The sequence below is a fragment of the Psychrobacter sp. TB55-MNA-CIBAN-0194 genome, from assembly GCF_040309505.1.
Taxonomy (GTDB): domain Bacteria; phylum Pseudomonadota; class Gammaproteobacteria; order Pseudomonadales; family Moraxellaceae; genus Psychrobacter; species Psychrobacter fozii.
The window spans coordinates 173,015-230,685 of record NZ_JBEOOW010000006.1 but is presented as its reverse complement, the minus strand read 5'-3'; the positions used below and the strand labels follow the sequence as shown (position 1 = coordinate 230,685).

The following is a 57,671-nucleotide window of genomic DNA, read 5'->3' as shown; positions in this document are numbered from 1 at the left end:
TAGTCATCATACTGAGCTTGCTATTGCTTGACATCGTTATCTATTGGCAGCATCGACTGTTTCATCGCGTCCCTATTCTATGGCGCTTACATAGAGTACATCATGCCGATGCGCACATTGATACCAGTACGGGGCTGAGATTTCATCCTATAGAAATCTTATTGAGCATTGTAGTGAAGCTTATTGCTGTCACCTTGTTGGGGGTGCCTGCAATCGCCGTGCTGATTTTTGAGATTGCCCTAAATGGACTGGCGATGTTCAATCACGCCAATATTCGCCTAGCACCTGCGATCGAAAAGCCCTTGCGCTTAATATTGATGACCCAGATTTTGCATCGTATCCACCACAGTAAACGTGTGAGCGAGACCAATTCAAACTACGGTTTTAGCGTTATTTGGTGGGACAAGCTGTTTGGCAGCTATAAGAGTGAAGCAAAGAAATCTGACAGCCAGTTAGATATTGGTCTAAAAGAGTATCCATTACCCGAGCAAAATGCATCGTTATGGAATTTGCTCATCATGCCATTCAAAGATAAACCTCCCAAAGGTAAGCCTTCTAAAAGCAAGTAAACTTATCGGTCAATCGTAAAATGACCAAACTCACCTGTGACCTTATCTAAAATTCACTTTTAGGTAGGGTAAATTTTTTAATATCTATTGTGTTTGTAAACCCTTATCTATCAAAGCCTTCACAATCATTACTTTATTAACCCGTTCTAAATGTAAACGAAATTTACAAATAACTTGAGCAATCGTTCAAATAATATTTGAACGATTGCTCAAAATGGATTATAGTGGTTGCAGTTGTTAAGCGACTCACGAAAATATCATTTATTAATATGAGTGTTCGCTCAAATAAATGTTTGTTTCTTTAGTCACTTGCACACTTACTTTACAACAATTTATTAATAATGAATAAAAGGTTTTAATATGACTGATTTTACTCTACACGACAAAGACACAGCCCCAGCAGAAAGCAAAGACTTACTTGATTCTTCTATCAAAGCATTTGGTATGGTGCCTAACCTACACGCTGTAATGGCTGAAGCACCTGGCTTGCTCGAAGGCTATCAACGTCTACATCAACTGTTTTTAGACAGCAGCTTTGATGATGAAGAAACCACTGTGGTATGGCAAACTATCAACGTTGAACATGCTTGCCATTACTGTGTACCTGCACATACTGGTATTGCTAAGAGCATGAAAGTAGATGACGCTATCACTGATGCATTACGTGATGAAACGCCACTACCAACTGAAAAATTGGAAGCATTGCGTACCTTCACACTATCTGTAGTCCGTAATCGTGGTAACGTTGATGACAGCGCTGTTCAAGCGTTTTTAGATGCAGGTTACACTAAGCGCCAAATTCTTGAAGTTATCCTTGGTGCTGCTCAAAAAGTAATGAGCAACTACACGAACCACCTAGCTAATACACCAATCGACAAACCATTCCAGAAGTTTGAATGGCACAAAGCTGACTAATACGTTTTTCAGCTAACGCTGACACAGTCCATTTGATGTTTTCATACTGTTGTTCGAAACATCTTCGGGCAGCAGTTTTTCATTTTAATTTATCGCTAATGAGAGATCCTATGGAACAGGCAAAAAAACCTTTACGAATAGACATTGTGTCAGACGTTGTGTGTCCTTGGTGCGCTATCGGCTATAGTCAACTAGCCGAGGCATTAAAACAAACCAACACGCCGCACGAGATTCACTGGCATCCATTTGAGTTAAACCCTAATACGCCGCACGAAGGACGAAACTATCGTGAGCATATTATGGAGAAGTACGGTACGACTGCTGAGGACATTAAAGAGAGCCGAGCTAGAATGACAGCAGCAGGTGCAGAAGCTGGATTTGATTTTCAGTTTACCGATGAGTTTCGTACTTACAATACTTTCAATACGCATCAGTTGCTGTATTGGGCCGATCAGCAAGGACGTATGCACGACCTAAAACAAGCATTGTTCGTCGCACACTTCGTCGATAATAAAAATGTAGCTGACAGTACCGTACTTGCAGATGTTGCAGCAGATATCGGACTAGATCGTAGCGAAGCACTAGCAGTCTTAGAAGACCAACGATTTGCGGCAGCAGTAGAAAAAGAAAAACAGCATTGGCAACAGCAAGGTATTCAAAGTGTGCCTTCTATGGTTTTCAATGAGCGCCATTTAATTAGCGGCGCACAAGGTATTGAAAATTATAAAAGCATTTTGCAGCAGTTGGCTGACATGCCAGACTAAACCATTAAGTCATGGTTTGGTCTTCAAAGCTGAGAGTTTTAGAAAAGCTAAGGGTTTTAGAGGAACGGTATAGCCCGAGACTATACCGTTCCTCTAAAACCCTTTTTTCATGATATCAATTTTTCATAATATCAATTTTTAGTGGCATTGATTTTTAGTGGCATTGATTTTTAAGGACATTGATTTTTAGTGGCAGAAAGATTAAACGGTATCAGACTCATCGATACGCAGTGCTTCTATAGAAAGTGCCATGTCTTCAGCCAATGCATGTACTGCCGCACTATCTACATCACGCTGTGCAAAAGCTCGCAGCCCCATCACTTCGGCCTGTAAACGGCGTGCTAGTCTTAGCGGATCCAGCTCGCTATCCATCTCACCCACCCGCTGCGCTTCGATAAAGTAACCGGCAAAACGTGTCTCCATACCTGCCAGCAGCATCTCTACTTTTTGTAGTGCCGCTTGCTCACGAGCACCCAGTTCTAACAAGCTTTTGACTAGCATACAGGCTCGACTCGGTAGCTCTTTGTCACGAATACCGCCCATCTGACGCAAATAAGCTGCCAACCCCAACAAGGGAGATGGCTGCTGACTCAATATACGTTCTAGCTCCGTCAGTCCAGAGCGGGCGTAATAATCTAGGGCTTCTTGGAACAAGCCATCTTTGCTACCAAACGCGGCATAAATACTGCCCGGACGCATATCGAGCGCTAATTCTATGTCTTTTAAGGAAGTCGCATGAAAACCCTTTTGCCAAAAAAGCTTTAAAGCTCGTTCTAAGGAGTCATGACGATTATAAAGTGCAGTACGTGACATATTTTTTCCATTGCAATAGCCATGGCTTCATATAAGTATGAGCACAGCAATAAATTTGAATGATTGCTCAATTTTATATCGAATGGTGACTATAGTCTAGTAAAGTTACTTTACGCAATAAAAATTAGGCTAACGATTAATCGTTAGCCTGAAAAATTCCACTTGTTTAATCAAGCAATGCTAATAAGGCAATAACACATGCTTGCTTTTCTGATAAGCAGACAAACCATCTACGCCTAGCTCACGTCCGATACCACTTTGTTTAAACCCACCCCACCCAGTTTCAGGCAGCACGATTTGTTGCTCATTAATCCAGATATGACCTGCTTGAATTTGTAATGCCATCTCCAATGCTTGAGTTTCATCAGCACTGACAATAGAAGCTGCCAAGGCAAATTTACTATCATTGGCTAAGGCGACCGCTTCTGCCTTCTCTGTAAAGGTTTTACACACCAATACTGGTCCAAATATTTCTTCTATCCATAACTGACTGGTTACTGGTACGTCTGTATAAATCGTTGGGGTTGCAAAATATCCTGACCCCTCTACTATCTCCCCACCCGTCAAACATTCAAGGTTTTCACTCACTGCAATATCAAAGTATTTTTTGACCTGATTTAACTGTTGCTCGCTAACCATTGGCCCCATTTGTGTATCCACAGCAAAGCCATCACCAATTTTTAGGCTTTCTGTCTTGACCTTCAACGTTTCAAATAATGATTGAGCAATGTCTTTATGAACGAGCAACCTTGAAGTCGCTGAACATATTTGACCGGCATTGGTAAATATACCACCGATGATTAAATCACAAGCGTAGTCGATATCTACATCAGCACATATGACAATGGCCGACTTACCACCAAGCTCTAGGCTGATATCTTTGATACCTTTTGCCGCTTGGCTCATGACCTTTTCTCCAATTACGTTGCTGCCTGTAAAAGATACTTTATCAATGAGCGGATGACTGGTCATGGCAGCGCCAACTTCAGCCGCACCTGGCAAGATGTTAACCACCCCTTTTGGCAGCTTAATAGCAGACAATATATTGCCCAGCATCAGCTCTGGCAATAGTGTCACTTCAGATGGTTTTAATAAGACGGTACAACCTGCCGCTATGGCTGGCGCTACTTTCCAAGCAGTCGTGACCATTGGAAAATTCCAAGGTACGATGAGTGCGCAAACACCAACAGGCGCATAGGTTTTTAGCAAGCGTATGCTCGACTCACTGGTAATCACCTCAGACAAAGTCGCTTGTTTTAGGATGAGATTGGCATAATAACGATAGCAGGCAATAGCATCGCTCACATCTATTTTTGCTTCTTCCGTCGGCTTACCATTATTTAATACAGACAATCCAACTAACGTATCGAACTGCTGCTCCATCGTATCTGCAATGGCATTGAGATAACCCGCGCGTTCGTCTACCGTGGTTTGTGACCAAGACGGATATGCTTGGCTAGCAGCGTTGACTGCCATATCTACATGAGCTTGGGTACACAAACGAGTGGTGGTGATGATTTCGCCAGAGTTTGAATTATACAAGGCATGGTTGTTTGTTACATCAAGGCTAATTTTATCAGAGCTGGTTTCATCAGATCTGGCTTTATTAGGGCTGGCTTGGTCAGAATCAGCCGCAGGCGCTTCAATCGTAATCCAGTCACCATTGATATAAGCGGCGTTCAATACCACCTCATCTTGAACCGTTTGTATGGCGCTTTGTCTGGTTATACCCTTAGAGTTTATGGTTTCCATCATGGTTAATTGCCTTTTATTTTTTATAAAATTGTCTGCATCTGCTGTTATATAGATATTTTTTTATTAATATAAGATTTTTATGTCTGGCGCTCGTAATATGCTTAGCAAAATAACCGGCTTATCTGACTACAGAAAAACCGATTATTTGCTTAGGCTAGATACTTTATCAATATTAGATGTGTTACTAATACAGCAGATGTGCCACAGAAGTAATCACCACCAAGCTAATAATGGTGCGAAGCATAAAGATCAAGAATAGCTCTAAGACATTCAGCTTAATGTTAGATTTTAAAATCAGCGCGCCCACTTCAGACATATAAATAATCTGCGTAATAGAACAGGCGCCAACGATAAATCGTGTCATCTCACTCTCGATACTTTTACCCACCAAGGCTGGCAAGTACATATCCGCAAAGCCCATAATCATGGCAGGTGCCGCCTTTGCTGCTTCTGGAATCTGTAACCATTCAAGCAAAGGTACTAGTGGTGTCGCTAACCAGTTAAAGACAGGCGTGTACTCTGCTAGACCAAGCCCAATCGTACCGATAGCAAAAACCACAGGAATTAGACCAAAATAGATGTCGAACAAATTGTTTACACTGCGTTTGAACACCTGACCTAATCTAGGCATAGAGTGTGCACGAGTCACCGCACGGTTCACTGCCCATTGATAAGTTGAATACTCAGCAGGGATCCCTTCATCTAGCATACTTTTGCCCGAATGATAGGTATCAGGCTTGCGTGATAGTGGCGGTATGCGCGGCATGATGATCGCAGCGATAAAGCCAGTCAAAGCAATGGTCAGATAAAAGTAGACGAAATTATTATCTACGCCGATGGTTTTTGCGACTACATAGGTAAAAGCAATAGACGTGACCGAAAAGGTCGTGGCAATGACGGCTGCTTCGCGCTGGCTATAGAAACTCTTGTCATACTCTTGCATGGTGACCAGCAAGCCAATAGAGGCTGCGCCAAACCAAGAAGACATCGCATCGACAGCAGAACGACCTGGCAGTTTGAAAAGCTTGATAAATACTTTACTGGCAAGCGTTCCCAAAAACTCCATCAAACCAAAATCTGTCAAAAACGGCAGCGATAAAATAGCAAAGAAAAATAAAGGAATCAGAATAGGAATTAAGTCTTCAAAAATGACACCACCGGTATTACGATTGATAATAAACTCGGGGCCGACTTGTAAAAAAATCATCCAAACAAACAACATGCCCAAGAAGCGAGTGGCTAACCAAAACCAATCTACATCAAAGAGCTTTTTTACCGGTGACTCTTCATGCAAAGTGGGTTTTAATATTTTGACCGCCAAAGCCCCTATGAAGGAAATCGATACGATCGCCATTGCGATATAGACCACGAATCCGCCTAACGCGGCTTGTAGCGTATCGGTCAACACACCCAATAAAATCGTGACCTTACCATCCCACTGAAACGGTATGATAAATAGCGCAATACCTAGTGCTGAAAACAATAAAAACTTCCACATAGCCGCACGCCACTGCCCTGCTTTTGGCGTTTCTGGATCGACAGTATTATTCCCTAAAATCGGCTGCTGCGACTTATCCATATAGTTTGTCATTTCACTTCTCCTTAATGGGCGATGATTGCCAGTTTTTCCATTTTGCTGTCTGACCAATACCTGGGTTAAGCGAATTGGTTGGATCTAGTTTTTTATAAAAAGAATGTAATGCAGGTTTGGCAATATATACATGGCCCACATTGTGCTCAGCAGGATACTCGATATGACGCTGATCATAAAACGCCAGTATGTCGTCCTTGAATTTTTTTGAATCTACTTCAGGATGTAGCAGGTAGTCTTGATGCATGACATGGCAGAAAAAATGCCCTAAATAAAAGGTCTTGCTTACCTGTTCTTGCAAGTGGTTAGGCAAAGACTCATCCCAATCTACGGCATTTCGTGGCAAGGCAATATCGGTAGACAACAGCTCACCAAACTCTGTGTGATTGAGATTGTGATAACGGAACATAGCGGCCGTGGCTGCACTACGAAACACCAATAATGCTTGCCCTTCTTGTTCAGTACAAAGATGCAATGCGCCCTCATGCTGCTGCATATGCAACTGTAAAAATGCTTGCGCTGCGGCAATATGTTGATGACTGGCGCTATCGTTGCCGTCATCATTACCTTTCCCATTGTCACAACCATTTGCCACTTTGATAATCAAATGATAGCGGTATGATTGCGACTGTTCAGCCAAAGGCGCTGGCAACGATGGTGGCATAAAAACGCTAGCCAGCTGTAGCACACGATCTGGCAAAGTCTGTGGCAATCGCCATTTATCCAAATAATAACCAATCTTCGTTTGTAACCGATATAACCCGCCTATCTTACTAGCAGGGAGCTTCCGCATACTTAAGCATGTATCGCGACCATAACGCATGGTGATGTCGTTATAGTCTTTGTGCATATACTCTGCCAATACAGGCAATTTCAAATCGCTTTTTAACCATTGTTGCCTGAGCGTGGTCAAGGTATCTGCGTCATTGGTCGAGATGTAGAATGTTTGCTCTTGTGTCGGTTTGGCAAAGGTCGCCACCCGCACAGCAAATATGATGACCTTGCCTGCTGAACCAGACGCTTCATACAGCCCATTGGGGTCATTGTTAAATCTAGCAGGTGTGTCCGCTTCGCAATCACGTACTTTGTGTTGATACTGATGGTTGGTACAGGCTTTTCTATTGCTTAGGCTATCTGAGTCTCTTTCGAACCTGCCAGCCTCTAGATTTTCAAGCATCTCCTCTGGATGTGTACCTAAATCAACCCCTAAATGGTTGATTAACTCAAACTGTCCTGAGGCATTGCGTCGGGCAAACAGCGACATCTCGGTATACGCAGGACCACGTTGCACCAGCATTCCACCAGAGCTGTTACAGATACCACCTATCACCGAAGCGCCAACACAGCTAGAGCCCAACACTGAATGCGGCTCACGCCCTAAAGGCGCAAGGGTAGACTCTAATTGCTGCAAGGTCGCCGCTGGCAAGGCAATGAGTTCTGTCGCCTCATTGAGCAAGTGGACACCGCTCAATGACTGCATCGAAATAACCACTAGCGGTCTATCGTACTCACCGTAAGGTGTTGAGCCACCCGTCAGGCCAGTATTGGCCGCTTGGGCGATAATAATCGTATCTGCTGCTGCACAAAGGTTAATGACACGCCATAGAGTCACTAAACTGTCTGGGGTTACGACAGCCAATACCTTATCCGTATTCGCTTCTATGGCACCTTGTATATAAGACTGCTGTTGGCTTGGCTTTGTCATTACATTGAGCGCGCCAGCAACGGTCACTAAGTCTGCTAACAAGCTCGCCTGCGATGCATTCAAACTATTAGACGAGTGGTGAGCATTTAACATTACAGACGTTGTTCCTTGAGTAACTAGCCTTTCGTACATTTAAATCATTATCGTCAACTTAAGTCATTATCGTCCGCTTAAGCCATTACCATCAACTAAAGCAGGTAAAGCTCTTCCCCATCTCAGTGACAAACGCATCGGTTTCATCAATCTCATAGATAATAGGCTGCTTACCGTTGATGTCTTGTTGCAAAGCTTCTAGCAATTGCTGTTTGTCAGTAATTCTGCGATATCCGGCACCAAATCCTGCTGCTAAAGGTTCAAAGTTCGGTGTCTTAATATTGACGCCAATCAATGGTAAACCACCCTCTTCCATATAGCGGCGAATTTCACCATAACCTTGGTTGTTCCATAGTAGGACAATCAACGGTAGCTCAAGCTCGGCGGCGCAGATCAGTTCTGCAATAGTAAACTGAATTCCACCATCACCCATTAGGCTGACCACTGGCGAGTTTGAGCCAATCATCGCGCCAATAGCAGCGGGCAAGCCATAACCTAACGTGCCAAACCCTGTCGATGAGTTAAACCACCTGCGGGTCGCCAACGCTTCAAAGCCAAGATTGCCGCTATAGACAGTTTGTGTCGAGTCACCAACAAAGATTACGTCTTTCACTTCATCGCGAATAAGTTGAAGCAGTGCATTTTGACCTGCGAATTCTGGCGTCATATCTGCTAACAATGCCTGTTTTGCCTCAGCGACTCGCACTGCTGCTTGATTATTCAATTCCTGACTTTCTAAACGTGTGCAGAGTCCGCTAACAGCCATTTGCGCATCGGACAATACCGCGATATCGGCTCTAAAAGGACGATGCAGTTGCTGAGCATCGCAATCGATACGAATCAACGTGCCATTGATTTTAAACTCCCCATTAAAGAAGACATCATAGTCCGTCTCGCCAAGCTCAGTGCCAATGGCCAATACTAAGTCAGCCTCGGTGATAACGGCTCGACCTGCCGCTAATGACTGGTTGCTGCCTAAACTCAACGGATGAGCAGGTGGTAATAGACCTTTAGCATTAATCGTCAAAAACGTTGGTGCATCGATCAGCTCTGCCAGTTTTTGTGCGGCACTATCGACATCAACGCAGCCGCCACCATAAAGTAACACTGGATTCTTTGCTGCTTTTAATGTCTCAACGATTAAATCAAGCTGCGCAGGATTGGGAAGCGGTCTCATGACTTGCGGTAACGTTAAAGCAACATGATTAGCTTGGCTAGCTTTAGAGTCGTTTATGCTAGGCGGCTTGGATACGTGACTAGCATCGGCAGTGATAACATCAATTGGCAACTGAATGTGAACTGGTCCCGGACGCGCACCATTAAATAGAGCGAAGGCTTCTGCGATGACTTTCGGTAGTGCTTCTGGTTGCCAGATGGTCTTGCTCGTGAGTGCAACTTTACTGACCATGCCCTGCTGGTCATGCAGCTCATGTAAGTGCCCTTCCTCACTACCGGTATCTTTTACTTTATTCACACTAGATATCACTAGCATCGGTATAGAGTCAGCGAGTGCCTGTGCCATTGCCGTCATGATATTGGTCATACCAGGGCCAGTAATAATGAAACAAACCCCAATCTTTCCAGAAGCACGGTAGTAGCCATCCGCCATAAACCCAGCGCCTTGCTCATGACGCGGTGTCACGTGACGAATATCAGTATTAGGCAGGCCGCGATACAGCTCTACTGTGTGCACGCCTGGGATGCCAAATACAGTCTCTACTCCATAATATTCTAGCCATTGTACTAGCAGCTCGCCGCAGGTTAGAGATGGGACTGTAGATACGTCAGAAGGCATTTGTGTCAATTGGGTCATGAGTTTTTCATCCTGAAAAATATAATAAGTATTAAAGTTAAGATTTTTATATTGGTTAGCTGTTTTTTTAAATATGTCTTAAATGCTATCAATCACAAACCATGGTGACGTAACCAATCATCAATCATGATATTTAAACGTTTGCCTGAGAAGCTAGGGAAATGACCACCGTGGACAACTCGTACAGGCAATGCATTTAAGCGGCGCATACTCTTGGCATAATCAGACATATTACTGTGCCATGTATCTTCGATTAATGGACCGTCATAGATAAGATCACCAGAAATCAAAGTTTCGCTAGCAGCTTCCCACAAGGCGATACCACCTGGGGAGTGGCCAGGCGTATGAATTACTTCAAATTGACGATTGCCCAAGTCAATCACATCCCCATCCTCAAGTTGCATAATTTTCGCTGGGGCAGCGATTTTATAGCCACAATGAGCATAAGGCTCAGGAGGTAGCGCATCAAACATCTCATCATTGACAAACATATCAGCCAAGGTGCGAGCGTTGTCTGGCTCAGCGAGAATGTGGGCTTCAGCAGAATGTACATGACAGCATTCAAACTCATTTGCCGCGCCAATATGGTCAAAATGCGTATGACTGGCAACACCAACAATATCGCGATCAGCGAGCAAAGCAACGTGGCGGCGCAATGGTACAGCACCTAAGCCAAAATCTACTAATAAATCTCGCTGACTGCCTCGCACGTGCCACAGATTACAGCGAAAAAACGGCTTGATCCACGGCTCATCGATGAGCGTAATACCATCACTGAGGGTGGTTGTTCGATACCAGTTTTCTGGTTTGATACGTGGTAATGATTGCTCACTCATGAGTCCGCTCCATTAACGACATGAGTATCTTTAAGAACACGCAGGTCCTTAAGATAGTTTTGGTGCGTGCGACTCTCATCGATGCAGGCGAGATCGACATCTACTATCATGGTGCCAGCTGCTAAACCAAGTCTACCGAGCACCTCACCATCAGGACCAGCGACGATGCTATTGCCACAGTAATGAAGCGTTTCTTCTACACCTGAGCGGTTGATACAAGCAACAAAGCACTGATTGTCCATTGCCCGAGCTCGGATTTGTAGCACCTGACGCTCTGCATTTGGCAACATATTTGCCGTAGGTGACAATATGATTTGCGCCCCTGCTTGCGCCAGCTCTCTTGCTACTTCTGGAAACTCATTGTCATAGCAAATCATCAATCCTAATTTACCAAATCGAGTATCCACCACACAAGATTGCTTGCCTGCAACAAAAAACTCGTTTTCGCGATCCCATAAATGCCGCTTATGATAAGTCGCAAGGTGCTGACCGTTGTCATCTAACAATACGGCAGCATTACTAAACTCACCATTAGCACCCTGCTCAGCCAAACCAAACAGCAAATGCACGTTGTATTTATCAGCAAGCTTGGCAGCTTCGGTGACGATTGGGCCGCCGATCGCTTCAGCGAGATCATCAAGGCGCTCAAAGATGTTGTAGCCTGTGAATGCCAGCTCTGGCAGAGCCAATAAATCCACTTTAGCTTCTGCTGCTAGGCGACAGAATGACTCCAATGCTTCTAAATTAACAGTAGGCTCAGCCCATAAAGGGTCCATTTGAGCAATCATCAATCTCATAACGACGGCTCCTTTTGAGCAGAGGTGATAGCACTATTAGGACGAGTGAATAAAGTAGCACCTAACCAGTAGAGTCCACCAGTGATGATAAAGACGGGTAACGAGGCCCCAAAAGATGGCGGTGCTATCAAGGTCCAGTAAGCGGCAAGCGCTGCACCCATTATGTAAGCCACGATAGCAATTTTTGCAGTAGGACGGCCCAATTGCTTAGTAGAATTAAGCAGCTTTTCCGTATAGCCTTCTTGACCAACTAGATAGTAATCAACAATCATGACTGAGAATGCTGGGATGAACAATGCACCGACGATTAACAAGAAGTTTTGGAATTGATCTAAAATACCGGGAATTAGTGCACCAAAAATAGTGACTAAACCGATGATAAGTGCAGGTTTCCAAAAGCTCATATTAGGCGCTATGTTCATGCATGATAGTGTTGCGCTATACACGGCCATCACATTGGTTGTCATGACTGAGAAGAAAATAACCAATGCTGCTGGTAGACCAAAACCAAACTCAGCGAGCAAGCGTGTCGGATCGTAAGTCTGCTCCATGCCGTTTAGGATAGAGAGCCCTGAGATTGTCGCACCCAAGCCCATAGCAACGATGGCCGCTATGATATAACCAAAGTAAGTACCCCAGACTGCAATTTTAGATGTCTTACAATTGCGATTGTAGTCAGCTGCCGAAGACATCCAAGAAAATGCAGTGGCGATGACAATATCAAAAGCGATACCTAACGTAATACCATTACGCGACTCAACGGGCATCTCAAATAGTGTAGAAACGTCATAGTGCTGATTTAACTGATATAGCACCACAACGGTAAGACCTGCCATTGCTAGTGCTGCCCAGCGTTCAACAAGCTCGATACCAAGATGACCACGTAATACAATCAACACCACGACTGTCTCGCACAGAATGACAAATAGCGGCAGATTACTATAGCCTGTTGTGGCTTCAACGGCATAGTTCAGGCTCATACCGGCGAGCAAAGCCTGAATACAGCTCCACGCGATGAGCACGCCCATGTTGACCAGTGAAATCAACTGACTACCCAGTGGCCCATAAGCTCTACGCGTTAGCGCCATCGATGGCAGACCGGTACGCTGACCCATCAGACCAACTAGGAGTAAAGGAATGGCACCGATTAATGATCCAATGAGTACTGTCGTTATAGCAGTGGTAAACCGTAAATCAGGTACTAACAACATTCCAGTTAAAATAGTCGTGACCACTATATTTGCACCGAACCACAGCGCAAACGTACCAATCGAACCTAAACTGTGTCCAGCCTCATTTGGAGAGAGTGTATCTTGACCAAAAAATGAAGAAGGTTTACTCATGAGCGTCTTCCTTAACCGAGTTGTATTAATACCAGCAAGCCAATTGCACTGGTGACGATGCAGCTATCCGGTCATATACCATATTTGGATAGCTACCCTATGCTCCCAATTTAACCAATAAGAGAGAGCTACTACCCCATCCCTTTGTGGTTATCATTGCGAGATACTCCTATTAGCAAACAACTTAGACCTTATCGTCGTAACGCACACCCGGTAGAATACATAGCATCTCAAACAATAAGTTTGCAGCCAGTACAGAGGTGTTACCAAATGGATCATAAGGTGGTGATACTTCGACCAAATCACCGCCAACTACGTCTAGACCGCGCATACCACGAATGATTTCGATACCTTGAGTTGATGTCAAACCACCGATTTCCGCAGTACCAGTACCAGGTGCAAATGCAGGGTCAATACCATCAATATCAAAGCTTAGATAAACAGGACCATCGCCTAGCTTTTCGCGTACTTCTGCCATCAATGGAGCCAATGACTTGTACCAGCACTCCTCAGCAGGCACAACGCGAAAGCCCTGCTCGGTCGACCAGTCAAACTCTTCAGCACTATAACCTGTACCGCGCAGACCAATCTGAACCACACGGTTGCCATCGATTAGGTTTTCTTCGACAGCACGTCGAAACGGTGTGCCGTGGGCGATTTTTTCGCCAAACATATCATCATTGATATCCGCATGAGCATCGATATGCACCATACCAACAGGGCCATGTTTTTTGGCAAGTGCGCGTAGGATAGGAAGTGCGATGGTATGATCGCCACCCAACGTCAGTGGAATCGCGCCGTGTTTAACGATTTTATCGGTATAGAATTTTTCGATGATATCGACGCTTTTTAGGAGGTTAAAAGTATTGATGGGTACATCACCAATATCAGCGACTTGTAATGACTCAAAAGGAGCAGCGCGAGTGGCTACGTTGTAAGGACGAATCATGCGTGACTCATCACGAATCTGTCTTGGGCCTAGTCTCGCACCGCTACGGTTCGATGCACCGATATCCAAAGGCACGCCAACGAACGCCACATCTAGCCCTTCGGCATCGGCTTGAGTTGGCAGGCGCATCATAGTGGCGAAACCGCCAAATCTTGGCATCTCGTTACCGCTTAGTGGCTGATTGAAGCTCATAAATTACGTCCTTATTATCTGTTAATTAAAATACACAATTTGCTACATACCCTTGACAATACCTAAATATAAGATGGCAAACCATGGTAAAATTCAGAAGTAAACTTCTAAATTTTCGTAGTAAAACAGACTTATACGTTATTAGCAGAAGTTTGTTGAAGAGAGTATTTATCGGAGGATGGTTCTTGATATTAGATGAGTTGATAAAAATAGACGTAAAAACCCTACGTAGCTTTATGGCCATCGTAGACTGTCAGGGGGTAACGGCAGCTCAGACGCGCCTAAATGTCACCCCTTCGGTGATTAGCGGTCATTTAACACATCTAGAAGACCGTCTAGGTATGACATTATGCCATCGTGGTCGTGCAGGGTTTAAGCTGACAGAGGATGGCGCGGCGGTTTATGAGGCTTGTGTCGCCTTTACGGAATCAGTCGCCAACTTTCAACATCAGCTGCATTATATTCAGCAGCTAGACTCCGTTCATGGCGGGCACATTAGACTGTGCCTAACTGATCAAATGCCCAAGTTTTTTTATGACGTACTCAGACAACGGCTGGCTAACAGCTACCGTAATAACCCATTGATACACTTTTCTATCGACGTGCAAAGCCCTGAAAGCATGTTGGAGAAACTGCTCAGTAACGAAAGCGATATTGGGGTTGGTTATTTTGGTAGCTTTCCACCATTACTGACATTCAAGCCGGCATTTGTAGAGAGACAGGTCGTATGCTGCGGACGCGAGCACCGGTTATTTTATAATTCAGAAGGTTTGACATTAGAGGACTTAGAACAAAACCATCCGTGGATAAAAAGAGGCTATATTACTGATGTCAGCATCCATCATGTACGCCCCAAAACATTAAGCGCCACGACATATCATATGGAGGCTACTGCCCAGCTGATTCTGGCCGGTCACCATGTTGGCTACTTGCCGCGTGACCTAGCCATGCGCTACGAAAGAGAAGGTTTGATGAAAATATTACTGCGAGAAGAAGCCAGTTATGCCGTCGAGCACCATTGGGCATATCGGCAGAACCAGCACAAACATATTGCTGACTTTTTGAATAAAATGATGAATTTATTATAAAAAATCACTGCACACAACTAAACTGCTGTTGGTAGCTCTCGATGTTTTAAGCCAATGGTTCTCAGCCTGCCTTTGTCATCGACTTCTTTGATGACCAGTGACCACTCGTCGCTTATGACGACAGTGTCACCAGAGACTGGTGCAGTATCCAAACGTTGCTTAACATACTCAGCGACTGTCTGGTCCCACATGCTTTTTGAGCCATCTTTAGGTTTTGGTTTTAGGTTGTCCACTAGAGATTCGGACGTCATCGCGCCAGTAAAAAATGGCAAATCGCCGAGCTTGACACTGGGTGATAGCAGCCAATCTCCATAAAAGTCATCAATCGCTTTATGATTCAAAGTCGTGTCATTAAAGATTTTGGCAATCTTGCTGGCGTGATTGCCTCGCATTGCATACCAAACGCTATCACCAAATTTGAGCTTCGTCTCTTCATCCGTAACGACAATCTGCTGTCCACGTACCAGTGCAAAAATACGAATCTCATCAGGGTTGACACGCTTAGAGATCTCCAAGGGATGTCGACCGATAGCAAAAGCACCGGATTGAACTTCGAACTCATACAGAGTAATACTGGCTTTATCAGACACCCAAACTTCGTGTTCTTCTTTTGGGTCTTTGTTCGTTGGAATACGCACTTTAAACAAATTCGCCATGATAGGAATGGTTGTTCCTTGCAAAATCAAAGACACAACGACCACGCCAAAAGCAATATCGAACAGCATAAAGGCATTGTCTATGCCTGCCATCACCGGTAAGAGAGCCAATGTAATAGGTACCGCACCACGCAGTCCAACCCAAGAAATAAAGCCAATTTCTCTGTCTTTAAATTTAAATGGTTTTACGCTGGTATATACGGCAATAGGACGAGCAACGAAGATCATAAAGGCCGCTATCGCTACTGAATAGTGCCAGACATTGAGAACATTCGATGGCGTGACCAATAGTCCTAATACAACAAAAAGCACCGCTTGTGATAACCATGCAAAGCTATCCATGACTCGCATCACATGCTCAGTCGAGCGCACTTTGTGATTGCCAATCATGACACCCGTGAGATACACCGCCAAAAACCCACTACCGCCCAACATATTGGTAGCCGCAAAAACGGCCAAGCCAGCAGACAGAATCAAAATAGCATACATACCCTCTGCCAAATGCACCTTGGGCAATAGCCGCGATAACAAATAACCAAAGAGCAAACCCATGCCTAAACCAACGCCCAACTGCTGCAACAGCAAACCTAAAAATCCAAGTACGCTCTGACCATCCGGATCCACATTTAGGGCAATCAAACCAGTGACCAATAAAATAGCCAATGGATCGTTGCCACCGGACTCCAGCTCAAGCGTGGCTTGGACACGATCGTTAAGCTTGACACCGCCATTACGTAATAGAGAAAATACTGCTGCCGCATCGGTCGAACCAACGATTGCCGCCATCAATAGACCAAAGCGCCAATCGACATCGAGCAACCAAGTGACGAATACCCCGAGCACCATGACCGTGGCTAGCACGCCCCATGTGGCTAGCGTAATCGCGGGCTTGAGTCCGACTCGGAATGACTTAAAAGAAGTACGTAGACCACCATCTAGCAAGATACAAGCTAAAGCTGCCTGCCCGACGAAATTGGCCAACGCGTATTGAGAAAACTCAATCCCTAAGATACCTTGTTCGCCAGCCAACATGCCTACTATCAAAAACAATAGTAACAAGGGAACACCCAAGCGTGCTGACAATGTACTGGCCATAATACTGGCGAAAATTAACAATGCTCCTACGAGGTATAGGATATTTAAGGTATCCATCTTTTTTTAAGCCCTATTTTTATCAATGGTGATGAATTAAGTTGGTGCGAAAATATTACAATTTAAAAGAGAGTCAAGGTAACCGAGTGTAGCTGTAACTGTGATACTTCAAGCGAGGTTGACGCTATAACTCTTTTATATAGGATTAACTGTACTAAAAATATCATTAAGAATAACATCTACTATCATGTCTATAAAAACTATCTATAAATATTTTTACTAGCATTTTCTTTCACTTTGATCATGATTATATAAGTGAGTGTGATGACACGTCTTAAGCCCTATAAATACAGTTGGAACTATTTCTCATACTATTTTAGAGACTCTCTTCAATACTGACTACGCTTGTATATATTGCCACGTAAGCACTAAGATAGCGGCAGCAATCATCCAAGCGACAACTCCCAGCATCAATGCTTTATATAAGCTGACATAGCCAATGCTAAAAAACACCACAAAAGTATAGATAAGATGAGGTATGACGCCGAGCATGCTAAATATCAAGGCGACTTTTAAATCAGCAGGGCTACGCTCGGTACCAACAATGAAATGGCTGATCAAAGTAAACGTGGGGAAAAGTGGCGCAAGTGCTGCCAAATAGAAAAATCGAGTTTGTGCAAATAATTGAATCGCCAATACCATCAATGCACCAATAAGCATTTTTAGCCAAATCATGATGCGTTCTCTCCTGTCGCATATCAATCGCTTAATTTATCACGATAATGAACGCACAGAACAAAATAGCTGATAATAAATAATGAGAATCCTAAAATACAAAAAAAGCCCTACTTAGCATTGTGCCAAATAGAGCTTTCACTGTCTAAAAACTAAAAAAATTGATATAAAAACTAATTTCCTTTATGCACTGCTATTCATTTAAGAAGGCTTTAGTGCCGCGCTGATGTCTGCTAATAATGGCGGGATATCATGTTTGTCTGCGATGACTTCTAGCATCACCAACTTATCCGTGGTTACTGCTGCTTTTTCGAGTGCTGCTTTCAACTCGCCAGCGGTCTCTACTTTGATCATCAAGCTGTTTTCTTCAGTCGCACCAAAGGCTTGTGGCATCAACTGCCAATTACATTTAGGAATATCATTGTAAGCTTGATTTTCACCATGAATTGCACGCTCTACCGTGTAGCCATCATTATTAATCAACACAATGACTGGATTGGTACGCTCTTGGATCATCACCGCGATTTCTTGAATAGTGAGTAAGGCAGAACCATCACCAATCAGCAATACACTACGCTTGTCTGGCGACGCAATGGCAGCACCCAAACTTGCGGGCAGCGTGTAACCAATCGAACCCCACATTGGTTGCCCATAAGACGTAACACCCTGTGGCAAACGCACATCACTAATACCAAAGTAAGCCGTACCTTGTTCAGAAAAAACCAAGTTATTATGATCTAAATGGTCTGCAATAATATGCCACAGATCATCTTGGCGGATGGCTTCATCGTCTTTGCCGTTTTGCTCATGAGGATTGACAGGCTCACAGAAAGGTTTTGGCACGATTTTGATACCAGAGGTCATGACTTCATGCAAGACTTGCAATGCATCTTTTAGCGCAATCGGTGCAAAATTCTGACCACTAATTGACGCACGCTCATAATGCAAGTCTACTACTACATCTTCGTTGATATCTTGGCTGAACCCTGCCGTAGTTGTATCCGTATATTGCACCCCTATTTTGATCAGGCACTCGCAGTTTTCTACTACGTCCTTGACCACAGGACGTGACGCGACGCCTGCATAAGTTCCTGCCCAGCGGTTACTGTTTTCATCAAGTAGCGTTTTACCCCAAGACAGCGTGGTATAAGGAATATCCGTATCAGCAATCAGTGCTTTGAGCTGATTTTGCAACCCCAAACGATGCACCATTAAATCTGCCATGAGCGTCGTGGTTTTGTTCGGTAAGAACTCTATAAGCGCTTGCTTGAAATCTGCCAATGCCGCTTGGCTAGTGATATCTTCTTGGCTGTCAATCAGCTTCGTGGTTGGTGGGTAAATGGGCATTTTTGCCACATCAGGTGATAACAGCAGATAACCAGGACGATGTTTCTTAAGAATCAAGCGAATGACACGATCAATCTCTGAGGCCGCGTTTTCTGGTGTGATTTGCGCCCTTGCCACGGTTACTGGCTCTACCATTTTAATAAAGTGATTGAATACGCCGTCACCAAGCGAGTGATGAATACGGCGCTTTGAGTCTTGTAGAGCGGTACTTGGCGCTCCCACAACATGCAATACAGGCGCGTACTCAGCAAAAGAGCCTGCAGTCGCATTAATCGCTGACAACTCACCCACACCAAAAGTCGTGACCATCGCTGCAAACCCACGCTCACGGGCGTATCCATCTGCAGCATAACCAGCATTTAGCTCATTAGTATTACCCACCCAACGCAATTTATCAGAGGCAAGAATGTTATCCAAAAAAGTTAAATTAAAATCACCAGGGACACCAAATATCTCCGATGCACCCGCTTCTGCGATGCGATCAAACAAATAATCAGCGATGGTATATTGTTGACTCATTTTATATCCTTATGATTTATCATTATAGTCAGTCGACTATATAAGTATTGACGATTGTTTATATGATTGAGGTAAATTATAAATCGTATTCCAACCTATTTATTCAATGCAAAGCTTTTGGAATAGTTATTATAAGAAACTGTTATAACATATCTATGCCGTTGGATGACATGCCTGTTTTACTAACTTTACTTTTTTTTAACGTAAGTGTTGACAGGTAAAAAAAACTGCGTATAATACGCCTTCATCAACTGACGATAGTTAATTGATAATTAGCGGGAATAGCTCAGTGGTAGAGCATAACCTTGCCAAGGTTGGGGTCGAGAGTTCGAATCTCTTTTCCCGCTCCAAATATGGCTTGAAAGAGCACTAAAATCCTCATTCTTTATATAAAGAATGAGGATTTTTTTTGTTTGTTTTTTGAGAGTTGTAGTGATTTTCAGTATCAGATTAGTTATCTGCTAAATTTATATACACTATCAAAAGCACAGAAATCAGCACCGTGACCGTCTCATGTTTACCTTCCAAAACTAAAATCTCGTGGCAACTGTCAAAGTTATAGTACTATTAAAGGCGATATCACTACAGCCCACGCTAGTTAATGACACATTGAGCCATTCATGAACTTTGTAGACGTTGATCCCACACTAGAAAACTACTGGCGAGCTATTATTTTGTTTGGTAGAAATACTGCTTCTTATAAATTCGCGCTTGCCAAAACTTTAATCGACGTCAGCTTAGAAAGAGATTCTGATTTAATTTCGCTAGAAGATTTAGCTCTTCCCTATGCCATGCATTTATGTGAACATTTAAAGCATAGCCCTAAACAGAGCACTTTTAGCAGTAGTAAATTTATCAACGCTTGCATTCAATTCAACCAGCAACAGATTAGTGAAGATGAACTCATTCATATCACGAATAAAGAAGGATTTAAATACGTTTTGGACGCATTTCATGTGGTCAATACTAAAGCAATAAAAGAGCGTTTTTATGATGTTATTGATCAAGAGTTTTTTGTTGACGAGCGTAAACACAATAAAGGAATCCGTCTAACAGAAAATTTATTCAAGCTATTTCATATATTTGATAATTCGGCTGAAAATCTGAATTTTGAGACAGAGTCACGTTGGAATTTGGTAGAAAAATCTTGGGAGCTCAATATTGGGAAAGGTTTAATTGCGGTCGAATTTGATCAAAATACTAAATAACTATTTACTAAAGACACCCAACACCGCCGTATTGATATCACCAGTTCAAGAGGCGCACTGAACGGGTATCAAAAGAGCAGGTGCTTTTACTGCTTTACAGAAATCAGGGTTGCTCCTAGTCACATATTGCTAGCAGATGTTGACCACTTCTTTCCGCACACTTTAAAATCTCAAGTAGCAACTGCTAGTTGCTGTCGGCCCATTAACATCGATGGAGTTTGGAACTTAGTACTTGCTTGCTCTGATTGCAACCGCGGTGTTGACGGTAAAGCGGCTCAGGTAACTAATGTTGATTTATTAAAGAGATTGCATACACGCAATGAATATTTGATTGGTAGTCACCATCCATTGCGTGAAACTTTAATCAATCAAACGGGTAAAAGTGAGAAGATACGTCAGCAATTTTTGCAAAAGTCTTTTAACTTTTCAAAAGAGCATTTGATTCATATATGGCAGCCTAAACAACAAGGAAGCAGTCTCTTCTAATAATCATCAGCGATATGTAGCCCATGATAAATCAAACAAATACCCTAGCCTTTTATAATAGTAACGCAAGCTCATTCATTGACCAAACCATGAGTGTGGATATGCATCAGCTATATCAACCCTTTATAGAGAATCTGCCTGTTAGACCATCAGACCAGCAGCATATACTAGACTTAGGCTGCGGCTCAGGTCGTGACAGCATTTACTTTGCCAACTTAGGCTTCAATGTTACTGCTATGGATGGCAGTCGAGAGCTGATTAAGCGGGCAAAAATTCATCACAATGATATCATTGATTGGCGATGCACAACTTTTGAACAAATTCCATTTCAGGTTTGGTATAAACGATTCACAAGTATTTGGGCATGCGCTTCGCTGCTTCATATACCTTATAAAGAGCTTCCTGAATTATTAGATAATTTGCTCACTATGCTGACAGATGAAGGTGTTTTTTACGCATCCTTCAAGTACGGCGATAATGAGCGAGTTGATAATGGACGTTTTTTTTGCGATATGAATGAAGAACGTTGGGAAGCCCTAAAGCAAAAAATTACTTGTGAATTCAAAGAAGAAACTTGGCTCACGATTGACCAAAGAGAAGATAGAAATAAAGAGTGGTTTAATATTATATTTAAGAGGTGTTAAATGAGTGAACCTCTACTACAACGAGTTTGCCAAGTTTTCTTGTATACCTTTTTTAATATATAACGACATAGGTTGCGCAATATTTATATCGTTAGTATCATTTCAGTTTTGAAATGACTCAATTACAATTAGGAAAAATATTATGGCAAAATTAGAATCAAACATTGAATTAGAAGCCGCTGCATTTCGTCGCTTACTAGCTCATTTAGACGAACGTAAAGATGTACAAAATATCGAACTGATGAACCTTGCCGACTTTTGTCGTAACTGTTTATCCAAATGGTATAAAGCTGCTGGTGAAGAGCGTGGTATTGAAATCGAATACGAGGATGCGCGCGAGCTTGTGTATGGCATGCCTTATGCTGAGTGGAAAGAGAAGCATCAACAGAAAGCCACACCAGAGCAGTTAGCACGTTTTAACGAAATTGAAGCAGCTAAGAACAAAACAAATTAAAACTGACCGTGATGGCTCAAATAAAATAAGCCATCACTAGATAATTATATCAAAAAAGCCAATACTGCCGCTAGATTAGCGGCTTTCTATAGATTTGAGTATACTGCTAAACCCTATGGTTCCTTGCTTCTGCATTTGACGGTCAAATAGGCGACCGACTAATGGCAATGGTACAGTCAATCGACCCTCAGATACCCAAGTCACGTGTGTGGTGCCATCGCCCAAGTCTTTTAAATCAATGACGCCTTTATCATGTTGCATTTTTATAGGTCTAGATTTTTCGATTTGGTATTGCATGTGAGTAGGACGCTCGAACGCCGTGATGCGCTCCCAAAACTTAACAGGTCCCGATTGAATGGTACGTAAAGCCCCAACGCCATTGCGCTCCTCGTCACCTTCATTCACCAACTTAGCTACCCCTACGGCTTTAAATGAGCCATAACTGGCATGGTCGCTCAGTGCTTCAAATACCTCATCAATCGGTTTTTTGACAATGCGTTCTACTTTTATTTTAAACATAATATTATCCTGTTAAGGTCAAAGTTAAAATTATTTAGCTTACTGACATTTAAAAATGAATAAAGCAGTCGCACGTTAAAAACTTATGATCGAGAAACTACTACCGCTTAGACCCTCTACCTTTCGAAGGACGCCTACCATTGGTAGCAGGTTTGCCATTGCCTCCAGACTTACCATTACCCCCTGACGGCTTACCACGACCAGCAGGACGTCCATCTCTACCTTTAGAACCTGCTGGTTTTCTAGCATCATCCTTGGCGTATTTATTACGCCCTTTTGCTGCACCTGCCGATTTTGAAGATGGTTTTGACTTTGATGAGGTATCAGTACGAGGTTTTTTTCGTGGCGCATTACTAGATTTCTTAGGTGATTTACTGTCTTGCGAAGAAGAGTCTTCTACAGATTTAAGTAAAACAGACAACTCTTTTGGTGTCAAATCTCGCCAGTCTCCAACAGGCGTACCCTTGAGACTTACATTCATAATCCGTGTACGCTCAAGTTTTACGACTTCATAGCCAAAATGCTCACACATACGGCGAATTTGACGGTTTAGACCTTGAACTAGCGTAATGTTAAACACATTGGGCGCTACTTTAGTCACTGGGCATTTTTTCGTCATCTTGCCAAGCATTGGCACACCGCCCGCCAAACCTTCAATAACACTATCGGTTAACGGCTTATTGACCGTGACCAGATACTCTTTTTCATGGTTATTACCAGCACGTAGCACCTTGTTGACCAAATCGCCATTATTGGTCAAAAAGATTAACCCTTGGGAATCTTTATCCAAACGTCCAATCGGGAAAATACGTAAACTATGTCTCACAAAATCGACAATGTTATTTTTCTCAGAGCTTTCTGTGGTGCTCACAATGCCCACTGGCTTATTCAAGACAATAAACACAAAATCATCGGGCTCTCGTGGCTCAATAAGCTGCCCATTAACCTTTACCGCATCTCCAGCAGCCACTTGGTCACCCACCGAAGCGCGCTTGCCATTAATGTACACATTACCTTGTTCAATAAAGCGATCAGCATCTCGCCTGGAGCAGATACCGCTTTCGCTGATGTATTTATTCAAACGAGTCGAGGAAGCGTTAAACATAGAGCACCGTTTTACCTGAGGAAAAGCTTTTTTGCTCAAAAAGCCTAAATTGAATGGATTATCAATAACGAAATAGCTCTCATTATATAGGAAATTCAGCGTCCCTTTGAGGAGAGATGAGCGAAGAGTTAGAAATATATCCAGAGTTGTGTCAATCAGAATAGCGTCAAAATCACTTGTTCATCATATCAAAGGTTTAAAAAACAGATGAGCATTGAAAAACATGGAACGGATTGAGCTTGTCTCTTCATTTTCTGAACTTAATGCACTTTGACCTATGCGATTCATTCCGTGCTGCGTTTTTCTAACTAAGCTAACAGTTTATCCGCACTTGAGACTCAAGCAATGAGAATAGAATAAAAAACGCAGAGCACCACTTGATGCCCTGCGTTTGTTAGATTGAACGGTATCTACAGAATACTGCGTCTAAATTGTAGATATGCCTCTGTGATTGCCGCCGCATCCTCTATCTGCGGATAATGACCTAACATAGGCATATTGGTTATATCAGCATCGGGTATCAACTGACGATAACGATCAATCATATGCTGTCCTGAGATGGGATCTTTGGCACCAGCAATCAGTTTAACTGGTACAGTACTATTGATAATGGCGCCTACCCATCGCTCGCGGTACTGTTGGCGTTGAGGTATGTAATTAATCAACTTATGCATCACACCCAACCCATCATTGTGACTTAACAGCTGCCATAGCGTGTCTATCACCTCTGACGTAGGCGGCGTGTTGGGGCCAAATATCCCCTGTAAACTGCCCGCAAATTTCTGCTTATTAATTAACTTTGATACCAAAGAACCTAATGGCGATAACAGTAGCTTCTGCACCAAAATAGGTTTGTGCGTCTCAGGAAATAGACCACCGTTTAAGAAGCATACGCTAGCAATGTGTCGCTCAGCACTCCTTTCGACTTGTCTTGCTAGCAACTCCTGAGCCACCGTATCACCATAGTCATGCGCTAAGATATGATAATCACTGACACCCAGCTTTTGTAAAACTGCTTGATAAATATCGGCCTGCTCGCTGATTAGATAGCGCGCGTTTTTGGGTTTGTCTGACAACCCAAACCCCAGCATATCAAGGGTGATGACATAATAATGCTCGGTTAGCGTATCCCACATACCCTCCCAGTCCCAACTGGCACTAGGATAACCGTGAATCAATAGCAATGCAGGCGCACTTTTATCTCCCGCATACCGAGTAAAGATTTGGTGCCCATGAATGGACTCATATTGCCCCTGCCGTTGCCACTCATCAAGAGTTATCATTAGAGACTTACTCCTCAAATGATGGGTCAGTGCGGCGCAGTTTTCTTAGTAACGCAGGCCATGCGATATCGCCATTCGCACCTCGGGTCACTTGCTCTGATGCAGCTTGGATACCTGCCAGGATTTGTGCTGGTATCGGAGTCAATATACCACCCCCGCTCTGAGCTTTGATCTGAATTTCACAAGCTCTTTGCATGATATACATGTACAAAAATGCGTTGGCAACCGTATCAGCACAAGTGAGCAGACCATGGTTACGCAAAATCATAAAGTGAGCATCACCTAAATCAGCAACCAAACGGACTTTTTCTTCAGGGTTTAATGCAACACCTTCATAATCGTGGTATGCCAAGTTAGATAGCGGAAATAATGACTGTTGCGAGATTGGCAGTAAGCCTTTTTCTTGCGCTGAGACAGCAACCCCATCATTTGTGTGCAGATGAATGACGCAGTGCGCATCGTCGCGAGCTTCGTGCACAGCACTATGAATGATAAATCCAGCTGGATTTACGTCAAACTCTGATGGTGATACTTTTTCACCTGCTTTGTTGACCTTAACCAGACTGGATGCTGTAATCTCTTCAAATAACATGCCGTATGGATTGATTAAAAACTCATCCTCAGTACCCGGTACGCGTGCAGAGATATGAGTGAATACCAAATCGTCCCAGCCATAAGAGGCAATCATTCGATAACAAGCGGCAAGATTTACTCGCATCTGCCACTCTTGTTCGCTCATATTATGGTGTACACTCGATGATGAATCCATTGATGTAGTGGTTTGCATAGCTGTTTGCATAGCTGTTTGCATGGTGTATTCCTTTACTGTTTTAGATATCCCGAATGATTACCTTACACCATTTTATAAAACCAAATCTGTCAAAAACATTACACTTATGAATATTAATCATTATTTAAATAACGACCCATGGTTTAGTCAACTACCAGCCATTGTGCAGCCGCTACTGGCAGGCGATGCTGTGCTAAAGATATACCAAAAAGATCACATGATTCATGCCATCGGTGATGGCGACGATGCCGCTCTACACTTTGTTGTGTCGGGTACGATTAGAGTGTGTAATGTGAGCGCTAGTGGCCATGCCATGACATTGGCGCACCTATCTAGTGGCGAGTGGTTTGGTGAGATATCTATCATAGATGACAATCCACGCACCCATGATGCGTGGACGATTAACAAAGTGACTCTAATCTCTATCCCTAGAAACTCAGTGATTCAGACAGCGCAATTGCATCCGATTTTATACAAGCATCTCGCCCTTATTACTTGCCAGCGAATTCGCCGAGCATTTGATTGGATTGATGATGCTACCTCACTCAACACCTCAGCGCGACTGGCTAGTATGCTGATTGGACTGATCGATACTTATGGCAAGCAGACGGGAGATGATATCAAAATAGATCTGCGCTTATCGCAAGAAGAGCTTGGTTTTATGCTTGGCACTACCAGACAAACCATCAATAAAATCATCCAATCGTGGCAAAAGCAGAATCTTATCGAGATGCACTATGGCTTTATTACTATAAAAAACAAAACTCAATTAATGGTAATGATGAATCCTGCATAGTTTGAATATGTATTACATCTCAGCGAGCTAAACAATACCTAGCTTATTATAATTAACTATGTAGCCGATATTAAATAAAATGAATACACGACATCACAATGCGTGACAGGTACAAATTGTTCTTTCTTGCTGTGCCTACGCAGACAGATGATACAAAAAATTTATATTAGTCATTCTGTGTCTTTTTTATATTGACCTAACTATACTCCCCACATTTTATAAACTTACCCCATATACATAAAAAAAGCATATAAACCTCCAGCAGTTTGAAGTATACCTAAGTGCTCATAAGTACCATCTATATAAGTGATGTACTGCTTCGCAGCAGAAAAATCTATCTCAATGGATTTTAAGTTTTTTATAAAGTAATCAGAGCGCTGCATAGAGACGTTAGAAACTCTTTTCGAAAAGTCGATATCATCTTCCTGTACAATATTTATCGACGATAAATACTCATTTACGTCTTCTTCAAAAGTGTCTTCATGATAAAAATTATTTACAATCCAGTCCTTTAAACATGATAGGAAAAAATCATCGATATAAATACAATTAATAAGGGATTCACCATAATTCTCTTCAAGCCGAATAACTGGCAATGCTGCATTAATTTTTTTAAAATTCTCATAATTAAGATTATGCTTATTCATCGAAGTTACTCCCTATTTAGGTTGTTTATCAAAATCACTATGTAAAAAGACAAAGGCGTGTTAAACATTCAATAATAGCCCTGACATCAGCTATCTGTGAATGCTCAACACGCCTTAGACACAGCTCATATGGAGTGTGCCGCGACAGCCTAGTTTATAGGCTTACCTTTTATGCTACTCGGCATCATCTAATAACTTGTTCAGCGCCTCTACCATGGCATCATCTATGATGTTGTCTTCTACATAGTTAACTATCCCATCTATAGTCGACAGATCCATTTCACGAATACCTAAGCTGGCTAACTGCTCATTGATAGATTCTAAGCTTTCATTATCTTCAGCGTCATCCAACAGATGCTCTTCGAATCTACCTCTGACGAACCAATACATTTTTTCTAACAAGCTTTCCTTTTTGGTTAACGTAGAATAGCCATCACCATAAATAAACAAATTGAAATGATAAGGTATCTCTACATCATTGATGAAAAAAGCACGTTTACATTCTAATGTGTAAGCTTGAATGTCTTCGTTTTCAATACCTTCGTCATTTTTATTGTCTTCATCATACTCAATCGCTTCTTCTATCAACCCACCTAGTATTTGATAGTCACCTACTTTGATTTTGTGATTGTAAATGATACTAGATTCCGCGATGGCCTCAAAAATAATAGCACTGACGTCTAACGTATTATTATCAATGTCATAAAATCTTTTTAGTGCTGGCAAAAACTCAGTCAGCTGCTCTTCAGGCACTTGAATGAGAAACTGCTGCTCGTATATCTTAATCATGTCTTCAGGAGCATAGGCATTAGCACTATTAGTCTCATTCCTGCCGATAGGCTGCAAGGGTAAAAAGTTAAACGGGTTATCATTGGTCATTCAGAACTGCCTTTTTTATTTGGATTAACGTTGTTAAGTGTGAGCCATTACTTATTTGTAATAGCTTATAAGTGCACGACTGTTTGCAATGTCACAACGACTTAAAACCTATGGGCGTATTGTCTCTTATTCAGACACTTTTAGATATATATGCAGCTCAAAATAGAGGTGATTTTAGTATGCTAAAAGTCTACCTTACCTCGCAGTGCCTTGGTTTTACCTCGCTGGGTTTTCTTATCTACACGTTTACGCTTGGCGTTTCTGCTAGGTTTAGTAGGCTTTCGGTTTTTGCTGATAGAAGTGGCCTGTATGATAAATTGTTGCAGGCGTTCAATAGCATCTGCTTTATTTCTTTCTTGCGTGCGAAATTGCTGCGCTTTCAGTACAAACACACCTTCTTTATTAATACGGTTATCATTACTGGCCAATAAACGCTCTTTTTGCGGAGCGCTGAGACTTGATGTCGTTATATCAAAACGCAGATGAATGGCAGAAGAGACTTTATTGACGTTTTGCCCGCCAGCACCTTGCGCACGTATGGCGCTAATCTCTACTTCGTGGTCATTGAGTCTGATAGTGTTGCTAATGAAAATCATGATTTGCTTTTATATAAATAATCCATAATGTCTGTTCATCATAAATCATTATCGATAAAGCAGCTACTTTATAGTCAATCCTCTATAAAAGAGTGACAGCATTAACCTCGCTTGCAGTATCACAGTTACATCTGCAGTCGGTTACCTTATTTCTCTTTTAGACTGAATCAACTATGCAATATTAATAATGACAGCAAGCGTTAAAGAGTGACGTTTTAAAGCTCGCTGGCATTAAGTATTGCTTAGAATTTTGAGATTATATTGACCTAAAGATTAACAAGACCCATTAAAATAAGATAGGACTCTACAGTCAAATAGATTGCCAGCTTTTTAAAAAGTAGTTACAATCGGTTAATAATCCCGCCATATTTACGACAAGGAAGTCGATATGTCTCATCATACACCTCGTGCTGTTATTAAACGCCCTACCCTAAAAACCCTTACTCAGAGCATCTTAGCCATTACACTATGTACGGCCGGACTCGCCCATGCTAATGATTATAGTAGCGTCACCTTTTTTGGTGACAGTTTAACGGATGGTGGATACTTCAGCCCACTTACCCAAGGCACTTTTGGACTTGAGGAATCAGGTCAATTCACTACTAACCCTGACAATACATGGGCAACCTCATTCGCTGAACAACTGGGTACAACCGCTGTCTCCAATACCTACGATGGTAGTCAAACGGGTAATAACTATGCCATTGGCGGTGCAAGAGCAGGCGTAGATGTCACTGCTTTTGGCATTCCAGTGGCTTCTGCCAATAGCCAAGTCGATAGCTATGTCGCCAATAACAAAGTAGATCCTAATGGACTATATGTTGTTTGGGCAGGTGCAAACGACCTACTTGCTGCGGCTACAGATCCTGATAATGCCCAAACCACAATACTTGGCGCAGTGGCTAGTCAGGTCGACACCATCAATACACTAAAAGACAATGGTGCAAATTATATTTTAGTACCCAATATTCCTGATATCGGTCTAACACCTAGAGCTATCGAGCAAGGAGCTGTAGCACAAGCGCAAAGTACTGGTGTAACCAGTCTATATAATCAATTTATGCTCAGTGGTGTGGCAAATACTGGGGCTAATATCATACCGTTAGATATGTTTAGCTTATTGCAAGAAGTCGCAGACAACCCTACCGCCTACGGCTTTACTAATATCACGACACCTGCTTGTAATACAGACAGCTCCCTCACTTGTGGATCAAGCGACTTAGTCACTCCAGATGCCAACGAAACCTACTTTTTTGCGGATGGCATACATCCGACCGGTAGTGCGCATCAAATGATTGCTGACTATGCAAATGCTGTTGTCACTGCGCCTAGCCTAATCGGTGTCCTGCCACATATTGCAACTACTATAGGACTGGCAACCAATGAGCGCTTACAATCTCACGTCAACCAAATCCAAAGCAGTGAGCAAAAGCCTGACCGTACGTTATGGGCTGTAGGTGAGTTTGAAGATCAAGACATCGCAGGGTTTAATAGTGATAACAATACACAAGTACTATTCGGCGTAGACTTTGCTCATCCCAATTCAGCCAACGCAGTCACTGGCTTATATGGCAATATTACTCAAAAAGAATTTGATAACTCAGGTGTCGCCACGGGTTTAAGCAATATTGAATTAGATGAAGTAGGTTTTGGTGTCTATCATAGCAATACGCTAGACAATTTTGGCGGCGTACAAATTAACGGTGCTGTTGGTTTTGGCAATATGGATGTGGATGTCACACGCGCCGTCACGCTCGGCAGCTATAAACAAGAATTTAAATCAAATGCTGATGGCAAACGTTTTTATGCCAACGTACAAGCCGGCTACCCAATGCAAGTAAGCAGCGTTGCTATCACCCCATATATCGGTGCAACTGCTAGCCGTGTAAAGATTAGTGAGCTTGAAGAACAAGAAAACTCTGGCATCGCCATGCAGTTCGATGAGCAAAAATATACCACGACTTATGGCAAGCTTGGGGTCAAAGCCAATCATAATGTCATGGAAAAATTGAACGTGTTCGGTGATATCCATTATCAAAAGCAGCTAAGCGACAATCGTGAAGCCGTAACAGCACGCCTAAACACGTTGTCTAATATTAGCTTTAGCACACCAATGGCACAAACTGACGACGACAACTTTGCAATGACACTTGGACTATCTAGGGACTTTGGTCAGCTGAGTGCCAATGCAGGTGTTACGCATTCACAAGGTGATGATGATAAATCAACGAGTTTATTTGTTGGACTTAGCGGCGCATTTTAAATAGCTCTGTTATTAAAGCCTAAAATGTAAAGTGTAGAGTGTAAAATCACTACATTGAAAATCTTATAAAACCGTCTAATGCAAAGAGCATCAGACGGTTTTTCTTTGTGTGTCTGAGACTATTTTCAATAGCTACTCTCTTCCATTAGGGCGTGTCCTCAACTCAATCGATAGTTATCTAAATGGGTTAAAAATGGCTAAATCTTGTCAAATGGCGTCAAATAGCTGACTAATATCTCGATATTATCTGCGCCATTTTCCTTGTTTGACTGCGATTTATCTCATTTTTATCACCATTTTTAAAATGAGGACACGCCCTAGTTACATATTCATCATACTCGTCATCTTCTAAGACATATTCGGTCAGCTTTATTTACCAAACCATAACCTATAGACATACTTAGATGATAAAGGTATCATTAACAATTATCATTTACACTACGGTTCCATCATTATGTCTAAGCGCCATACTTTATCTCGTACTTTGCCCTACTCTCGTTTGTATAGCGCCATTCTAACCACCCTACAGACTTCTAAAAAAGCGCCTATGGTTCTAGCTGTAGGAACGCTATTGCAGTTCAGTCCAGCATTTGCTGACACAACGATTGATACCGACCAAAGTGCTCAGCCAAGTGTCACGCTTGATCCTATCGTGGTGGTTGCCAACCAAACACCAAAAGCAATCTCTGATATTCCGGCGACTGTCTGGTATATCGATGAGTACAAAGTCGATGAAGCGGCACGTACGGGTAAGCGTTTAGGCGACTTTATCGCTCAAGAAGTACCCTCCCTCGATTTGGGTAGTGGCGGTCGTACGAGCGCAGGTCAAAACTTGCGTGGGCGTAGTATGCAAGTAATGATTGATGGAGTATCACTCAATTCATCACGGGCTATCAGTCGTTATCTAGACTCGATCAGCATGGAAAATATCGAAAGTATCGAAGTATTGTCTGGTGCATCGGCAGTCTATGGTGGTGGTGCGACCGGTGGTATTATCAATATTAAGACCAAAAAAGCACAAGCTGGTGAGCCACAAATCACCACCTCTATACAAGCAACATCAGGTTTCCAAGATGAGGATGACATCTCTTACAAAGGTCACGCCTCAATCGGTGGTGGTACAGAAAATATCAAAAGTAAGCTAGCCGTCACTTATGAACAGACCGGTTCTTTCTTTGATGGCAGCGGTAAAATGCTGGTTCCTGATACCACTCAGGGTTCGTTGCAAGACAATGAGACCATTGATATCTTGGCCAGTACACAACTACAGATTGATGAGAAGCAAACCTTAGACTTGTCAGCACAGTACTATAATAGTGAGCAAGACACAGATTACGGTATTCAGTATGATCTAACCACCCGTCCATTCGGTGCCGAGATTAGTGACGGTTTTGAGAGTGATCGACAAGCCAGCACGGAACGTCAGCAATACAATGCCAATTACCACAATACTGAGCTATTCGGTCATGAAGTATATGCTCAGCTATCACATCGTACCGAAGAGCTGAGCTTTATCCCATTCATCTATGGTACTTATTTCGCCGCTTCAGAGCAGTCAACTGACGTGACTTCAGCACGTGTCGCACTAAGCAAGGATTGGACTGACAAGCTCAAATTAACCTATGGTATCGACGGCTATCAAGACAAACTTGACAGTAATAAAATGATATTTAATCAGGGTACGAGCATTGCTACTGGTGGTCTGGTCAATGATGAGTTTGCCACCGTTGGACGCTACCCTGGCACTGAGGTAAATTCTATCGCTGGTTTCATTCAAGGTGATTATGAGCTAACCAATAAGCTAAGCGCGACAGCTGGTATGCGCTACCAACACCTAAACAATAAAATCGATGATTTTGTCTCTAGCACAGTACAGACTGATATTGCTTTAGGCAATGCCACGGGTGGTGACGCGATCCCTGGCGGTAGCACTGACTATAATGTCAACTTATTTAATCTGGGACTTAACTATAAACCTACCAGTAACCTACGCTACTTCGCAAACTTCTCACAAGGTTTTGAGTTGCCTGATCCTGCTAAGTTTTATGGTCAAGGCATCTATGCAAAAAATGCAGCAAACTATTATGAGCTTGTTAATGGCTCTAATGTCTCTGGTACCGAACTTGATGGCATCAAAACTGATAGCTACGAGTTAGGCACGTCGTTCAATCACAACAATTTGACGGGTCAGCTGACTGGTTACTATAGCGTATCGGATGGCAGTATCGATTATGATCGCAGCACACTGCTGATCACTCAAAGTGATAATAAAAAGCGTGTGTATGGTGTTGAAGCAAAGGGCGACTATGCGATTAATGACAATGTGAGCATCGGCGCACTGGCACATTGGGTCAAAAGCGAGACGCAGGTTGATGGTAGCTACGAAGATACTGTCGTGACTGACACCAGCCCAGCCAAATACGCTCTGTGGACACGCTGGGAAGATGACAACCAAGCGCTTAAGCTACAAGCAAATATGATGCGTGACGTCTCAGGTTATGATTCAAGTAGCGACTCTACTCAAGAGCTAGATGGCTATACTACGGTTGACCTTGATTACACTTACTTCTTACCTTCAGGTGAGTTTAGTCTAGGTGTTCAAAACTTATTGGACAAAGATTACACCACCGTTTGGGGGCAACAAGCGCAGATATATTATGGTAGCTACGCACCTGCATCAGCATTTGATTACAAAGGTCTAGGACGTACTTATACGGTTGGCTATACCCATCGTTTTTAAGTGATAGGTCAGTTTATATCATATAGATAATGTAGACCAAAAAAAGTCCCTATTCATGTGAATAGGGACTTTTTTGTTTTACAACATCTAATACTTGCTAATCGTTAAGATGTTAAATCATTAATTCTATAGAAGCTTTTGTATTCAGACATTGCTAGATTTTGGCAATCCATATGCTATGGTCTCAACCACTTCATTGTTCTGCTCAGCAATTAGTTGATAACCCTTGATCACACCATCATAGGGCAAACCGCTCACATACTGCTGATAATGATCATAGATAGCATCTTTTATGATCGATGTGCGTTTTGCTTTATTCATTTCAGCAAAATCATTAGGTAGACGTATATGAGCCAAACGCGATACTCCGCAACGAACCATCCAATTCGCATTCACAAACTCAAAATCTATCTCTGCTCGTAAACTATATGTACATAAAGACTTTGGAGGATTAACTAAATCGTGTTTGATCTGAGCAATATCTTCTGCGAATGGCTGATAAGGTATATCGAGCACTGAAAATAGCGTCGCTAAAAATTCGTCAGCGGTGAAATATTTATCAATATAGCTGCCATCAAGCCCAAGGAACTTGCTCGACAATACATGACGCAGGCGCTCACACGCAGGAATGGTATGCTTTAGCGGATAACCCATCTTTTTGATAATATCTTGCGAACGCAGCTCAAGCGTGTCTATTTGATTGATCACGTATTGCGCTAAAAGATGATGTGGGTGATAACGACGGGTATATTTGGATTGGTTGGCAACGTGGCTCATGAGATTAAACACCTTAGACTCCTGTAACTCCGACAAAAAAGTATGATATAAGCCCATATGGGCAAATAAAATCAGGCACAAATGAGGATGTCGGAGTACAGGCTCATGCGCTTTACCAGAGTTCTTTTATATCGTGCTGGAAGTTGCAAGGTTTGCACACCACTGCTATTACAAGAATAGTCGGTGATGACAAAACTGTTAAACCCACGATAGACAACGCAATAATGATAGCATATTAAATGATAAAAAATAAATACCGATATGTGTGCCCGTTTGTGAATAATTGTTTTTCACTTTAAGCACTCAATCTTCGATATTTCTATATATCATTTGTTCATATGCTAGTAAGAAGCTAAATCTTTAAACGTTAGTATTAAAAAATTAGTATGGAAACGCTAGTGTTAAAGCACTAAAGATATTACTTATACCTTAACGATTTACATCAACGACTATTCGACCACGAATTTTGCCATCTAACAACTCACTTGCTGTTGGAATGACTTCGCTCAGGCCAATCTCTCTTGTGATTGCATCCAATTGTGTCATATCCAGACTCGTACTCAAGCGCTTCCAAGCTTCTATACGCTCATCATAAGGTCGCGTCACGCTATTGATACCAAGCAAACTAACACCGCGCAAAATAAATGGCGCAACAGTAGCAGGGAAATCCATACCTTGAGCCAGTCCACAAGTAGCGACTAAACCATCTTCACATATACTGGCACAAACATTGGCAAGCGTGTGACTGCCGACAGAATCGATTGCAGCGGCCCATCTTTCTTTACCAAGCGCGCGTCCCGGACTGCTTAATTCCGCTCGGTCGATGATCGTCGTTGCACCAAGGCTTTTTAGGTAATCTACTTCCTCTAGGCGACCCGTAGAAGCCGTGACAGAATAGCCTTGGTTTGCCAAAAGTGCGATGGCAAAACTACCAACGCCGCCGTTAGCACCAGTCACAAGTACTTCACCGCTATCTAGTGTCAGTCCATGACGCTCCAATGCAATTAGACAAAGCATCGCGGTATATCCTGCTGTGCCAATTGCCATCGCTTGACGTTCAGTCATCGACTCAGGGAGCGGGATCAGCCAGTCACCGTTCAATCTGGCTTTCTGTGATAGACCACCCCAATACTTCTCGCCCACGCTCCAACCATTCAACAGCACCTTGTCGCCAGCTTTGTAGCGATGATGGTTGCTCGTTTCGACAGTGCCTGCTAAATCAATTCCTGGAACCATAGGAAATGTGCGTACCACAGGGCTACGACCAGTAATGGCTAATCCATCCTTATAATTGAGCGTGCTAAATGCCACACGAACCGTGACATCTCCTTCTGGTAATTGCGTGTCCTGTATCTCAGTCAGACTAGACCGATAAACATCATCATTTTTTTCAATTAATATTGCTTTAAACATAACAGCTCCTATTTAGACCAATCGTCTATAAATAAGTAAAAAATAATTTAGACCGGTCGTCTAAAAATATAGATAAAAAATTACTTCTGTAGCCCTGCCACAAACCCTCGGAAAAAAGTATCCAACGGATGGACATCTTGCACCAACTTAGCACGCAAAACAGCACCTTCCCAACCAATCCAAAAGTAAGCAGCAAGCTCATCACAATCACTATTAGAATGTATTTGTTCTTGTTGTACTGCAAGACGCAAGCAAGCCGCTAAACGCTCCTGCCAATCAAGCAATATGTTTTCTAACTCACAACGGAAACTGTCAGGCAATACGACAATCTCTTGACCTAAGTTGCCTACTAAGCAGCCGCGTCGAAATTCATGCTTAATCATGCCCGACTTAGCATCCTCAACAAAGTCACTAATACGCTGCATAGGAGACACGTGCTCATTCAAAAAACAATGATCTAGCTTACGAGCGAAATATAACGCGTATTGCCGTAATACTTCCTGTCCAAATGCTTCTTTGTTTTTGAAGTAATTGTAGAAGGAACCTTTAGGCACATTGATACGTTTGAGTATGGCATCGATACCAGTGGTCGCAAAACCTTGCTCTGTCAGCATTTCCATCCCAGATCTCAAAAGAGCCTCACGGGTATCCGTAAACTCTCGTTCAATATTGGGTGGACGCCCTCGACGGGCTTTTGGCTTAGTCATTGTCATGCATAGATATTATGACCGATCGTCTTTAATGTCAATAAATTATTTGTGAGACAGACATGCCTATTATTTTTTGATTTAAGCTTTCCTATCAACTAATTAACAATCCTTATCAAAAAAGCCCTTTAACTAATGCCGTTGACTTGGTATCTTGCCTCGCCACGCTTGTATTATCAAAATTGCTTACTCTACTATTGGCTAATCATTTTGCATTAGCACCTTCTTTGTATTGGATCTTATGAAACATACCATTGAGGCGAGCTCTGATGCTCGCCGGACTCAGTATTTTCAAGTATTCTTGATGGGCGTCAGTGCCTTTATTATGAATACCACCGAATTCGTCCCTGTCGCCTTGCTGAGCGATATTGCCCAAGACTTCTCTATCACTACAGCAGAGACTGGCTGGATGCTGACACTTTATGCTTGGATTGTCGCGGCCATGTCATTGCCACTGATGCTGCTCACCAGTCGTTTTGAGCGTAAACGTTTGCTCTTGGGACTTTTTGCGGTATTCATTGTCAGTCATGTGCTTTCCGTATTTGCGTGGAGTTTCGATGTTCTTCTCATTAGCCGAGTCGGCATTGCGCTATCGCATGCGATATTTTGGTCCATCACAGCGGCAATCGCTATACGTGTGGCACCTGAAGGCAAAAAGGCCCTGGCGCTTAGCGTGCTTGCGACTGGTACTTCATTGGCGATGGTATTAGGGGTGCCTTTAGGGCGCTTGGTCGGTCAATGGTTTGGCTGGCGAGCGACATTTGGCGGTATTGGCGTGATTGGTTTTATCGTATTTGTACTACAAGCGAGACTCTTACCGACGCTGCCTAGCATGTTTGAAGGGTCTTTTAGAAAGATTCCAGAGCTGCTCAAAAACCCATTGTTGGTCTGCTTATACTTGCTCATATTGCTTGTTTTCACCGCGCACTATACGGCTTATTCGTATATCGAACCCTTCATGCGCCACGTTGGCTCAATCAGTGAAAACTCCGCAACGCTTGTATTACTGCTATTCGGTATCGCAGGGATTATCGGCAGCGTGATATTTAGTCGCTGGGGCGATAGGTTCAATACCAGATTGATGCTGATATCGACGATACTGATGCTCGTGTCTATGCTCACACTATTGCTAGCAGTAACATCCGTATGGGCGCTCAGCTTTATTGCCTTACTTTGGGGCGCGGCGCTCATGCTGCTTATTATTTCGATGCAAGCCAAAGTCATTATGGTCGATGTCAATGCGCAAGACATGCTGATGTCGATGTTTTCCGGCATTATCAATTTGGGTATTGGTACTGGTGCGCTATTCGGTGGTTATGCTGTGACTCATATTTCACTATCAAGCGTTGGATATGTCGGTGCAGCTATCGCTGTTGTAGCGCTGCTACTGATGCTATTTATGATTAAGCGCTTTCCTGAGCTGAGTAAAAGACTCGGCTAGCTAAGCAGACGATGTCAAAAAATAGCAGTCAAAATGCCAGCCACATAAGTGAGCTGGCATTTTCTTTAATGTTGCCTACAAAATCATTTTAGCTATTTGCTTAAACACCCATTGAACGAACGTTCAGGTAAGGCTATACTGATTTTTATTGGACATAAGTATGCTTAGACTATCAATATGGTTAGGCCATAAACATAGTCGATGAAATACTGACAGGGATTAAGCACAAAAGGATGCGTGTGAAATGGATAATATTCAAAACAAGGAAGTCGTCTTCGGTCTAAATACAGCTACGATGGCTATCAAGAATTTTAGACTTGTTGGAGGTTCATGATGGCTGATGAAATGATTCAACAAGACAATGAAGATCGAGAAAATCAGGATAGCACCGCACCTCTCAAGCTAGGCAAGTTACATTATGCTTGGATAGTCGCTGCGACAGGTTCTGTGGCAATGTTCTGTGGACTTGGGTTGGGAAGATTCGCATTTGGTATGCTACTGCCGTCTATGTCATCTTCTTTGGGATTAAATTACACTCAAAGTGGCATATTGGGATTCACTAACCTAATAGGCTATCTCGTTGCGGTGCTTTTAAGTCCATTCATTCTACCTAGGTTTGGTACTCGAGCTACGGCGACAGGCAGTCTTCTCTTGATCGCTGTCTCGATGCTCGGTATGGCTTTTACCACCAGTTTTCCCATACTCTGCACACTCTATGTGCTAACGGGTATCGGTAGCGGTGGCGTGGTCTTACCGATGATGAGCGTCATGTCGCACTGGTTTTTCCCTTCGCATCGTGGACTTGCTTTAGGACTGGTCATGGCGGGGCCTGGGTTTGGCATTATTCTATCGGGCTTTGTCGTACCCAAACTTTTACCCATGTCCACTCTACTGTCTTGGCAAACAGGTTGGTTAATTTTTGCTGTGATTAACATCGTGGTGGCTTGTCTTACTTTTACGTTGATTCGAAATCATCCAGACGATGTCAGTCAAAACCCTTTTGGGCGCGCACCTACTCTGCCTGTCAAAAACAAGAAAAAGCTAGAACGCAGCAACATTAAATTACTCGTGCATTTAGGTATCATATTCGCCATTTATGGTGCTACTTACATGGTTTACGTCACCTTTATTGTCACCAGCATGGTTGGCTCATATCAATTGAGTGAAGCGACTGCGGGTGGTATTTGGGCATGGATTGGACTGCTTAGCGTCTTCTCAGGCATGTTGTTTGGCTGGATTTCTGATCACATTGGCAGACGTCTTGGTCTTGCTTTGGCCTTTGTTTTCCTTGCTATTGCTTATCTCTTAGTCGGATTGACTGATTGGCATTCAGGACTGTATTTGTCCATTATCTTGTTTGGCTTAGTGGTCTGGAGTGTGCCTGTCATTATGGCTGCCTCAGCGGGCGATTATTTCGGGCCTGCAGCAGCAGCAAGTGCACTCGCGGCGCTGACTTTTGCCTTTTCAGGTGGACAGGCTCTCGGGCCAGTGGCAGCAGGCTATCTCGCAGAAATAACTGGAGACTTTAGCATCAGTTATATGGTATCTGGCATCGCCGCTTTTGTCGCGCTTGGACTTTCCTTATTATTACGTCCACAAAAATCAGCTTAATGAAGACCCTTTTGCTCTTACTCTAAGCCGTGAGATAACGAACGACTACAAATAAACTTGAACGGTCGTTCATTTTTGTTTATAGTGGCTCTAACAAAACGATATTTATATAATCTAAACCCGTTCAGATCTACGACCCATACTTCAATATCATAAGGATAAGATAATGCTTAAGTTCTATTTTCACCAGACCCCCAACCCTCTGAAAGTCGCTCTATATCTTATGGAGACAGGCTTACCATACGAGTTAGTACCAGTAGATACGCTAAAAGGTGAACAGCATACGCCTGAATACCGCGCTATCAATCCTAATGGTAAAGCCCCTGCTCTCGAAGATGATGGCAAACGTGTCTTTGATTCAACGGCTATATTGATGTACTTGGCCGAAAAAACAGGTCAGCTAGCAGGCGCGCCAGAAGATCGCGGTGAGATGTTGTCATGGCTCATGTTTGTAGCGACAGGTTTAGGTCCTTTCTCTGGTCAATCAGTACACTTTAGTCATAAAGCGCCAGAAAAAATTCCTTATGCCATCAATCGCTATCTTCGCGAAGCAGAGCGTCATTACGAAGTGCTAGATAAACACATGGAAGGTCGTGAGTATTTGGTTGGTGACGACTACTCTATCGCTGATATTTCAGCATGGGGCTGGGTTGATAAGGCCGCGTTTATATTAGGCGAACCAGGTTTAGATAACTATCCTAACCTGAAGCGTTGGTTTGCTAGCATCAACGCTCGCCCTGCCGTAGAAAAAGCACGAAATATTGCTAATGGCGTTGAGTTCAAGTCTGACTTTGATGAAGTCGCTGCACGTGCACTATATCCACAAAACTTCGCAAAAGACGCATAATTGCGCTAGGAGTTATAAAAATGACAGACCAATACGTACCACCAAAAGTTTGGACACATGACGCAGAAAGTGGCGGCAAATGGGCCAGTGTCAATCGTCCCGTTTCAGGCGCTACTCATGAGCAAGCGCTACCAGTAGGCGAGCATGAGCTACAACTGTATTCTATCGCCACCCCTAATGGTCAGAAAGTAACGATTATGTTAGAAGAGTTACTGGCACTGGGCAAAGCGGCAGAGTATGATGCCCATATGATTCAGATTGGTGAAGGCGACCAGTTCGGATCGGGGTTTGTAGACGTAAACCCTAACTCGAAAATTCCAGCCCTAGTTGATCAAAGTGGTGAAGATTCTGAAGCTGTATTTGAATCTGCGTCTATTTTAGTATATCTTGCTGAAAAATTTGGTGTACTACTGCCTGAGAAAGGTAGCGATCGTACCAAAGTTTTTAACTGGTTATTTTGGTTACATGGTTCTGCACCATATTTGGGTGGTGGTTTCGGTCACTTTTATGCTTATGCACCTGAAAAATTCGAATATGCGATCAATCGCTTTACGATGGAAACCAAGCGCCAATTGGATGTACTAGATAAGCAATTGGCAAAAAATGAGTTTATCGCTGGTGATGAATACAGCATTGCTGATATTGCCACTTGGCCTTGGTATGGCAATCTAGTCGTGGGTACTCAGTACGATGCGCAAGAATTTTTGCAGGTTGATGACTATCCTCATGTTCAGCGCTGGGCAAATGCGATATTAGCGAGACCAGCCGTACAACGTGGCCGTATCGTCAACCGCACTTGGGGCGAAGCATGGGAACAACTAGAGAATCGTCACAGCGCCCAAGATATTGATGATGTATTAGCATTAAAACCAGAGTAGATTTTCTTACTAAATCTATTCTAACCATAGTCAATTCACTCCAAAATAGTAAATTGACTATAAATATTTGTTTTGACAACCATCTGTTCTGACTGACAAATCCGTTTGAATACAGATAACACATAAAAACCAAGTGACATCATTATCAATGCAAACGATAATAGTGTTACTTGGTTTTCTGATTAATAAAGCTATAGTTCTAAGACAACCGCTTTTAAGGTGAAAATTATGAGTGCACATGCGAAGTTTAATCGTGATGACGTAATCGAAAAAGCCAAAGACCTCTATTGGGAAAAAGGCTATCACGCTACGTCGATGAGAAATCTACAAGATGTGGTTGATATGCGTCCTGGCAGTATTTATGCTGCTTTTGGTAATAAAGACAGCCTGTTTAAAGAGGCGTTAAATCGCTATGCTGAACAAGGTGCGACAAACCTTGCCAACAGTATTGCCCAAGAAAAAACCAAGCTTGATGGCCTGAAACGCTTCATTCATAGCGTGACTGTTTGCAATAAAAGCACTACCCCGAGTGGCATGTGTATGATTGTCAAAACCATCAGTGAGCTGACGCAGAATGACAGTCCAGATTTGCTGACTCATGCGACCAATATTCTAGAAAATGTCGAAGCGTCTTTTGTTAAAGTTTTTCAGCAAGCCATTGATGATGGTGAGATCAACACAGATGAAAGTGCGGCTGAACTCGCCCGCTATTTTCAAATTCAAATGATCGGCTTGAGAACGTATTCGCAAGTAACGAATGATACGGATGCAGTAGAAAAGTATATTGATAATATATTCGCAAGGTTTTTGTAGCGTTACTTTGAGATATTAGGATTCAGCTCTATTAACATTTAGCAAATCGCTTTCGATAAGACCGTCTACCAGATTGATAGTCCGATCACAGGATGCGGATAAACGTGGATCATGGGTAACCAATAACACACCGCAATCACGCTCACGGTTGACTTTTCGAAACAGCTCGAACACTTCGGCAGCCGTTACCGTATCTAGATTACCTGTGGGTTCATCAGCTAATAATAATGCAGGCTCTGTGATGAGCGCACGTGCGATAGCTACTCGTTGCTGTTGACCACCTGAAAGCTCATTCGGCTTGGTATTCGCGAACTTCTCCAGACCCACCGAAGCCAGTAGCTCACGCGCTTTTTGTATGGCAGATTGATTCGGGCGACCCTTAGTCAGCATCAATGGCATTAACACGTTATCTAACGCAGTAAATGCCTGAATAAGGTGATGAAACTGAAAGACAAAGCCAATACTGCCACCTCGCAGTGCCGTGCGACCAGCATCATCCATATTACTCGTCGCCTGCCCGAGCAGATACAACTCACCACTAGTGGGTTTGTCTAGCAGACCAAGCACATTCAACAAGGTGCTCTTACCAGAGCCCGAAGGCCCGATGAGCGCAGCAAAATCATTATTATCGATGCGTAAATCGATACCATGCAGCACCTCAATCTCATTGGGCTGGCCAATATTATAAGATTTTTTTAGTGCCTCTAAACGCAGCACTTCATGAGAGTTATTATTAGACATAACGAATAGCCACCACGGGATCCAATGCGGCAGCTCGGCGCGCTGGTATAGCAGCAGCCAATACACCGGTTAGCGTCGCTAGCAACATCGCTAGTAAGATAAGCTCTATAGACACTGGAATATAAAATAAACTTGGGCCAAAAGTGTTAAATGCCCACACTAGCATATAACTCACCGCACTACCCAAAACAGAACCTAGCAAGCCAAACACAGCGCCCTGAATCAGAAATATCCATAAGATCTGCTGACGAGTCGCACCAGTGGCACGTAAAATTCCAATTTCTCGAGTACGCTGTACAACACTGACCGATAGTACGCTCGCAATACCAAAGGCGACTGAGATACCCACAAACACAATAATCATATTAGTAGACAAGCTCTGCGCTGATAGTCCACTCATTAACTGTGCATTGGTCTCGATCCAACTCTCTGCCTGCAAAGAGGTCAGACGTCCTACTTGCTCAGCAATATTGTCCGCCTCAAAGATATCGGCAACCGTGAGGTCAATCACGGTGACGCCTCCTGGCAAACTGAGCAATGACTGTGCTTGCTTTAAGTCTAGATAGACGTAACGTGCATCCAGCTCACGGACACCCAACTCAAATATCCCAGCGACATTTACCACGGTATTGTCCTGCTCACCAGTGTCTAATCGCAGCTTGCTACCCACTTGAACACCGAGATTGTTGGCAAGCTCACTACCGATGAGTACATTATCAGCACCGACTCGCAGATCGCCACTAACTAGATACTCATCAAGCGGTATGATTTTCTGGTATCGTTCGAGTTCTGTTCCGACTAATACGACCGACTCTAAAGCTTCTCCGCGCCGAACAAACGCAGGTCCTGATACCACAGGTGATACTGCTGTCAGTAATGGTAGTTTATCTAAGGTAGCGGTAATCTGTTGCCAGTTATTGATAGATCGTAGCCGTTGAGGACGCTTGTCTTCTTGTATCAGCTGTGCGGTTCCTGCTGCTACTGGTGCCACTAGATTAACTTCATCTGGTGATACCAATTGAATATGAGATTGGCTACCAAGCGTTTTATCAATTAAATTGGTTTGTAAACCTTGAATCAAGGCCGTGATAAATACGATAACAGCCACACCAATAGCCACACCTAATGTAATCATCAGCGACTGTACCCGTCCCTCGCGTAAAAAACTGATCGCAATGACTGCATCGATCCATAAGCGCCCGAACAAATTTTTCACTTGGATGTTACCGCTGGTTCATTACGGGTTGTTGACTCATCAGTACGCACTCGCTCACCATCGACCAATGGCGAAGTCGCATCAACCAGCACTTGATCTCCGTTATCCAGCCCTGCAATGACTTCCGACATCGCCAGACCACGAAGCCCTAGCATTATTTTTTGACGCTGTACTTTACCATCACGTAGCAACCATACTTGAGCCGTATCCTTTTGGATATTAGCTAAAGCATCATTGGGAAGCACTAAAGCCTGCTCACGGCGACCTGTTTCGATATTTACTGAAACAGTCATGTCTTGTCGTAGAAACTCAGGTACTGGATCAACCGATAGCCGAACCTCCACAGTACCTCGCTGCGAATCGATACTCGGTGCTATGAAGTCAATACGAGTAGGAAAAGGCTGATCTGGATACGCATCAGCGATAGCAAGTGCTTCTTGTTGCAAGGCCAATCGTGATAAATTGCGCTCATCAAGCGGTACATGTACCTCTGTATTACCAGCAAGTGCAATGGTAAATAAAGTTTTACCTGGCTGTACCAGATCGCCCGGCTCCACGTCACGAGTCAGTACCGTGCCGGCAACCTTGCTGCGTACTTCTGTCTTGGCCAATTGAGCCTGCAATGCCGCAATGCGCTCACGTAGTAGGGCCTCTTCAACACCACCAGACGCCAATGCCTTTGCTCTTAAACGCTCAGCTTCCAAATCATTGCGCGCTTGGCTCTGGGACTGCTCCGCTTGCTCCATCTCTTCATTGGATATCGCTGAAATTGCTGCCAATTCACGTCGACGTGCTACATTACGAGTCGCCTGTGCAAGCTGCACTTCAGCTTTTGATAGGTCAACCTTTGCTTGTGGGCGTCTGCTGGTCACAAGCTCAGCTAACTCGGCCTCTGCTTGACGTACTTGTGCAGCCACATCGTCCGAGCTGAGTACCAATAATAAATCACCTTTTGCCACTTGGTCGCCTTCTTGTACCAAGCGCTCAAGCACGACCCCCGTCACCTCACTACCAATTTGAGTACGTGATGTCGTCACGACACGTCCGGTCGCCACCACCGTTTGTACTAATGGCATAGATGACACTGTATAGCTAGGCAACAGCGGTCCTCGCCACCAACGAAAGATAGCAAAGCCCACTGCAAGCCCTAGCAGAACAATCACAATCAAATACTTATAGTTGACAGCTCGCAATGAGTTTCTCCGATTTTGAGTAAGAGCGTCTGATACTGACGGGCAATATGGTCTATGTATAGTCAATCCTCTATAAATTGGTACGGTGTCAGGCTTGCTTAGTCTACGAGTTGTAGTACTTTCACTCGCCTTCCTTGTATCCAAATTATATTGAACCGACTATAGAAATATTTTATGCACAATAATATCGAGTGAGAGAATCATTATATCAATAATAATAGTGTTGATTTAACAAACTTTACCTACTTATCTAACAGTTGACGACTGCGCTCAATCACTGGTGCATCGACCATCTCGCCATCTATCTTGAATACTGCCTGTCCACTGCGCTCATACTCCTCGACCACACGCTGAGCAAATGACAATGCTTCGTCTGTTGGTTGTAATGCTTGCTGGACGACAGCCACTTGCTTAGGATGAATACAAAGCATTCCAGACATACCCATCTGTGACCATAAATTTACTCGCGTGCTTAATCCTATCTCATCATTGAAGTCAGGATAGACCGTATCAATCGGTGGCGATAACTGGTGCACTTTTGACGTCAGGATTAATTGGTAGCGGATTTGGTTGGCGATGATATCGGCGGCAAGTGTGCCTACTTGTACTCGCAAATCATTGCACAAATCCAAAAATCCATAACTAAACGCGGCCAACCCGACTGCTTTTGCCATACTGTCGATTTGATACAATCCAATGGCACTCTCAATCAATGCAATCACAGGTAAGTTGGTGAGCTGATATACGCTCTCTATATCAGCGACTTGCTCGGCTTTGGCCAGTAACACGCCGGCTAAATTTGGCATTTTCTGACAGAGCACTATGTCTTTGAAAAATTCTTCGCTGCCTGCTTTATTAATACGTAGCCAAATCGGCTGATAGTCTGCACTATCATGATATTGTTGTAATGCTTTTCGGGCATCTGCTTTATCCTCTGGTGCCACAGCATCTTCTAAATCGACAATAACCGCATCTGCACCACTAGCAAAAGCTTTCGCTACTCTGTCGATGCGAGTCGCTGGCACGAATAGCCATGTTGTATTTTGAGAAATCGTTTTTATTTTATGATTGGTCACTGAATTCATGCTTAATTCCTATATTATTCAAGTAGCGGTTAGCAGCTTTATTATGCCACTATACAGATGGTGCTCATTTAAAATTAGCAATTTATTCGATAGCGCAAAACCAAAATTACTTAGACATTCCATTAAAAAACCAAATCAAAAAAAACCGCATGAAAATTAATCTCATGCGGTTCTTAAGTAACTTTTCTTAAATTTGTATTCTAAGTTTTCTGATCGGCTAATTAAGCCAGCATACCACCATCAACAACGATCGTTGCGCCTGTGGTATAACTTGAGGCATCAGACACCAGATACAACACGGTGCCAGCCATTTCATCAGGATTCGCAACACGTCCTAGTGGAATAGCATGTAGTGCCATTTTTAAGACTTTATCATTGGTCGTCAGGGCAGAGGCAAACTTGGTATCGGTTAAACCTGGTAATAGCGCATTGACACGGATATTTAATGGGCCACATTCTTTAGCAAACGCTTTGGTCATGCTAATGACTGCCGCTTTGGTGATTGAGTAGATACCTTGTTTGTCTCCCGCTACTAAACCGTTGACCGATGCAGTATTCAAGATGACACCACCGCCCTGCTCTTTCATCATTTTGCCAGCAGCTGTCGACATAAAGAAGTAACCACGGATATTAACTTCAACGGTCTTATCAAAAGCTGCTAAATCTGTATCTAAGATATGGCCATAGTAAGGATTAGCTGCTGCGTTATTGACTAAGATATCGATTTGGCCAAATTCACTTTTGATATGCTCAAAAATTGCGTCAATCTGCGCCATCTCACCCACGTGACAAGCAAAAGCACTGGCTTTGTGACCATCAGCGACGATGCTATCAGCGACTGCTTGGCAGGCATCAATCTTACGGCTAGAGACGATCACATGCGCACCTCTTGATGCCAATAAACGAGCAATAGATTCGCCAATACCGCGGCTAGCGCCAGTGACCAAAGCAACTTTACCGGTTAAATCAAATAAGTCTTTCATCATTATTCCTTATATTTTTATAAACTGTCTATTCTCAAACAATCATTCTTTAACACTGAATTCATGTATCTAAAATTGGATAACTAAACGCAGATAATCGCTGTCATACCTAACAGCGATTATCGAGCACTAATAAATTGAATAATGAGCGCTCAATTACCACAGTTACGCTAGCATACCACCATCGAGTGTAAAGGCATGACCATTCATAAAGGTACTCTCATCACTAGCTAGCCATGCAATCGCACTAGAGATTTCATTCACATCTCCTAGACGGCGCAGTGGACTGGCCTTAATCGTTGCTTGCTGCGTACGCTCATCCATCGTTGCCATCGTATTGCGTACCATAGGCGTATCAATGAAGCTTGGGCATACCGCGTTAAAACGAATATTGGCGCGGGCATATTCATGGGCAGCAGACTTGGTCAGACCCATAACGCCATGTTTAGCAGCGCTATAAGCTGATATCATTGGCGCTGAACGCAGACCAGCAATAGACGCCACGTTAATCACATGACCACCGCCATTAGGGATCATACAATTGACAGCGGCACGCATACAGTGCCAAACACCTTTTAAATTCACTGCGATATTACGATCAAAATCATCGTCGCTTAGCTCATGCATTGGTGAAGGCTTGTGGTCGATACCAGCATTGTTTACCACCACATCTAAGCCGCCAAGCGTTTCTACTGCAAAGTCGAACAACGCACGCACTTCATCACCGCTAGTCACGTCTACTTTTTTGAAGACGATACTGTTACCAGCATCTTGACCTTGCTTGGCAACCGCAGCACCCATCTCTTCTGCCATATCACCAATCACAACTTTTGCGCCACGACTGGCTAGCAATAACGCACTTGCTGCTCCGATGCCTGACGCACCGCCCGTGATCAAAATTCGTTTACCCGTTACATCTGATGCAATTCCGTTTGTATTCAGTGTCATGATCTATCCCTCTACCTTAAGTACTAGTTTGCCGAAGTTTTCACCGTTAAAGAGCATCATCAAGGTATCTGGGAACGTCTCGATACCTTCAACGACATGGTCTTTCACTTTCATATCACCTGACTGAATCCAGCCAGCGATATCTTTCATAGCGACTGGATATTCTTTGAGATTATCGAATACCACGATACCTTCCATGCGGGCACGATTGACCAACAATGATAAATAGTTCGATGGGCCTTTGACTTCTGTGGTGTTGTTATACTGACTGATAGCCCCGCAAATGACGATACGCGCATGCAGGTTTATTTGTGTGAGCACATCATTTAAAATATCACCGCCTACGTTGTCAAAGTACACGTCGACGCCGTCTGGGCAGGTTTTCTTCAGTGCTTTTTTCACATCTTCATTTTTGTAATCAATCGTCGCATCGAACCCAAGCTCATCAACTAAGAACTTGCATTTCTCAGCGCCGCCCGCGATACCGACAACGCGGCAGCCTTTGATTTTGGCAATTTGACCAACTAAGCTACCAACAGCACCGGCAGCACCAGAGACGACAACGGTCTCACCAGCTTTTGGCTGACCTGTTTTTAGCAACCCAAAATATCCTGTCATACCTGGCATACCGAGCACGCCCAAGTAATAAGACAATGGTGCCAATTTTGGATCAACCTTGTACAGATTAGCACCATCACTAACGGCATAAGACTGCACGCCATCGTGACCTGCGACATAGTCACCAACGGCAAATTTCTCATGCTTACTTTCAATCACTTCGCCTACCGTACCAGCGCGCATGACTTCACCAATCTGTACCGGTGCAATATAAGATTTGGCATCGTTCAGCCAACCACGCATTGCCGGATCGATAGAGATGTATTCAACCTTAATCAGTAGCTGACCATCGGTGATAGTTGGTATTTCTGTCTCGGTATAATCCCAAGTCTCGGCACTAGGCTCGCCTACCGGTCTTGCTTTTAGTCGCCACTGTTTATTAATTTTTGTCATGTCTCTTTCCTTAGAGTTGTCCTTAGAACCATTCTGTTTGCATATCAGTGCAAACCGAGTTGGTGTTGGTTAATAATTCGATGTCGCGTTTAACTAATGGTAATTCCCAATCGATGAAGTATTTTGCTGCTTGTATCTTGCCTTTGTAAAAGTTCTGCTGCTCAGCATCTTGCGTCGTGCTTAATAGCTGCTCAGCTTTACTGGCTTGACGAATCCAAACCCAGCTCAGCACAATTGAGGCAAAGATATTCATCAGTGCTTGCGCGTTGCCCGTCAATGTCACGGCTTCTTCGGTTTGTAAAACTTTGCTGAGATGCACCAATACTTCATGCAAGTGACCCATGTAAGGCATCAGCTTACCTGCAAGTTGCGCGCTCTCAGGTGTAGTGATGCTTTCCAAATCTTTTGTTATTTCACGTTTTAGGATTTGAATGCCCAGACCACCTTTTTGCCACAACTTACGAAATGACAAATCCAATGCCTGCACACCATTTGTGCCTTCATGGATAGGGTTAAGACGATTGTCACGCCAAAACTGCTCAGCCTGATACTCACGCGTATAGCCTGCACCGCCCAATACTTGAATACCCAAATCATTGGCTTTTGGCCCATATTCAGATGGCCATGCTTTTAATACTGGGGTGAGAAGATCTAACAGTTCTGTTAGCTCATTTTTTAGCGTTTCGTCTTCACAGGTATTGATACGGTCAATCAGATTTGAGCCATATAGACATAAGGAGATACCGCCTTCAGAGTAGGCTTTTTGCGCGAGTAACATACGCTTTACGTCACCATGATTGATGATGGCAGTTGCCGCATCTTCAGGTTTGTTGTTCGGTGCGATTCTGCCTTGCGTTCTGTCTTTGGCATAATCAAGTGAATACTGATATCCGCGATAACCCACCATTGACGCGCCAAAACCGACAGCGATGCGTGCTTCATTCATCATTTTGAACATATAGCGCAGGCCGAAATGCTCTTCACCGATGAGATAACCATAACATTCACCTTCGTCACCAAAGCTCAGTGCCGTCGACGTCGTGCCTCTATAACCTAGCTTATGAATGAGTCCTGTTAGATGTACATCGTTGCGCTCGCCGACCGATGCATCCTCGTTTAAGCGATACTTGGGCACGGCAAATAAAGAGATGCCTTTCACACCACCTGGACCACCTGGCACTTTGGCCAATACGAGATGTACGATATTGTCAGACAGTTCGTGATCACCGCCCGAGATATAAATCTTGCTGCCTTTGACGCGGTATGAGCCATCGTCTTGTTTTACCGCAGTGGTTTTGATATCAGCAAGTGACGAACCTGCATGCGGCTCGGTTAATGCCATGGTTCCAGTAAACTCACCTGTCAGCATACGCGGCATAAAGGCGGCTTTAATCTCATCACTGGCAAAATGCGAGATGACGTTGATTGCAGCAGTGGTCAAAAATGGATAGGCAGTCGTTGATGGATTGGCAGCCATAAAATAACCTGCCACGGCTGTCATCACTGTTTCAGGTAACTGCATACCGCCGTCTTCAAAACTATAACGGCCTGCGATAAACCCTGACTCACGAAATGCATCAAAAGCGACTTTTACATCACTTATCATGCTGACCTTTTTGCCATCAAACTGTGGCTCATTCTTGTCCGCTACATGGTTATGCGGCAAAAACAATTGGGTCGCAATTTTATTGGCCGTGTCCAATACGGCATCAAATGTTTCGCGGCTATGCTCTGCAAACTTAGCATGCTCGGTTAAATTTTCAGTGCCCAATACATCATATAATTGGAACGGTAATTCAAAGTCATTGATAAGCGTATCTGCTGCCATAGTATTCTCGTTAACTGATTAAATTTGGTTATCAATCGATATTAATCTAATTTAACGCCTTACCGTATTGTCATTTATGACATAATTATGGTCAAATAAGACATAAATAGTACTTATAATTAGAAAATTCAGATAGAAAATTGATATTTTTAGTCAATGAAGTAAAAGGAGAATAGATACCCATGCCCTATTTCAAACCATTTAAAGTCATTATTATTGGATTCGATGGTGTGCTCGGCAGTGCATTGACAGGTGCATTAGATTTATTCTCATTCACTGGTGTCAGTTGGCAACGATTTTTAGATGAGCCAGTAGAGCCACGATTTAATGTGCAGATAGCAAGCGTTGGTGGCGTGGATATTAGATGTAGCAACCGCTTAATCATGCAAGCGCATTGCGATATTCAGGAAGTGGCAGAATGCGACTTGCTATTAATTCCGACTATTGGTGATTCAATCGATAAAGTACTGAGCCGAAATGCAGAATTAATACCACATTTAAAACGGTTGGCAGATACTAAGTCAGATATAGCCAGTAACTGTAGCGGCGCTTTTTTTCTGGCAAAAGCAGGACTGTTAGATCATAAGATAGCCACCACACACTGGGGCTATGCCAATAAGTTTAAGGCAGACTTTCCACTCGTTGACTTACAAGAAAACCAGTTTGTTACTCATTCAAAGAGTAAATCAGACAGTCAGTCAGGTAATATATTTTGTGCAGCTGGCGGCAGTGCCTTTTATGATTTGGGGCTATTATTGATTGAGCGGTACTGCGGACGTGAGATTTCTACGCAAGTGGCAAAAACCCAAATCATCGATAGCAAAAGAGGCAGTCAGAATAGCTATACCAACGTGACCTTGCACAAGCCGCATTCTGATCATTTGATTAAACAGGTCCAAGAATATATCGAAGAAAACTTTCAGCATTCTTTGCAGGTCAGTAGTTTAGCCGCTATGGTAAATATCACCCCGCGCACTTTAAACAGGCGCTTCCAGTCTGCTGTTGCTATGCGTCCGATTGAGTATATTCAAGCCGTCAGAATTGAGCAGGCAAAGCGCCTGCTTGAATTGGGAGATGTAACGATTAAATCGCTTGCCGAGCAAGTCGGCTATGATGATATCTCTTCGTTCACGCGCTTATTTAAACGTGCGACCGAGCTAACACCGAAAGAATATCAGGATAAATTTTCACGGTTAGCGATTTAGCACGGTTCTTTAATGGCTATTTTTTATAAGGTTTTACGAATGGCTAAACCGCTTGCCACAATCCTTCAGCATGGATGGTTTCAGACTTGATGGTTGGATAATTGGCAAATGCCAACTGATAACCACCAACGGTATCGGCGCTAATTTGACAGGTCGCCCCCAATGGAAAGCTGTATTTTTGTCCGATATGACCAAAACGCATGCCACTATAAATGGGTAATCCAGTCAATTCGTGCAGCTGACGAATGACTGTGGCAACATCATAACGCTTGTCATAGCTGTCCTCACCTGCACCAGATAATGCACCAAACACAATTGCTTGTTGATTCTTAAACACACCTGCGAGATACAAATCATATAACATGCGCTCAATACGATACGCCTGCTCGCCTACATCTTCTAAAAACACAATACCGCCATTAATACGCGGTAAATACTCACTGCCTGCCAGCGACGATACGACACTTAAGTTGCCACCCCAAATCGTACCAATTATAGTTTTTGGCTCAGCACTGGTCAAAATACTGGGTAAGCTAGAACTAGTTAAAGAAGCGTCTGATATATCAATAGTTAGATTGGGATTGGTGAGCGCTTCAACAAACTGTCGACAGCTGACCTCATCAGGTTTAGTCTTGCCAAATTCACTATGGAGCATCGGTGCGGCAAGCGAACTCATATCACCCTTTGCCAGCAATGCGCACTGAATAGCGGTCACATCGCTAAAACCTGCGAGTATCGTGCCGCGCTCCTTCATAATACGTCCCAGCGTCGACCAGTCAACCATCGGTAACAAACGCATGGCACCGTAACCACCGCGCACACCCAGCAGTAACTTGGGCGCTGCGATAGCACCTGTAGCAATATTTTGCAGGTCACTCGCTCGCTGCGAGTCTGTACCAGCAAAGCGTAAATACTGCCGGTTGGTAATCGCAGGATTGTTTACTTTAAAACCTGCACACGCCACACGATCTAATGCCAATTGGGTGCGGTCGTCACTACCTCCAACGTTGGAGCTGGCAAAAAGTCGTGTTTCAATCGTGGGCGTGATACAAGTGGTCTGCGTTAATGACGCCTGTGACGTTTGTGGTAATGAGCCTTCATCCATCAGCGCAGACGGCAGATCATCTTTAGTCAGTTGCCTGCTACTTGAATACATAGCATTAGAGGCCAGTGCTTGAGTGATACTGTGAGTCGCTAGTGCCGCAGTGCCTGCACCAACACCTATTCGACATAGAAACTGGCGACGATTCAATCCAGATGTCGTTTCAATCGCTTTATGACCATTTTTATTTTTATCATCTGTTAAAGCCTGTATTTTGGCACTCATATCTCGCTGCTACCTTATCGTTTTTATTTTAATATACTTTTGCATCATTTTTATCTTTGCAGTCTACTTGCTCAAACCGCACAGCAGCATATTGTAGACGTTTTTTTGGCGATGATAGTTGCCCAACCCTTGCCCATATTTACTTTTTCGCTACCGTATTAGCTGAACATTTAACTCGCCACTACTACTCAATATTGGCACACACACCTTACTTTGTTATATAGTTAATCCTCTACAAAAGAGTGACAACGTTAACCTCGCTCGAAGTATCACAGTTACATCTTCACTTGGTTGACTCTCTTTTAAACTGAATCAACTACAGTATGAAAATACTGACTATGCTCAAATAAGGATAATAATGGCTAATAAAGCAACCAATAAACAGAAAAAAGAAGATATCTTAGATGCCGATCTTAAGTATCTCATCCATGAAGAAGACAAACTTCAAGAAAAGCTAAAAGACAGCAGTCACCTTGAGCGCTTTGCTAAAGACTTAATGCTATTCATGAGTCTGCTTAAAGACTACTACAAAGGCAACTATCGCAAGGTTCCGTACAAAACCATTTCAGCAGGCGTAGTCGGTCTACTTTACACTCTCAACCCCATTGATATCATTCCAGACTTCATACCTTTCATCGGTCATATCGATGATGCGTTAGTGCTGGGCTTTTGCTTAAAGCTGATCGAAAAAGACCTAAAAAAATATCAGGTTTGGAAAAACAGCCAGTCAGCCACTACTAAAAAAACGGATGTAAAGAAACAAGCTTAACGCCCTACATCAAACATCGTAAACAGTAAAAAGCCACGACTGACATATTGATTATCAGTCGTGGCTTTTTACTGTCAGTCATTTATGCTATCTCATTAGTCTGGCACTTCATAATTGGCTTTTTCGGGATTGAGACCGAACGAACAAACAAAGGTGGCAACCAAACTATTGATAATAATAAAAGGAAAATCTATGGCGGCATGTCCCAATGCATAGCGACCAATCAGCCATGAGACAATTAGCATGATAATAAAAAATCCGCCAAGATATGCCAAGATGGCTGGATGCTTGAGATTATAAGGCTGCTCAGGTTCAGGCTTTTTATCGAGTATATATGCTCTTATCGCCCAACCAGCTGCATAAGAAAACCCGCCCAACACCACATAACTAAAAAAATTCATATTGCCTGACTCTGATCATATGGATGACCTAACTGTTTATAAAAAATGACTTGTTATCGCTTTTACCACAAGACAATAAAGGAGCATTAATAGAAAAGCATTGATAGACTTGCCTAGCTGCTCTCATTGACATTATCAATAATAATATTGGCATGTGGATTGGCTAAGATATCCGTATTCACCTCATCACACTCCACACGATAGATAGTATTGGCTCCTCGATAAATATAGGACAAATACTCACTGTCTAGTAGCGGATCGATATTGGCATAAACAGGTTTGACATGAGCCAGCACTAGCACTCTGTCAGGGCGGCCAAGGACAGCGTCGACATTATCAGGATCAATAGAGAAAAACTTTGGTATCTCACTGTTTTCTATCAACTCTAACGGCTCAGCATCATCCCAAACACGCTTCGCATTTGCAGGCTCTTTCATTTGCATGACCCATGCGCCATCCTGTTGGCTAACTCTAATCTGTGCAGGCTCTTCACTGCTAACCGTATAACACCCTTCAAACACAGAGAGATCTACTGGCGCTGCTACTTCCTTATCCAGTTGCGACCCACCATCATTACAAGCAGTCAAAAATAGCGCACTGCTCACAGCGATACCGACCGTTAGATTTGTCAGACTTTTATAAAAAACGTTTGAGCGTAAGGACATAATAGGATTATCCTGCATTCATGCATTAGACTTTTATGAGAAAAACTACTGTTAAACAGTGATGGCGGATAGCTTGAATTGCTGTGGAAAACAGTTCAAGCGTCACGTAGCGAGGTCAATAAACAGATATTTATTCAGTCAAATAGCCGAGACCTTAACGCTAGCCAGCCTATTTTAACAGAAAACGGAAAGGTTACTATTATGATATGTGGTTTTGCGATTTTGTGCATTACGACTGCCCATCTTAATGATAGATTTGCTATACTCAATACCAGCATATGGAGTGATAGCCAGAACAAAACGGTAGCAAAATCTCTGTGCTTTGCACTCATCACTTACTAGGTTAATAATTTTTTATGTCAGACAATCGCACCTCAGCACCCTCATTTAATACCAATAACGCGGTAAATCCATTAGCTGCCAAACCAAACACAACCGTTGCCTATACAGATGGTGCTTGCAAAGGTAATCCAGGTGCTGGTGGTTGGGGGGCACATCTTATTTTTAGCGATGGACGCACACAAGATTTATATGGCGGCGATAAAGAGACGACCAATAATCGTATGGAGCTGATGGGTGCGATACAAGCCTTGACTCATAGCCCGCACGAGCACAACCTTAAGATTTGGACAGACTCTAGCTATGTCAAAAAAGGCATCACTGAATGGATTGAAGGCTGGAAAAAAAGAGGCTGGAAAACAGCGAGTAAGAAACCAGTCGCCAACCAAGATCTCTGGCAACAACTAGACAACCTATGCCAACAGCGAGAGGTTGACTGGCACTGGGTAAAGGGCCATGCTGGGCATGCCGGTAATGAAAAGGCAGATGAACTAGCCAATCTAGGTGTCACCTCACGCAGTGCGGACATATCGGATACAGACCTACAAGATACGGCTAAAAAAAAACTCAAATAATGACTGATAACGCGCAAAAACCGTCTAACGATGACTGGCTAAATTTCGACCCATTAGGTCTAGATATAGTGGATGACGAAGACCTTATAGATGACGAGTTCGTAGATGACGAGTTCGTAGATGAAGGGTATCTCGACGAAGAATCATTAGACAGTCACGACGATAAAAATCATGATAATCATACGATTAACCAAGATGACAGTATAGACACGAATGACCATCATGATAATGCTAGCAAACCAATGAGTAATACAGATATGCCAGAAGCTCAAACGCCTATGACTGATACAACGATGAATAACATTACGCCAGATACAGACATGCGTATAGATGCTGATGCACCAAAATTCGATGGTGATACTAGCCGTGCCAATCCACATTTTAAGCCATTGCTACCCAAACCAATAAATCGCCACGAGTCTGATCGCCAGCTCATTATGGATACCGAAACCACAGGGCTTGATCCGCTAAAAGGCGATCGAATCATTGAAGTCGGTATCGTTGAAATGATTGGTCGTAAATTCACGGGCGAAAAACTACACGTTTATATCAACCCACAGCGCGGTATGGATGATGAAGTTATTCGCATTCATGGTATTTCTCCAGCGTTCTTAACAGACAAGCCTACTTTTGATCAAGTGGCTCAATCACTATATGACTTTATGGACGGTGCCGAGATCATCGCTCACAATGCCTCGTTCGATATGAACTTCTTAAATATGGAGTTTGCGAAAGTCGGTATGACTGACTTTGCAGAACGAGTCCAAGTGACTGACTCCCTATTCATGGCAAAGCAGCAATATCCTGGACAGAAAAACACCCTAGATGCGCTTGTACGCCGTCTAAACGTTGGTAAGCAGGACCGTACTTTTCACGGGGCCTTACTAGATTCAGAGATTTTAGCAGAAGTTTATCT

General features: G+C 43.2%; 51 protein-coding genes, 1 tRNA gene and 1 pseudogene (2 of these 53 running past the window's edge). 20 read left to right on the top strand and 33 right to left on the bottom strand.

Annotated elements, in window-relative coordinates:
• The 3 genes from AAEY75_RS09355 to AAEY75_RS09345 form a co-directional block, all read left to right on the top strand.
• A protein-coding gene (locus AAEY75_RS09355; RefSeq protein WP_352259441.1) for a sterol desaturase family protein crosses the window boundary here: on the top strand, window positions 1-569 show its 3' portion. The gene continues 253 nt to the left of window position 1, outside the view; only the last 569 of its 822 coding nucleotides appear in the window; the start codon falls outside the window, past its left edge; the stop codon is at window positions 567-569.
• A 360-nt stretch (window positions 570-929) separates the two neighbouring features.
• Window positions 930-1,484, top strand: a complete 555-nt coding sequence (locus AAEY75_RS09350; RefSeq protein ID WP_194196790.1) for a carboxymuconolactone decarboxylase family protein — start codon at window positions 930-932, stop codon at window positions 1,482-1,484.
• 110 nt (window positions 1,485-1,594) lie between these two features.
• Window positions 1,595-2,248 (top strand): DsbA family oxidoreductase, encoded by a 654-nt coding sequence (locus AAEY75_RS09345; protein ID WP_352259440.1) that lies wholly within the window; start codon window positions 1,595-1,597, stop codon window positions 2,246-2,248.
• Window positions 2,249-2,449: 201 nt separating this feature from the next.
• On the opposite strand, the gene AAEY75_RS09340 is transcribed toward AAEY75_RS09345, so the two are convergent.
• The 9 genes from AAEY75_RS09340 to speB all read right to left on the bottom strand — a co-directional run bounded on the left by AAEY75_RS09340 (window position 2,450) and on the right by speB (window position 14,135).
• Window positions 2,450-3,061 carry a TetR/AcrR family transcriptional regulator gene (locus AAEY75_RS09340; RefSeq protein WP_352259439.1) on the bottom strand — a complete coding sequence of 204 codons (612 nt, stop codon included), beginning with the start codon at window positions 3,059-3,061 and terminating at the stop codon, window positions 2,450-2,452.
• Between the two features lie 180 nt (window positions 3,062-3,241).
• Window positions 3,242-4,816, bottom strand: coding sequence for an aldehyde dehydrogenase family protein (locus tag AAEY75_RS09335; protein WP_352259438.1), 1,575 nt, complete (start codon window positions 4,814-4,816; stop codon window positions 3,242-3,244).
• Window positions 4,817-5,000: 184 nt separating this feature from the next.
• Window positions 5,001-6,407, bottom strand: a complete 1,407-nt coding sequence (locus AAEY75_RS09330; RefSeq protein ID WP_352259437.1) for a YjiH family protein — start codon at window positions 6,405-6,407, stop codon at window positions 5,001-5,003.
• Window position 6,408: 1 nt separating this feature from the next.
• Window positions 6,409-8,205, bottom strand: coding sequence for a D-lactate dehydrogenase (dld, locus tag AAEY75_RS09325; protein ID WP_352259436.1), 1,797 nt, complete (start codon window positions 8,203-8,205; stop codon window positions 6,409-6,411).
• Between the two features lie 91 nt (window positions 8,206-8,296).
• Window positions 8,297-10,018, bottom strand: coding sequence for a 5-guanidino-2-oxopentanoate decarboxylase (locus AAEY75_RS09320; protein ID WP_352259435.1), 1,722 nt, complete (start codon window positions 10,016-10,018; stop codon window positions 8,297-8,299).
• 92 nt (window positions 10,019-10,110) lie between these two features.
• Complete coding sequence (locus AAEY75_RS09315) at window positions 10,111-10,854, bottom strand: MBL fold metallo-hydrolase (protein WP_352259434.1); 744 nt, start codon at window positions 10,852-10,854, stop codon at window positions 10,111-10,113.
• Window positions 10,851-11,651, bottom strand: coding sequence for a carbon-nitrogen hydrolase family protein (locus AAEY75_RS09310; RefSeq protein WP_352259433.1), 801 nt, complete (start codon window positions 11,649-11,651; stop codon window positions 10,851-10,853). The genes AAEY75_RS09315 and AAEY75_RS09310 overlap by 4 nt, the downstream gene beginning before the upstream one ends.
• On the bottom strand, window positions 11,648-12,994 hold the full coding sequence (locus AAEY75_RS09305) for a purine-cytosine permease family protein (protein ID WP_197135248.1): 1,347 nt from the start codon (window positions 12,992-12,994) through the stop codon (window positions 11,648-11,650). Before AAEY75_RS09305 ends, AAEY75_RS09310 begins: the two co-directional genes overlap by 4 nt.
• Window positions 12,995-13,178: 184 nt before the next feature.
• A complete protein-coding gene (gene speB, locus AAEY75_RS09300; RefSeq protein WP_197217766.1) occupies window positions 13,179-14,135 on the bottom strand; it encodes an agmatinase in 957 nt (318 codons plus the stop codon).
• 185 nt (window positions 14,136-14,320) lie between these two features.
• Here speB and AAEY75_RS09295 point away from each other — a divergent pair, with 185 nt between their 5' ends.
• Window positions 14,321-15,223, top strand: coding sequence for a LysR family transcriptional regulator (locus AAEY75_RS09295; protein ID WP_352259432.1), 903 nt, complete (start codon window positions 14,321-14,323; stop codon window positions 15,221-15,223).
• A gap of 17 nt (window positions 15,224-15,240) precedes the next feature.
• Here the strand turns inward: AAEY75_RS09295 and AAEY75_RS09290 are convergent, their stop codons facing one another.
• The 3 genes from AAEY75_RS09290 to AAEY75_RS09280 all read right to left on the bottom strand — a co-directional run bounded on the left by AAEY75_RS09290 (window position 15,241) and on the right by AAEY75_RS09280 (window position 19,572).
• Window positions 15,241-17,031, bottom strand: coding sequence for a potassium/proton antiporter (locus AAEY75_RS09290; RefSeq protein WP_197217764.1), 1,791 nt, complete (start codon window positions 17,029-17,031; stop codon window positions 15,241-15,243).
• A 339-nt stretch (window positions 17,032-17,370) separates the two neighbouring features.
• Complete coding sequence (locus AAEY75_RS09285; RefSeq protein WP_110922815.1) at window positions 17,371-17,706, bottom strand: GlpM family protein; 336 nt, start codon at window positions 17,704-17,706, stop codon at window positions 17,371-17,373.
• A 201-nt stretch (window positions 17,707-17,907) separates the two neighbouring features.
• Complete coding sequence (locus AAEY75_RS09280) at window positions 17,908-19,572, bottom strand: alpha-keto acid decarboxylase family protein (protein WP_352259431.1); 1,665 nt, start codon at window positions 19,570-19,572, stop codon at window positions 17,908-17,910.
• A gap of 275 nt (window positions 19,573-19,847) precedes the next feature.
• Here AAEY75_RS09280 and AAEY75_RS09275 point away from each other — a divergent pair.
• From AAEY75_RS09275 to AAEY75_RS09255, 5 genes are all read left to right on the top strand, one after another.
• A tRNA-Gly gene (locus AAEY75_RS09275) sits at window positions 19,848-19,922 on the top strand.
• 270 nt (window positions 19,923-20,192) lie between these two features.
• A complete protein-coding gene (locus tag AAEY75_RS09270; protein WP_352259430.1) occupies window positions 20,193-20,780 on the top strand; it encodes a hypothetical protein in 588 nt (195 codons plus the stop codon).
• 126 nt (window positions 20,781-20,906) lie between these two features.
• Window positions 20,907-21,266: an HNH endonuclease family protein gene (locus AAEY75_RS09265; RefSeq protein WP_352259429.1), complete on the top strand. Its 360-nt coding sequence runs from the start codon at window positions 20,907-20,909 to the stop codon at window positions 21,264-21,266.
• Between the two features lie 23 nt (window positions 21,267-21,289).
• Window positions 21,290-21,910 (top strand): class I SAM-dependent methyltransferase, encoded by a 621-nt coding sequence (locus AAEY75_RS09260; RefSeq protein WP_352259428.1) that lies wholly within the window; start codon window positions 21,290-21,292, stop codon window positions 21,908-21,910.
• Between the two features lie 142 nt (window positions 21,911-22,052).
• Window positions 22,053-22,364, top strand: a complete 312-nt coding sequence (locus AAEY75_RS09255) for a DUF1244 domain-containing protein (protein ID WP_352259427.1) — start codon at window positions 22,053-22,055, stop codon at window positions 22,362-22,364.
• Between the two features lie 75 nt (window positions 22,365-22,439).
• On the opposite strand, the gene AAEY75_RS09250 is transcribed toward AAEY75_RS09255, so the two are convergent.
• The 4 genes from AAEY75_RS09250 to AAEY75_RS09235 all read right to left on the bottom strand — a co-directional run bounded on the left by AAEY75_RS09250 (window position 22,440) and on the right by AAEY75_RS09235 (window position 26,082).
• Window positions 22,440-22,883: an SRPBCC family protein gene (locus tag AAEY75_RS09250; RefSeq protein ID WP_197217755.1), complete on the bottom strand. Its 444-nt coding sequence runs from the start codon at window positions 22,881-22,883 to the stop codon at window positions 22,440-22,442.
• A 100-nt stretch (window positions 22,884-22,983) separates the two neighbouring features.
• Entirely contained in the window at window positions 22,984-23,988 is a 1,005-nt protein-coding gene (rluF, locus tag AAEY75_RS09245; protein WP_352259426.1) for a 23S rRNA pseudouridine(2604) synthase RluF, read from the bottom strand.
• A gap of 410 nt (window positions 23,989-24,398) precedes the next feature.
• The gene (locus tag AAEY75_RS09240; protein WP_352259425.1) at window positions 24,399-25,271 is read right to left on the bottom strand and encodes an alpha/beta fold hydrolase; all 873 of its coding nucleotides are present in this window, start codon (window positions 25,269-25,271) and stop codon (window positions 24,399-24,401) included.
• 7 nt (window positions 25,272-25,278) lie between these two features.
• On the bottom strand, window positions 25,279-26,082 hold the full coding sequence (locus tag AAEY75_RS09235) for a class II aldolase/adducin family protein (RefSeq protein WP_352259424.1): 804 nt from the start codon (window positions 26,080-26,082) through the stop codon (window positions 25,279-25,281).
• Window positions 26,083-26,167: 85 nt separating this feature from the next.
• Between AAEY75_RS09235 and AAEY75_RS09230 the strand changes: the two genes are divergently transcribed.
• On the top strand, window positions 26,168-26,857 hold the full coding sequence (locus AAEY75_RS09230; protein WP_352259423.1) for a Crp/Fnr family transcriptional regulator: 690 nt from the start codon (window positions 26,168-26,170) through the stop codon (window positions 26,855-26,857).
• 224 nt (window positions 26,858-27,081) lie between these two features.
• On the opposite strand, the gene AAEY75_RS09225 is transcribed toward AAEY75_RS09230, so the two are convergent.
• From AAEY75_RS09225 to arfB, 3 genes are all read right to left on the bottom strand, one after another.
• On the bottom strand, window positions 27,082-27,504 hold the full coding sequence (locus AAEY75_RS09225; RefSeq protein ID WP_352259422.1) for a hypothetical protein: 423 nt from the start codon (window positions 27,502-27,504) through the stop codon (window positions 27,082-27,084).
• Window positions 27,505-27,678: 174 nt separating this feature from the next.
• Window positions 27,679-28,383, bottom strand: a complete 705-nt coding sequence (locus AAEY75_RS09220; RefSeq protein ID WP_352259421.1) for a hypothetical protein — start codon at window positions 28,381-28,383, stop codon at window positions 27,679-27,681.
• Between the two features lie 182 nt (window positions 28,384-28,565).
• Window positions 28,566-28,979: an alternative ribosome rescue aminoacyl-tRNA hydrolase ArfB gene (gene arfB / locus AAEY75_RS09215; protein ID WP_352259420.1), complete on the bottom strand. Its 414-nt coding sequence runs from the start codon at window positions 28,977-28,979 to the stop codon at window positions 28,566-28,568.
• Between the two features lie 388 nt (window positions 28,980-29,367).
• Here arfB and AAEY75_RS09210 point away from each other — a divergent pair, with 388 nt between their 5' ends.
• Together AAEY75_RS09210 and AAEY75_RS09205 are read left to right on the top strand one after the other, a co-directional pair.
• On the top strand, window positions 29,368-31,242 hold the full coding sequence (locus AAEY75_RS09210) for an autotransporter domain-containing protein (RefSeq protein ID WP_352259419.1): 1,875 nt from the start codon (window positions 29,368-29,370) through the stop codon (window positions 31,240-31,242).
• 454 nt (window positions 31,243-31,696) lie between these two features.
• Window positions 31,697-33,982, top strand: a complete 2,286-nt coding sequence (locus AAEY75_RS09205) for a TonB-dependent receptor (RefSeq protein WP_352259418.1) — start codon at window positions 31,697-31,699, stop codon at window positions 33,980-33,982.
• A gap of 144 nt (window positions 33,983-34,126) precedes the next feature.
• Here AAEY75_RS09205 and AAEY75_RS09200 read toward each other — a convergent pair whose 3' ends face one another.
• The 3 genes from AAEY75_RS09200 to acuR form a co-directional block, all read right to left on the bottom strand.
• Window positions 34,127-34,759, bottom strand: coding sequence for a hypothetical protein (locus AAEY75_RS09200; RefSeq protein WP_197217736.1), 633 nt, complete (start codon window positions 34,757-34,759; stop codon window positions 34,127-34,129).
• Between the two features lie 429 nt (window positions 34,760-35,188).
• On the bottom strand, window positions 35,189-36,172 hold the full coding sequence (gene acuI / locus AAEY75_RS09195; RefSeq protein WP_352259417.1) for an acrylyl-CoA reductase (NADPH): 984 nt from the start codon (window positions 36,170-36,172) through the stop codon (window positions 35,189-35,191).
• Between the two features lie 80 nt (window positions 36,173-36,252).
• Window positions 36,253-36,879, bottom strand: coding sequence for an acrylate utilization transcriptional regulator AcuR (gene acuR / locus AAEY75_RS09190; RefSeq protein ID WP_265090861.1), 627 nt, complete (start codon window positions 36,877-36,879; stop codon window positions 36,253-36,255).
• Between the two features lie 241 nt (window positions 36,880-37,120).
• Here acuR and AAEY75_RS09185 point away from each other — a divergent pair, with 241 nt between their 5' ends.
• The 5 genes from AAEY75_RS09185 to AAEY75_RS09165 all read left to right on the top strand — a co-directional run bounded on the left by AAEY75_RS09185 (window position 37,121) and on the right by AAEY75_RS09165 (window position 42,469).
• On the top strand, window positions 37,121-38,320 hold the full coding sequence (locus tag AAEY75_RS09185) for a sugar transporter (protein ID WP_352259416.1): 1,200 nt from the start codon (window positions 37,121-37,123) through the stop codon (window positions 38,318-38,320).
• A 330-nt stretch (window positions 38,321-38,650) separates the two neighbouring features.
• Window positions 38,651-39,931, top strand: coding sequence for a YbfB/YjiJ family MFS transporter (locus AAEY75_RS09180; RefSeq protein ID WP_201550702.1), 1,281 nt, complete (start codon window positions 38,651-38,653; stop codon window positions 39,929-39,931).
• A 166-nt stretch (window positions 39,932-40,097) separates the two neighbouring features.
• Window positions 40,098-40,778, top strand: a complete 681-nt coding sequence (locus tag AAEY75_RS09175) for a glutathione S-transferase family protein (protein WP_201550699.1) — start codon at window positions 40,098-40,100, stop codon at window positions 40,776-40,778.
• Between the two features lie 20 nt (window positions 40,779-40,798).
• Window positions 40,799-41,656, top strand: coding sequence for a glutathione-dependent disulfide-bond oxidoreductase (gene yghU / locus AAEY75_RS09170; RefSeq protein WP_352259415.1), 858 nt, complete (start codon window positions 40,799-40,801; stop codon window positions 41,654-41,656).
• Between the two features lie 228 nt (window positions 41,657-41,884).
• Entirely contained in the window at window positions 41,885-42,469 is a 585-nt protein-coding gene (locus AAEY75_RS09165; protein ID WP_352259414.1) for a TetR/AcrR family transcriptional regulator, read from the top strand.
• Between the two features lie 15 nt (window positions 42,470-42,484).
• On the opposite strand, the gene AAEY75_RS09160 is transcribed toward AAEY75_RS09165, so the two are convergent.
• The 8 genes from AAEY75_RS09160 to AAEY75_RS09125 form a co-directional block, all read right to left on the bottom strand.
• Window positions 42,485-43,210: an ABC transporter ATP-binding protein gene (locus AAEY75_RS09160; RefSeq protein ID WP_352259413.1), complete on the bottom strand. Its 726-nt coding sequence runs from the start codon at window positions 43,208-43,210 to the stop codon at window positions 42,485-42,487.
• A complete protein-coding gene (locus AAEY75_RS09155) occupies window positions 43,203-44,426 on the bottom strand; it encodes an ABC transporter permease (protein ID WP_352259412.1) in 1,224 nt (407 codons plus the stop codon). Before AAEY75_RS09155 ends, AAEY75_RS09160 begins: the two co-directional genes overlap by 8 nt.
• Complete coding sequence (locus tag AAEY75_RS09150) at window positions 44,423-45,619, bottom strand: efflux RND transporter periplasmic adaptor subunit (RefSeq protein WP_201550688.1); 1,197 nt, start codon at window positions 45,617-45,619, stop codon at window positions 44,423-44,425. The genes AAEY75_RS09155 and AAEY75_RS09150 overlap by 4 nt, the downstream gene beginning before the upstream one ends.
• A gap of 242 nt (window positions 45,620-45,861) precedes the next feature.
• Window positions 45,862-46,704: an HpcH/HpaI aldolase/citrate lyase family protein gene (locus AAEY75_RS09145; protein WP_352259411.1), complete on the bottom strand. Its 843-nt coding sequence runs from the start codon at window positions 46,702-46,704 to the stop codon at window positions 45,862-45,864.
• A 221-nt stretch (window positions 46,705-46,925) separates the two neighbouring features.
• Entirely contained in the window at window positions 46,926-47,690 is a 765-nt protein-coding gene (locus AAEY75_RS09140; RefSeq protein WP_265090116.1) for an SDR family oxidoreductase, read from the bottom strand.
• Between the two features lie 162 nt (window positions 47,691-47,852).
• Window positions 47,853-48,635 carry an SDR family NAD(P)-dependent oxidoreductase gene (locus AAEY75_RS09135; protein ID WP_197100110.1) on the bottom strand — a complete coding sequence of 261 codons (783 nt, stop codon included), beginning with the start codon at window positions 48,633-48,635 and terminating at the stop codon, window positions 47,853-47,855.
• Between the two features lie 3 nt (window positions 48,636-48,638).
• Window positions 48,639-49,646: an NADP-dependent oxidoreductase gene (locus AAEY75_RS09130; RefSeq protein WP_197217730.1), complete on the bottom strand. Its 1,008-nt coding sequence runs from the start codon at window positions 49,644-49,646 to the stop codon at window positions 48,639-48,641.
• 22 nt (window positions 49,647-49,668) lie between these two features.
• Window positions 49,669-51,474, bottom strand: coding sequence for an acyl-CoA dehydrogenase family protein (locus tag AAEY75_RS09125; protein ID WP_352259410.1), 1,806 nt, complete (start codon window positions 51,472-51,474; stop codon window positions 49,669-49,671).
• A 182-nt stretch (window positions 51,475-51,656) separates the two neighbouring features.
• Between AAEY75_RS09125 and AAEY75_RS09120 the strand changes: the two genes are divergently transcribed.
• The gene (locus AAEY75_RS09120; RefSeq protein ID WP_197217728.1) at window positions 51,657-52,679 is read left to right on the top strand and encodes a GlxA family transcriptional regulator; all 1,023 of its coding nucleotides are present in this window, start codon (window positions 51,657-51,659) and stop codon (window positions 52,677-52,679) included.
• 43 nt (window positions 52,680-52,722) lie between these two features.
• Here AAEY75_RS09120 and AAEY75_RS09115 read toward each other — a convergent pair whose 3' ends face one another.
• Window positions 52,723-54,006, bottom strand: a complete 1,284-nt coding sequence (locus tag AAEY75_RS09115) for an LD-carboxypeptidase (protein ID WP_352259409.1) — start codon at window positions 54,004-54,006, stop codon at window positions 52,723-52,725.
• 358 nt (window positions 54,007-54,364) lie between these two features.
• Between AAEY75_RS09115 and AAEY75_RS09110 the strand changes: the two genes are divergently transcribed.
• A complete protein-coding gene (locus AAEY75_RS09110) occupies window positions 54,365-54,775 on the top strand; it encodes a YkvA family protein (RefSeq protein ID WP_197217725.1) in 411 nt (136 codons plus the stop codon).
• A gap of 95 nt (window positions 54,776-54,870) precedes the next feature.
• Here AAEY75_RS09110 and AAEY75_RS09105 read toward each other — a convergent pair whose 3' ends face one another.
• Entirely contained in the window at window positions 54,871-55,176 is a 306-nt protein-coding gene (locus AAEY75_RS09105; protein WP_110922770.1) for a hypothetical protein, read from the bottom strand.
• Between the two features lie 113 nt (window positions 55,177-55,289).
• A complete protein-coding gene (locus AAEY75_RS09100) occupies window positions 55,290-55,841 on the bottom strand; it encodes a hypothetical protein (RefSeq protein WP_227681437.1) in 552 nt (183 codons plus the stop codon).
• A gap of 356 nt (window positions 55,842-56,197) precedes the next feature.
• Here AAEY75_RS09100 and dnaQ point away from each other — a divergent pair.
• A pseudogene (dnaQ, locus tag AAEY75_RS09095) lies at window positions 56,198-57,671 on the top strand (DNA polymerase III subunit epsilon); it runs 190 nt beyond the window's last position.

Coding starts and splice junctions, on each gene's coding strand:
- AAEY75_RS09175 (WP_201550699.1), top strand. CDS start 40,098: ATGCTTAAGTTCTATTTTCACCAGACCCCCAACCCTCTGAAAGTCGCT.
- AAEY75_RS09210 (WP_352259419.1), top strand. CDS start 29,368: ATGTCTCATCATACACCTCGTGCTGTTATTAAACGCCCTACCCTAAAA.
- AAEY75_RS09330 (WP_352259437.1), bottom strand. CDS start 6,407: ATGACAAACTATATGGATAAGTCGCAGCAGCCGATTTTAGGGAATAAT.
- AAEY75_RS09240 (WP_352259425.1), bottom strand. CDS start 25,271: ATGATAACTCTTGATGAGTGGCAACGGCAGGGGCAATATGAGTCCATT.
- AAEY75_RS09145 (WP_352259411.1), bottom strand. CDS start 46,704: ATGAATTCAGTGACCAATCATAAAATAAAAACGATTTCTCAAAATACA.
- AAEY75_RS09340 (WP_352259439.1), bottom strand. CDS start 3,061: ATGTCACGTACTGCACTTTATAATCGTCATGACTCCTTAGAACGAGCT.
- AAEY75_RS09235 (WP_352259424.1), bottom strand. CDS start 26,082: ATGCAAACAGCTATGCAAACAGCTATGCAAACCACTACATCAATGGAT.
- AAEY75_RS09285 (WP_110922815.1), bottom strand. CDS start 17,706: ATGATTTGGCTAAAAATGCTTATTGGTGCATTGATGGTATTGGCGATT.
- AAEY75_RS09315 (WP_352259434.1), bottom strand. CDS start 10,854: ATGAGTGAGCAATCATTACCACGTATCAAACCAGAAAACTGGTATCGA.
- AAEY75_RS09345 (WP_352259440.1), top strand. CDS start 1,595: ATGGAACAGGCAAAAAAACCTTTACGAATAGACATTGTGTCAGACGTT.
- AAEY75_RS09160 (WP_352259413.1), bottom strand. CDS start 43,210: ATGTCTAATAATAACTCTCATGAAGTGCTGCGTTTAGAGGCACTAAAA.
- dld (WP_352259436.1), bottom strand. CDS start 8,205: ATGTTAAATGCTCACCACTCGTCTAATAGTTTGAATGCATCGCAGGCG.
- AAEY75_RS09100 (WP_227681437.1), bottom strand. CDS start 55,841: ATGTCCTTACGCTCAAACGTTTTTTATAAAAGTCTGACAAATCTAACG.
- AAEY75_RS09200 (WP_197217736.1), bottom strand. CDS start 34,759: ATGAGCCACGTTGCCAACCAATCCAAATATACCCGTCGTTATCACCCA.
- AAEY75_RS09125 (WP_352259410.1), bottom strand. CDS start 51,474: ATGGCAGCAGATACGCTTATCAATGACTTTGAATTACCGTTCCAATTA.
- acuI (WP_352259417.1), bottom strand. CDS start 36,172: ATGTTTAAAGCAATATTAATTGAAAAAAATGATGATGTTTATCGGTCT.
- AAEY75_RS09180 (WP_201550702.1), top strand. CDS start 38,651: ATGATGGCTGATGAAATGATTCAACAAGACAATGAAGATCGAGAAAAT.
- AAEY75_RS09280 (WP_352259431.1), bottom strand. CDS start 19,572: ATGAGTCAACAATATACCATCGCTGATTATTTGTTTGATCGCATCGCA.
- AAEY75_RS09220 (WP_352259421.1), bottom strand. CDS start 28,383: ATGACCAATGATAACCCGTTTAACTTTTTACCCTTGCAGCCTATCGGC.
- AAEY75_RS09310 (WP_352259433.1), bottom strand. CDS start 11,651: ATGAGATTGATGATTGCTCAAATGGACCCTTTATGGGCTGAGCCTACT.
- AAEY75_RS09305 (WP_197135248.1), bottom strand. CDS start 12,994: ATGAGTAAACCTTCTTCATTTTTTGGTCAAGATACACTCTCTCCAAAT.
- AAEY75_RS09140 (WP_265090116.1), bottom strand. CDS start 47,690: ATGATGAAAGACTTATTTGATTTAACCGGTAAAGTTGCTTTGGTCACT.
- AAEY75_RS09250 (WP_197217755.1), bottom strand. CDS start 22,883: ATGTTTAAAATAAAAGTAGAACGCATTGTCAAAAAACCGATTGATGAG.
- AAEY75_RS09110 (WP_197217725.1), top strand. CDS start 54,365: ATGGCTAATAAAGCAACCAATAAACAGAAAAAAGAAGATATCTTAGAT.
- AAEY75_RS09115 (WP_352259409.1), bottom strand. CDS start 54,006: ATGAGTGCCAAAATACAGGCTTTAACAGATGATAAAAATAAAAATGGT.
- AAEY75_RS09320 (WP_352259435.1), bottom strand. CDS start 10,018: ATGACCCAATTGACACAAATGCCTTCTGACGTATCTACAGTCCCATCT.
- AAEY75_RS09120 (WP_197217728.1), top strand. CDS start 51,657: ATGCCCTATTTCAAACCATTTAAAGTCATTATTATTGGATTCGATGGT.
- AAEY75_RS09335 (WP_352259438.1), bottom strand. CDS start 4,816: ATGATGGAAACCATAAACTCTAAGGGTATAACCAGACAAAGCGCCATA.
- acuR (WP_265090861.1), bottom strand. CDS start 36,879: ATGACTAAGCCAAAAGCCCGTCGAGGGCGTCCACCCAATATTGAACGA.
- yghU (WP_352259415.1), top strand. CDS start 40,799: ATGACAGACCAATACGTACCACCAAAAGTTTGGACACATGACGCAGAA.
- AAEY75_RS09350 (WP_194196790.1), top strand. CDS start 930: ATGACTGATTTTACTCTACACGACAAAGACACAGCCCCAGCAGAAAGC.
- AAEY75_RS09165 (WP_352259414.1), top strand. CDS start 41,885: ATGAGTGCACATGCGAAGTTTAATCGTGATGACGTAATCGAAAAAGCC.
- AAEY75_RS09185 (WP_352259416.1), top strand. CDS start 37,121: ATGAAACATACCATTGAGGCGAGCTCTGATGCTCGCCGGACTCAGTAT.
- AAEY75_RS09270 (WP_352259430.1), top strand. CDS start 20,193: ATGAACTTTGTAGACGTTGATCCCACACTAGAAAACTACTGGCGAGCT.
- arfB (WP_352259420.1), bottom strand. CDS start 28,979: ATGATTTTCATTAGCAACACTATCAGACTCAATGACCACGAAGTAGAG.
- AAEY75_RS09205 (WP_352259418.1), top strand. CDS start 31,697: ATGTCTAAGCGCCATACTTTATCTCGTACTTTGCCCTACTCTCGTTTG.
- AAEY75_RS09105 (WP_110922770.1), bottom strand. CDS start 55,176: ATGAATTTTTTTAGTTATGTGGTGTTGGGCGGGTTTTCTTATGCAGCT.
- rluF (WP_352259426.1), bottom strand. CDS start 23,988: ATGTTTAACGCTTCCTCGACTCGTTTGAATAAATACATCAGCGAAAGC.
- AAEY75_RS09230 (WP_352259423.1), top strand. CDS start 26,168: ATGAATATTAATCATTATTTAAATAACGACCCATGGTTTAGTCAACTA.
- AAEY75_RS09135 (WP_197100110.1), bottom strand. CDS start 48,635: ATGACACTGAATACAAACGGAATTGCATCAGATGTAACGGGTAAACGA.
- speB (WP_197217766.1), bottom strand. CDS start 14,135: ATGAGCTTCAATCAGCCACTAAGCGGTAACGAGATGCCAAGATTTGGC.
- AAEY75_RS09260 (WP_352259428.1), top strand. CDS start 21,290: ATGATAAATCAAACAAATACCCTAGCCTTTTATAATAGTAACGCAAGC.
- AAEY75_RS09130 (WP_197217730.1), bottom strand. CDS start 49,646: ATGACAAAAATTAATAAACAGTGGCGACTAAAAGCAAGACCGGTAGGC.
- AAEY75_RS09225 (WP_352259422.1), bottom strand. CDS start 27,504: ATGAATAAGCATAATCTTAATTATGAGAATTTTAAAAAAATTAATGCA.
- AAEY75_RS09290 (WP_197217764.1), bottom strand. CDS start 17,031: ATGGATACCTTAAATATCCTATACCTCGTAGGAGCATTGTTAATTTTC.
- AAEY75_RS09255 (WP_352259427.1), top strand. CDS start 22,053: ATGGCAAAATTAGAATCAAACATTGAATTAGAAGCCGCTGCATTTCGT.